Origin of the sequence: Micrococcus sp. Alg238-R198 (assembly GCF_900537135.1) — a bacterium.
Lineage (GTDB): Bacteria > Actinomycetota > Actinomycetes > Actinomycetales > Micrococcaceae > Micrococcus > Micrococcus luteus.
The window spans coordinates 1-56,224 of the sequence record NZ_UNRH01000010.1; the positions used below are offsets into that span (position 1 = coordinate 1).

Genomic DNA, 56,224 nt, shown 5'->3' on the forward strand with positions numbered 1-56,224 from the left:
GCCACGACCGTGAGCTTCTACTGCCGGGCGCGGGCGTTCTTCGCCGCCCACGGCATCACCGTGGACCGGGTGATCACGGACAACGGGAACAACTATCGGGCTGCGGACTTCACCGCGAAGGTGGTCTCGCTCGGGGGCCGGCATCACCGGATCCGACCCTACACCCCGCGCCATAACGGGAAGGTCGAGCGGTACAACCGGCTGATGGTCGATGAGGTCCTCTACGCCCGCCCCTACACCTCAGAGCAAGCTCGGCGTGAGGCCCTGGCGGTGTGGGTGAACCACTACAACTACCATCGGCCTCATACCTCCTGCGGAGACGCTCCTCCGGCCTCGTTGGCACCGGCCCGAGTCAACAACGTCATGCCCTCCTACACCTAGCCCGCCGCGGCCGTCCGCCCACGGGCCCCTTCCGACCCGTGGGAGGCCTCACATCCGCTCGCGGCGGGCGAGGCGGGCGGCCGTAGCATGGAGAGGCCGTCGGCCCGTCCGACGCCGCCGACCCCCGACCGCCAGGAGTACCCGATGCGCCCGACCTCCCCTTCCCGCGCCCTGCGGCTCACGGGTGCCGTGGCGGCCGCGTGCCTGCTGGCCGGCTGCGCGGTCGCCCCCGACCTGGCCGAGGACTCGGCGTCCGACGACGGCGTGCCCCTGCCCGCGACGGAGGGGTATCAGCCGCTGACGGTCTACCTCGCCGTCGCCGAGGCGGAGGCGGTCCCGGGGACGAGCGGCCGGCCCTTCGGCTGCGGCGACCTGCTGGTGCCCGTGCAGACCGTGCCGACGGACACCGAGGACGAGGCGGACACCGCCCTGGACTTCCTGTTCGCGGACGAGCGCGGCTGGCACGGCGACCCGTCGCTGTGGAACGCCGTGTTCGACGCGCGCGAGACCCTCACCCCGACCGGGCACCGCCGCGCGGGCGACGTGGAGATCTTCACCTTCACCGGCACCGTGACGCCGGAGGACGAGTGCACGGCCGAGCGGATCCGCGCCCAGCTGCAGGCGACCGCCGCCGCCTTCACGTCAGCGGGACAGGTCCGGCTCGAGGTGGACGGCCGGGACCTCGACGACGTGTTGGGGCTCGAACCGCTCCGCCTCGGCGAGTCCGTGGACGTCCCGCAGGGGGACCCCACGCCGAGTGGGGAGCCGAGCGACGGATCCGGTGAGCAGACGTGGGCGCCGGAGGGCGAGTCGCCGGAGGACACGTGGGCTCCGGCCGAGCCCTCGACCTGGGCGCCGGCCGAGCCCTCGGACGACACCTGGGCGCCGGCCGAGGAGTCGTCGTGGGGTCCCGCCGAGCCGACCCAGGGCACGTGGTCCCCCGCCCAGGAGCCGAGCGCCCCCTGACCGGGCGACCCGCCGTCGTCGCCCGTCATCGGGCCTCCACCGGCGGCCGCGTCGTGCTATAGGGTGCCGAGCGTGCGGAACCTCCGAGATCACCTGTCCCAGCGCGCCGTCGGCGTGAAGCAGTCCGCGGTCCGCGACGTCTTCGACATCGCGATGGACCCGAACCTCGTCTCGCTCGCGGGCGGGAACCCGTGGCTCGCCGACCTGCCCCTCGACGAGCTGGGCCGGATCGCCTCCGACCTGATGACCCGGTTCGGCACGGAGTCCCTGCAATACGGCCCGGGCCAGGGCGCCGAGGAGATGCGTGCCGCCGCGACCGCCGTGATGGCCGCCGACGGCATCCCGGACGCGGATCCCGACCTCGTGGTCATCACCCCCGGCTCGCAGGCCGCGATCGACACCGCCTGCCGGGCGTTCGCGAACCCGGGCGACGTCGTCGTGGTGGAGGACCCCACGTTCGTGGGCGCGTTGACCACCTTCACCACCTGGCAGCTCGAGGCCGTGGCCACGGGCACCGACGACCACGGCCTGGTGCCCGCGGCCCTCGACGAGACCCTGACCCGCCTGGCCGCCGAGGGCCGCCGCGTGGCCTTCCTCTACACGATCCCCTCGTTCGCGAACCCCTCGGGCGCCCTGCTGCCCCCGGGCCGCCGCGCCGAGGTGGGCGCGATCTGCGAGAAGCACGGCGTGCTCATCGTGGAGGACAACCCGTACGGGCAGATCGCATTCGACGGCGAGCCCGTCGCCCCGATCGCCGCCGACCACCGGGACAACGTGGTCCACCTAGGCACGATGTCCAAGATCTTCTCCCCGGGCGTGCGCATCGGCTGGGCGCTCGTGCCGGCCGCGCTCAAGCGCGAGTTCTACCTGTGCGCGGAGTCGGCCTACATCCACGCGTCCACGTACTCGCAGATGCTCTCCACCGCCTTCGTCACGCAGCTGGACTGGCAGGGCCACGTCCGCCACGTGACCGGGCTGTACCGCGAGCGGGCCGCGGCGCTCGTGGACGCGGTGCGTGAGCACTGGGACCCGGGGGTCGAGTTCATCACCCCGCAGGGCGGCTTCTTCCTGTGGGCCACCCTGCCGACCGGGGTGGACACCCTCGAGGTGATGCACCGCGGCATCGAGGCGGGCGCGGTGTTCGTGCCGGGGGCGGCCTTCACCCCCGTCGAGGGCACGCACTCCACCCTGCGCCTCGCGTACTCGTTCGTGGACGCCGAGAAGCTCGTGGAGGGCGTGCGGCGCCTGGCCCCGGCGGTGAACGAGTCGATCGCCCGGGCCCGCTGAGCCGCAGCGGGCGCCCACAACGACGTCGGCCCGGCGCGTCTGCCGGGCGTGCGACCTCTTCCCCGGGCCCGCGAGATCGTATACGATCTCGACCATGACGCAGAGCACACCGGATCCCACGCCCACCGTCACCGAGCACGACTTCACCGTCCGGGAGAACCGGCCGGGCAAGGTGCTCGCCGTCCACCTGAACTACCCCTCCCGCATCGCCCAGCGCGGCCGGTCCCCGCAGGCCCCCGGCTACTTCCTCAAGGCCGGCACCTCCCTCGCCCGCACCGGCGACACCATCGAGCGCCCCGCCGGCACCGAGCTGCTCGCCTACGAGGGCGAGATCGCGCTGATCATCGGCCGCACCGCCCGGCGCGTCAGCCCGAAGGAGGGCTGGTCGCACGTCTCCGGCATCACCGCCGCCAACGACTGGGGCCTCTACGACCTCCGCCACGCGGACAAGGGCTCCAACGTCAAGAACAAGTCCGGCGACGGCTACACCCCGCTCGGCCCCGCGGTGATCTCCGCCGCGGGCCTGGACCCGGCCGCCCTGCGCGTGCGCACCTGGGTCAACGGCGAGATCGTCCAGGACGACACCACCGAGGGCCTCGTCTTCCCGTTCGGCCGGCTCGTGGCCGACCTCTCGCAGCTCATGACGCTCGAGGAGGGCGACGTCATCCTCACCGGCACCCCCGCCGGCTCCTCCGTGGCCCAGCCGGGCGACGTCGTCGAGGTGGAGGTGGACGCCCCCAGCGCCCCCGGCGCACCGACCACCGGCCGCTTGGTGACGACGGTCGTCGACTCGGAGCACTCCCTGGCCCCGTTCGGCGCGCAGCCGCAGGTGGACGACGTGCAGCGCGAGGAGGCCTGGGGCTCCCGCGAGGCCGCCGGTCTGGCCCCGCAGGCCGCGGCGCCGTCGTCGTCCGCGGTGGACGAGAACGGCCACTGGGTCGCGAGCGCCCCGCAGCCGTGCCGCTCCCTGCTGACCCCCGAGCTGCGCGCCAAGATCGACGCCATCGCGGTGGCCACCCTCACCGCCCAGCTGCAGAAGCGCGGCGTCCAGAACGCGACCATCGACGGCCCGCGCCCGATCCACCGGGGTCGGCGCGTCCTCGGCTACGCCAAGACCCTGCGCTACATCCCCAAGCGCGAGGACCTGGCCAAGGAGTTCGGCGGCGGCTTCAACGCCCAGAAGCGGGCGATCGACTCGGTGCAGCCGGACGACGTGGTGGTCATGGAGGCCCGTGGCGAGCACGGCACCGGCACCCTCGGGGACGTCCTGGCCCTGCGCGCCCAGGTGAACGGCGCGAACGCCGTGATCACGGACGGCGGCATCCGCGACTCCGCCGCCGTCGCCGAGGTCGGCCTCCAGGTGTACGCCGGCGCCACGCACCCGGCGGTGCTGGGCCGCCGTCACATCCCGTGGGAGGTCGGCGGCACCATCGCCTGCGGCGGCACCACCGTGCAGCCCGGCGACATCATCGTCGGCGACGACGACGGTGTGGTGGTCATCCCGCCGTCCCTGCTCCAGGAGGTTGTGGACGACGCCTACGAGCAGGAGCTCCAGGACGCCTGGGCGTACGAGCAGGTCAAGGCCGGCTACCCGGTGGACGGGATGTTCCCCCCGAACGCCGAGTGGAAGGCCAAGTTCGCCGAGTACCGCAAGACCCTGCCGGACGCCCCGGCCCCGGAGGGCGACGCCTGAGCATGCGCCGCACGGACATCGGAACGGTCGGCCTCGCAGGCGCCCCCGTCTCCAAGGCGGACCGCGCCTACCAGGCGATCCTCGAGGGGATCCGGGACCAGCGCCACGAGCCGGGCGACCGGCTGGTGCTGTCCCAGATCGCCGCGGAGCTGGGCATGTCCGTGGTGCCCGTGCGGGAGGCGATCCGCCGCCTGCAGTCCGAGAAGCTGGTGGCCTACGAGCGCAACGTGGGCGCCACCGTGGTGGGCATCGACCCAGTCGAGTACCGCCACACCATGGAGACGCTGGCGCTGGTGGAGGGGTTCTCCACCGCCCAGTGCGCCCCGCACGTGACCGCCGAGGACCTCGCGGCGGCCCGCGAGGTGAACGCGACCATGCGCGCGATGACGGAGTCGGAGAAGGCCTGGGACCCGGTGGCGTTCACCGAGCTCAACCGCCGCTTCCACTCGATCCTGTTCGAGCATCACCAGAACGAGCACGTGCACGACCTGGTGCACCGCGGCTGGAACCGCCTGGCCGCGCTGCGCTCCTCCACGTTCGCGTACGTGCCCGGTCGGGCGGTGGCCTCCGTGGACGAGCACGAGCACCTGCTGCGCCTGATCGAGGACGGGGCGCGCTTCGAGGAGATCGAGGCCGCCGCCCGCGCCCACCGCCTGAACACCCTGCACGCCTACCTGGAGCACAGCGCCGAGCCGTCCGCGTGACCGCCGGCCGGACCGGCGCCGACGCCGGCTGCTCCAAGCCCCGATCATCAGACCCACCCGAAGAACTCAGTGAAAGAGACACCATGACGGAGAAGACCAGCATCGAGGCCCGCAAGCCCGAGGGCCTGCCCGACGTCCTGCGCCACTACATCGACGGCGAGTTCGTTGACTCGATCGACGGCGACACCTTCGAGGTGCTCGACCCGGTGACCAACGAGCCGTACCTGACGGCCGCCTCCGGCAAGGCCGCGGACATCGACCGCGCCGTCGCCGCCGCCAAGCGGGCCTTCGAGTCCGGCGAATGGTCCCAGGCCCTGCCGCGCCAGCGTTCCCGTGTGCTGCACCGGATCGCCGACATCATGGAGACCCGCGGCGACCAGCTGGCCGAGATGGAGTGCTTCGACACCGGCCTGCCGATCAAGCAGGCGAGGGGCCAGGCCGCCCGCGCCGCCGAGAACTTCCGCTTCTTCGCGGACCTGATCGTGGCCCAGCACGACGACACCTTCAAGGTGCCGGGTCGCCAGATCAACTACGTGAACCGCAAGCCGATCGGCGTCGCCGGCCTGATCACCCCGTGGAACACCCCGTTCATGCTGGAGTCCTGGAAGCTGGCCCCGGCCATCGCCACCGGCAACTCGGTGGTCCTGAAGCCGGCGGAGTTCACCCCGCTCTCGGCCTCCCTGTGGGGCGGGATCTTCGAAGAGGCCGGCCTGCCGAAGGGCGTGTTCAACATGGTGCACGGCTTCGGTGAGGAGGGCTACGCGGGCGACCCGCTCGTGAAGCACCCGGACGTGCCGCTGATCTCCTTCACCGGCGAGTCCCGCACCGGCCAGATCATCTTCGCCAACGCCGCCCCGCACCTGAAGGGCCTGTCCATGGAGCTCGGCGGCAAGTCCCCGGCCGTGGTGTTCGAGGACGCGGACCTGGACGCGGCGATCGACGCGACCATCTTCGGCGTGTTCTCCCTGAACGGCGAGCGCTGCACCGCCGGCTCCCGCATCCTGGTCCAGCGCTCCGTCTACGACGAGTTCGTGGAGCGCTACGCCGCCCAGGCCTCCCGCGTGAAGGTCGGCCTGCCGGACGACGAGACCACCGAAGTCGGCGCCATCGTGCACCCGGAGCACTTCGAGAAGGTCATGTCCTACGTGGAGATCGGCAAGACCGAGGCCCGCCTGGTGGCCGGCGGCGGCCGCCCGGAGGGCTTCCCCGAGGGCAACTTCGTGCAGCCCACCGTGTTCGCGGACGTGGCCCCGGACGCCCGGATCTTCCAGGAGGAGATCTTCGGCCCGGTGGTGGCCATCACCCCCTTCGACACGGAGGAGGAGGCCCTCGAGCTGGCCAACAACACCAAGTACGGTCTGGCCGCCTACATCTGGACCAACGACCTCAAGCGCGCCCACAACGTCGCGCAGAACGTGGAGGCCGGCATGGTGTGGCTGAACTCCAACAATGTGCGGGACCTGCGCACCCCGTTCGGCGGGGTGAAGGCCTCCGGCCTGGGCCACGAGGGCGGCTACCGCTCGATCGACTTCTACACCGATCAGCAGGCCGTGCACATCAACCTCGGCGAGGTCCACAACCCGGTGTTCGGCAAGCAGGAGCAGGCCGCGGCGAAGATCGACGGCTGACCCGCACTGACCGGTGACCACGACGGCGCCCGCACCGTCCCCGCGACGGTGCGGGCGCCGTCGTCGTGCTGGGGCCGGGCCGGGTCTCTCCCCCGGCCCACCGACGCGGGTTGAGTTGTCGCGGGTGCGGGCGCCCCGGACCCGCGACAACTCAACCCGCGTTCCTCGACCGCCTTCCCGCCGGTCGCCCGGATCGTATACGATCGAGCCCGTGACCGTGTCCCAGGCCACAGCGCACCGCCCCCTCACCAAGGAGCACCGATGACCAACCTCGAGAGCCGCCAGAAGACCTCCTCCGGCTTCTTCGTCACCAAGGAAGTCCCCATCGACCCGGAGAACCCCCTCCCCACCCCGACGTCCGAGGCGCCGGACATCCTGCGCTGCGCCTCGATGGAGCTCGTGGTCACGGACCTCGCCGCCTCCCGCGAGTTCTACGTGGACGTGCTCGGCCTGGTGGTCACCGAGGAGGACGAGGAGACCGTCTACCTGCGCTCCATGGAGGAGTTCATCCACCACAACCTGGTGCTGCGCCAGGGCGAGACCGCCGCCGTGGCCGCGTTCTCCTACCGCGTGCGCACCCCCGAGGACCTGGACAAGGCGGTCGCCTTCTACGAGGAGCTGGGCTGCCGCGTGGAGCGCCGGAAGGACGGCTTCGTCAAGGGCGTCGGCGACTCCGTGCGCGTCGAGGACCCGCTGGGCTTCCCCTACGAGTTCTTCCACGACGTCGAGCACGTGGAGCGCCTGGCCTGGCGCTACGACCTCTACACCCCGGGCGCCCTGGTCCGCCTGGACCACTTCAACCAGGTGACCCCGGATGTGCCGCGCGCCGCCCGCTACATGCAGGACCTGGGCTTCCGCGTCACCGAGGACATCCAGGACGAGAACGGCACCGTCTACGCCGCGTGGATGCGCCGCAAGCCCACCGTGCACGACACCGCCATGACCGGCGGCGACGGCCCCCGGATGCACCACGTGTGCTTCGCCACGCACGAGAAGCACAACATCCTGGCGATCTGCGACAAGCTCGGCGCCCTGCGCATGTCCGACCACATCGAGCGCGGCCCGGGTCGCCACGGCGTCTCCAACGCGTTCTACCTCTACCTGCGCGACCCGGACGGCCACCGCGTGGAGGTCTACACCCAGGACTACTACACCGGTGACCCGGACAACCCCGTGGTCACCTGGGACGTGCACGACAACCAGCGCCGCGACTGGTGGGGCACCCCGATCGTGCCGTCCTGGTACACCGATGCCTCCCGCGTGCTGGACCTCGACGGCAACCTGCAGCCGCTGGTCTCCCGCACCGACGACTCGGAGATGGCCGTGACCATCGGCGCCGACGGCTTCTCCTACACCCGCGAGGGGCAGGGCGAGGAGTCCATGCCGGAGTGGAAGCAGGGCGAGTACAAGCTCGGCAACCAGCTCTGACCGGCACGGCCGGCACCGCTTCGGGACACCACGACGACGGCGGGCACCCAACGCAGGTGCCCGCCGTCGGCGTCCGCCCTCCCTACCATCCTCCGCGTCTCCCCGCCCCACGCCGTTCGAGGCGGAAAATCCACCTCATTCGAGCCGGGAGGGCCAGTTTGAGCTCGATTTCCCGCCTCAAAGCGTGGGGAGCAGGGGTGTCCCGCCTCGCAGACGGGCGTCGGGGGGCTGGCCTGGCTCACGGTGCACCGCCGCAAGCCCGGGCTGGGCATCGGGACGCGCGCCCCGGACTGATCCGGGGCGGTGACAGGATGGCGACGGGGCCGGGGGCAGAGCCGCGTAATCGTATACGATCAAGGCCAGGCCCCTGCCCGTCGTCGTGAAGGAGACCGCTGTGCTGGACCACGAGACCCACCTCAAGATCGCCGACGAGCTGCACCGCGCGGGCATCGACCGCGTGCCCGTGCCGCGGCTGACCGCGCGCTACCCGGAGATGGAGATCGAGGACTCGTACGCCATCCAGCGCATCTGGGCCGAGCGTCAGGTCGAGGCGGGCCGCCGCAAGGTGGGCCACAAGATCGGCCTGACCTCCAAGGCCATGCAGGACGCGACCGGGATCGACGAACCGGACTACGGCGTGATCTTCGACGACCAGGTGTTCGAGTCCGGCCACGTGTACGAGTGGAAGAAGTACACCCATCCGCGCATCGAGATGGAGCTGGCGTTCGTGCTGCGGGACGAGCTGCGCGGGCCCGGCCTGAACCTGATGGACGTGCTGCGCGCCACCGAGTACGTGGTGCCCGCGCTGGAGGTGCTGGACTCGCGCATCGAGATGGCCGGCCGCACCATCACGGACACCATCTCGGACAACGCCGCCCTGGGCTCCCTGGTGATCGGCGGCCGCCCCGTGGGCGTGCACGACGTCGACCTGCGGTGGGTCTCCGGCATCCTCTCCCGCAACGAGGAGATCATCGAGACCGGCGTGGCCGCGGGCGTGCTGAACCACCCGGCCAACGGCGTGCACTGGCTGGCCAACCGCATCGCCGAGCACGGAGACGCGCTCGAAGCCGGTGAGATCGTGCTCGCCGGCTCCTTCACCCGCCCGATGTGGGTGTACCAGGGCGACACCGTCTACGCCGACTACGGCCCGCTCGGCACCATCACCTGCCGCTTCGCCTGAGCCGGCCGCCGTCGTCGCCCCGCCCGCCTGCCCGCAACGCGGGTTGACCTATCACCAGTACGACCCCGCTCCACCCGCGACAACTCAACCCGCGTCGGGTGGAGGGCGCGGAGAACCCCGGAGGAACGTCCCATGCCCGTCCGCCACAACCCGCAGCCGCTGTTCCGCGACCTCTTCACGCCCGAGGCCGTCGCCGCCCGTGGGGGCCGCCCCGCCGCCGGCATGTTCCTCTCCTCCGGGGACCCGACGACGGCGGAGATCTGCGCCGGCGCGGGCCTCGACTACCTGCTCATCGACGCCGAGCACGCACCGCTGACCCTGCAGGACGTCCTCACCCAGCTGCGCACGATCGCCGGCTACCGCGTGCCCACCCTGGTGCGCGTGCCGGCGCTGGACACCGTGGCCATCAAGCAGTTCCTGGACCTGGGCGCCCAGACGCTGCTGGTGCCCATGGTCGACGACGCCGCGATGGCCCGCCGCGCCGTGGCCGCCGCCCGCTACCCGGACGGCTCCGCCGAGGGCGGGGTGCGCGGCGTGGGCTCCGCCCTGGCACGCTCCGGCCGCTGGAACCGGATCCCCGGCTACCTGCCCGGCGCGGCGGACCACGTCTCCGTGATCGTGCAGATCGAGACGGCCGCCGGCGTGCGGAACGCGGACGAGATCGCGGCGGTGGACGGGATCGACGGCGTCTTCATCGGTCCCTCGGACCTCTCCGCGTCCCTGGGACTGCTCGGCCAGCAGTCGCACCCGGAGGTGGTGGCCGCGGTCGAGGAGGTCATCGCGAAGGTCAAGGCCGCCGGGAAGTTCGTGGGCGTCAATGCGTTCGTGCCCGCGCAGGCCGACGCCTACGCCGCCGCCGGTGCGGACTACGTCAACGTGGGCGCCGACGTCGCCCTGCTGGCCCGCGCCGCCGAGGCCCTCGCCGACCGCTGGTGCCCGGCTCCGAGCGACGCCGCGGGCGACGGGGAGGGCGCGCCCCGCGCGTCGTACTGACCTGGTCATCCCCTCACTTCGGGGCGCGAAATCCACCCCATGGACGCCCGATCCTGGCCCATGACGTGGATTTCCCGCCTCGAATGGCTCGGGGCCGGCGCCCCGGGGGACGCCACCGCCTCCTGCACAACCGCGCCGGGCCCCCTCGTGCATCCCCAGGCTCACGCGCGCCCGTCTCGGGATGCCGAGCGACGGGGCACGCTCGCCGCATGCCCCGTCGTCCCGCCCCGCTGCCGCCGTCGATCGACCCCGCCGCCTTCACGGTCGACGACGCGCGCCGGGCGGGTGTGACGTGGTCCCGACTGCAGTCCTCGGACCTGCGGCGGCTGCGCCACGGCATCTACGGGCCGGCCGGCCCTGCGGCGGTCTCCGTCCGTGAGTGGACGATGGATGAGGTCCGCGCGTACCAGCGGCGCCATCCCGACGTCGTCGTCAGCCATGAGACCGCCGCCCGCCTGCACGGCCTGACCGTGCCCGCACGGCTGTTGGCCCCCCGCGCGGTGCACGTCAGCGTCGGCACCTCGGGCGGCCGACCGGTCCAGGCGGGACTCGTGCCGCACCGCATCGAGGTGCCGCAGGGACAGCGGATGATGCGAGGTGGCGTACTCGTGACGACGCCGGCCCGCACGCTGTGGGACCTGTGCGCGGCACGGTCGGCGCTCACCGAGCGGGACGTCGTCGTCGCCGGTGACGCCCTGCTCTGCCCGCCGTGGCTGCCCGGCGGCGGACGCGGGGCTCCCGCCTGCACCCCGGAGGAGCTCGTCCGATCGCTGGCCGAACGGGGTCGTTTCCAGGGGCGCGGGCTGGCCCGGGCGGCGCTGGCGAGGATGCGCGTGGGGGCGGATTCGCCGCGCGAGACACGTCTGCGGCTGGCGCTCGTCGATGCCGGGCTGCCGGAGCCCGAGGTGCAGTGCCGGCTGGACCCGTCAGACCGCCGCGCTCCGACGGTCGACCTCGGGTATCGGCCGTGGCGCCTCGCGTTGCAATACGAGGGCGAGCACCACCGCACCGCCGAGCAGCAGGCCCGGGACGTGCTGCGCGACCGCTGGTGCGCCGACCGCGACTGGCTCTCGATCAAGGTCATGTGGGCCGACGCCCGGGACGACTACGCGGACGTCGTCGCCCGGGTGCGGCGCCGGGCGGCCGCGTTCGGTGGGTGACCCGGTGAGATCCACGGTCACCGCAGTCCGCCACGGCCCCCCGTTTCGAGGCGGGAAATCCAGGTCAAAGCGCTCTGGTCCACGCCCGTGGGGTCGATTTCCCGCCTCCAAAGGACGGGTGCGGTGGGAGTCGGCCCGTGAACACCCGTGCTCCCCCACGTAGCGTGGCCCCATGACCACGTCCGTTCCCGCCCTGAGCTCGCATTTCGCCGACACCTTCCCCGAGCTCGCCCTGCCCTGGCAGGCCCAGGCCACGGACGGCCCGCAGCTCGTCCTGCTCAACGCCGGCCTCGCGGCGGAGCTCGGCCTCGACGCCGAGTGGCTCGCCACCGACGACGGCGTCCGTTTCCTCACCGGCGAGCAGCCCGGCCCGGGCGCGCGGCCGGTCGCGCAGGCGTACGCGGGCCACCAGTTCGGCCACTACTCTCCCCGCCTGGGTGACGGGCGCGCCCTCCTCCTCGGCGAGCTCACGGCTCCGGACGGTCGGCTCCACGACCTGCATCTCAAGGGCTCCGGTCGCACGCCCTTCGCGCGCGGCAACGCCGACGGGCAGGCCGTGCTCGGCCCCATGCTCCGCGAGTACGTGGTCTCCGAGGCGATGCACGCCCTCGGCGTGCCGACCACGCGGGCGCTGGCCGTCGTCGGCACGGGCCACCCGGTCCGCCGCGAGACCGTGCTGCCGGGTGCGGTGCTGGCCCGGACGGCCGCGTCGCACCTGCGCGTCGGCACGGCCCAGTACGCCGCGGCCCTCCCCGAGCAGGCGCACCCCACGGAGGTGCTGCGCCGGATCGTCGACGAGGCCATCGCCCGCCACCACCCGCACGCCACCGACGCCGAGCACCCCGCGCTCGCGCTCTACGAGGCGGTGATCGCCGCGCAGGCCGAGCTCATCTCCCGCTGGATGCTCGTCGGCTTCGTGCACGGTGTGATGAACACGGACAACATGACCCTGTCCGGCGAGACCATCGACTACGGCCCCTGCGCGTTCATCGACGCCTTCGACCCGGCCGCGAGCTTCTCCTCGATCGACACCCAGGGCCGGTACGCGTACGGCAACCAGGGGCCCATCGCCGCGTGGAACCTCGCCCGGCTCGGCGAGGCCCTCGTGCCCGTGCTCGACGACGACCCCGACCGCGCCGTCGCACTCGCCCAGGAGGCGCTGGGCAGGTTCCACGGCGCCCATCTCGCGGCGTGGCGGGGCGGACTGCGGGACAAGCTCGGCCTCCCGGCGTCGGTGGCGGAGGACGACGTCGCCGCGCTCACCGACCGCCTGTTCCCGTGGCTGGCCGCGGCGCGGGCCGACTGGACCTCGTTCTGGGTGCGGCTGGCCGAGCACACGGCGCCGCCCGTGGACGACGACGCGGCCCGCACCGAGGCGGCACGGCTCGTCCCCGGCGCCCCGGACCCCGCGGGGCTCGCCGCCTGGCTCTCGGACTGGCGGGCGATGGGTCCCGATCCGGCCCGCATGCGCGCGGTGAACCCCGTCTACATCCCGCGGAACCACCTGCTCGACGAGGCCCTGACGGCCGCGGAGGACGGGGACCTCACCGCCGTCCACCGGCTGCTCGAGGCCGTGACGGATCCCTTCACTCCGCGCCCCGGGTTCGAGCGGTACGCGGAGCCGGGTCCGGCGGACGGGGCCCCGTTCGTCACCTACTGCGGCACCTGACCGCTTTCGTTGACGAAACGGACGCCCTCCAGGGCACTTTCGTTGACGAAACGGGCGCTCTCACCCCCGCGCCAGCGACTTGACCGGCACGGCCGGGTCCGCGAGCGCGGCGGCGTCCACCACGATCCCCCGGTCGATGATGCGCCGGGCGGCCTTGACGGTCATGGGGTCGTCGATCGACGCGGCCCCGCGCAGGGTCCCGTCCGCGGCCAGGGCGAAGCTCGCCACCACGACGCCGCGCACCTCGCGGTCCACGATCCGCCCGCCGGCCGGCACCGTCATGTCCCCCACGGCCTCCACGTGGGCGTCGTACCGGTCGGACCAGAACCACGGGGCGCCCGGGGCGTCCGCCTGCTCCCCCAGGATCGCCGCCGCGGCGGCCGCACCGGAACGCAGCGCCGGCTCCCAGTGCCGCGACGGCGCCCACGCGGACCCCCGGGCCCGCGCGGCATCGCCCACGGCCAGGATCCCGGGCACGGTCGTGCGGCCCATCGCGTCCGTGAGCACGCCGTCGGCCACCTCCAGACCGGCGTCCTCGGCGAGGGCGGTGTCCGGCACGGTGCCGCCGGCCAGCACCACGACGTCGGCGTCCACGGTCCGCCCGTCGTGGAGGTGGAGCCGGTGGGCGGCCGGCAGCGCGGCGCCACCGTCGGCGTCCCGGTGCTCGATCCAGGCCGCCCGCCCGACCTCGACCGCGACCCCGTGCTCGGCGTGCATCCGGTGCAGGCGGGCGGCCAGCGCTGGCCCGACCGCCGCGCGAGCCGGGGCGTCCGTCCCGGTCACGAGCGTCACCGCGGCGAGCGAGCGGCGCGCCGCGGCCGCGACCTCCGCCCCCGTGAAACCGCCGCCCACGACCGCCACCTCGGTCCCGAACGTCAGGCGGTCGCGCAGGGTCTCGGCGTCGGCGCGGGTGCGCAGGGTGATCAGGTCCGGGTGGTCGGCGCCGGCGACGTCGAGGGCCCGGGGTCGCCCGCCCGTGGCGAGCACGACCGCGTCCGCGTCCAGGACCCGCCCGGAGGCCGTCTCCACCCGGTGGGGCGCGGGGCCGCCGTCGGGGTGGACGCCGCCCGGCACCACCCGGACCGCCTCGTCCTCCACCAGCTCCACCCCGTGCTCGGCGAACCATGCCGGCGGGGCGAGCAGCAGGCGGTGCGCGTCCGCGTCGCCGGTCAGGAACTCCTTGCTCAGGGGCGGCCGGTCATAGGGCACGCCCTGCGGGTCCACGAGGGCGATCCCGCCCGCGAAACCGCGGCGCCGCAGCTCGCGGACCACGGCGAAGCCCGCGACGCCGCCGCCCACCACCACGACCGAGCCGGGCACGCCCGCCGGGGCGTCGACGTCGTGGCTCATGCGCCGGGGACGAGGTAGAGCTGGCCCTCGCGCTCCTCGACGCGGTGCACGCCGACGCCCTTGGTGGCGGGCAGGCAGAGCGCCTCGCCGGTGCGCAGGCAGAACTGCGCGGCGTGCAGGGGGCACTCCACGCGGTCGTCCTCGAGCCAGCCCTCGGCCAGCGAGGCGTCCTCGTGGGTGCACGTGTCGTCGATCGCGTGGAACTCGCCCGCGTCCGTGTGGAACACCGCGACGTCGTCCCTCGTCCCCGCCGTCGCCGCCGGGACGACGATCGCCTCGCCCTCCGGGACGTCCGCCGCCGCGCCGATGTGGATCGGCTCCGCCATGGTCTGCCTCCTCTGGTTCCCGGGCCGGGCGGCCCGTGGTGGTCTCCCGTCACCGTATCCCCCGGCGCGGACCCGACACCCCTCCGCTGTGCTCCGCCCCGGTGCCACACCGCGCCCACCTGTGAATGGGTGAACCGGACATCACGGGGGCGTGAAATCACCCGACAAGCCTTCGAAAAATGTTCCCGGGAATGGTCGATCACGCTACGATCACGACGGCTCTCCGGCCCTCATCCCGCCCTCACCACGTCACCGACCCGGGAAAGCGACACGGCCCACGCCTGTCGTTCCTCGGGCACTCCACCTTCCGAAGGCATCCGCATGAAGATTCTCCCGCCGCGTTCCGCCGCGTCCCCCCGCCCGCTCGCGCCCGCCGTCGCGGTCGCCGCGCTCTCCGTCCTCGTCGGCGGCCTGCTCCCGCAGCCGCCGTCCGCGACCACGGAGGGCGCCCCCGACGTGCGCCCGCTCGACGACGCCGCCCGCGCCACGACCGTCGGCGCGGCCGCGACCCCCGCGTCGGCCGCTCCCGTCGAGGGCGCCGGCGTCGCGACCGTCCCGCAGGAGGGCGAGAACCTCGTCCCGGCCGAGGAGGCTCCGGCCGGCGTCGTGCTCGGCGAGCCCGTGGTGGACCGCCCGTTCACGGTGGCCGCCGCCGTGTGGGACACCGCGGCGGACGACGCCGTCGAGCGCGTGGAGATCCGCGTGCGTCAGGACGGGGCCTGGGGCCCGTGGCAGGTCCTGGATCGGCCCGTCCTGCCTGAGGACGCCGCCCCCGCGCGCACCGGCACGGACCCGTTCGTCGCGTTCGGCGCGGACGGCGCCCAGCTGCGCGTGACCACCGCCGACGGCGCAGCCCCGGCCGGCCTCGAGCTGTCCCTCATCGACCCGGGCACGGCCGCCACGGACGAGACCGTCGCGAGCGCGCACCCGGCGGTGGCCGCCGAGCAGGCCGCCGAGACCGCCGGCCTGCCCCGGGGCGTGAAGTCGAGCGCCGTCGTCGGGGGCGCCGCACCCGCCGAGGCCCACACCGTGGCCACGGCCTCGGACGCGCGCGCGAAGATCCTCCCGGACGTGATCACCCGCGCGCAGTGGGGCGCGGACGAGTCCTGGGCCGAGTCCTCCCCGCAGTTCGACCAGGTGCGCGCGCTGACCATCCACCACACGGCCGGCACGAACGACTACACGCGCGCCCAGGCCGTGGAGCAGATGCGCGGCATCTACGCGTACTACACGAAGACCCTCGGCTGGGGCGACTTCCCGTACCACCTGATCACGGACCGCTTCGGCAACATCTACGAGGGCCGCCGCGGCGCCCTGGACTCGAACCCGCTGGGCACGCACGCGGGCGGGTTCAACCGGGGCACGATGGGCATCTCCACGATGGGCAACTACGACGTGGTCGCCCCGTCCGAGGAGGTGGTGGACGCGATGGCCCGCGCCACCGCCTACTACCTGTACCGCGACGGCATCGACGCGCGGGGCCGAGTCACCCTGACCTCGGGCGGCAGCACGAAGTACGCCGCGGGCACGCCCGTCACCGTGGACACGATCTTCCCGCACCGGGCCACGTCCGCGACCGCGTGCCCGGGGCAGCACCTGATGGCCCGCTTCGACGACCTGCGGGACCGCGCCGAGGCCATCGCGACGGCGGCCGGCCAGCCGCCGGCACCGGCCACCCCGGCTCCGACGCCGGCCCCGACGACCGAGCCGTCGACCGCCGGCACGTACACGGTGCAGCCGAACGACGGCTGGTGGACCATCGCCCGCCGCACCGGGGTGCCCGCGGCCACCCTCCAGGAGCTCAACGGCATGACCGAGTCGACCGTGCTCCACCCGGGCATGGTGCTACGCACCGTCGCCGACCCGACCGCCCCGGAGCCCACCCCGATCACCACCGGCACGTACACGGTGCAGCCGAACGACGGCTGGTGGGTCATCGCCCGACGGACCGGCGTCAGCGCCGCGGAGCTCCAGCGGCTCAACGGCATGACGGCGTCGACCGTCCTGCACCCGGGGATGGTGCTCATCACGGCCGCCACGGCGCCGACCTCCCCGCCCGCGCCTGCCCCGGCCCCGGGCACGTACACGGTCCGCGAGGGCGACGGCTGGTGGATCATCGCCCACCGCACCGGCGTGACGATGGAGACCCTCCAGCGCCTCAACGGCATGACCGCGACCACCGTGCTGCACCCGGGGATGGTGCTGCGGACCGGCCAGACCGCCTCCGCCCCGGCGCCCTCGCCCGCCACCTACGTGGTCCAGGCGAACGACGGCTGGTGGCTCATCGCCCAGCGCACGGGCGTCTCCATGGAGCGCCTGCAGCGCCTCAACGGCATGACGGTCTCGACCCTGCTCCACCCGGGCATGGTGCTGCGCACCGCCTGAGCACCCCGCCGGGACGACGTCGGCCCGCACCTGCGCGCGAAGGTGCGGGCCGCCGTCGTCGGTTGAGTTATCACCGGTCGCAGGCCGCCGCACCCGGGATAAGTCAACCGGCGTTCCTCCCCACGACAAGTCGACGACGGCGCAGGCCTCCGAGAGCCCGTGGGGCCGGTGGCTGCGGCGCCGCGGCTCAGTCCTCGAGCTTCTCGAACCGCACGCCGGGGTGCGCCGCCTCCAGCTCCTCCCACGTGATGCCGTGCAGCTCGCGGACCCGCACGACCCCGGAGGCGTCCAGCAGGAAGACGCCCCGATCCGCGTAGATGCGGGAGACGCAGCCGACGCCGGTGAGGGGGAACGTGCACTCGGCCAGCAGCTTCGGATCGCCCTTCTTGGTGAAGAGATCCATCATCACGTAGGTGTCCTTGGCGCCGATCGCCAGGTCCATCGCACCCCCGACGGCGGGGATCGCCCCGGGCTTGCCCGTGGACCAGTTGGCGAGGTCGCCGGTCGCGGAGACCTGGTAGGCGCCGAGGACGCACACGTCCAGGTGGCCGCCGCGCATCATGGCGAACGAGTCGGCGTGGTGGAAGTACGCGGCCCCGAGCAGCTCGGTGACGGGGATCTTGCCGGCGTTGATGAGGTCTTCATCGATCTGCTCGCCCTCGGCCTGCGGGCCGAAGCCCAGCATGCCGTTCTCGGTGTGCAGGGTGACGTTCTTCTCCGCCTCCAGGTAGTTGGACACCGTGGTGGGCTGGCCGATGCCCAGGTTCACGAAGGAGCCGGGGGCGATGTCCGCCGCGATCGTACGGGCCAGTTCGTCCTGGGTCAGCGGGGTGTCGGTCTGGGTGATGCTCATCGCTCTCCTCACTTCCCCTCGGCGGCCGGCTCGGCCGCGGTCGTCGTGGCCGCGCACGGCTTCGGCCGGCCCTCCGCCAGGGCAGCCCGCTCGGCGCGCTCCTTCTCCCCGGACTCGGTGTCGATCCGCACCACGGTGTCCGTGTAGATGCCGGGGGTCACCACGTGCTCCGGGTCGATCGGCTCCTCGCGGACCTCGTCCACCTGGACGATCGTGGTGGCGGCGGCCGCGGCCATGACGGGTCCGAAGTTGCGGGCGGTCTTGCGGTACACGAGGTTGCCGTGGCGGTCCGCCGCGTACGCCTTGATGAGCGCGACATCGCCGCGGATCGGGGCCTCCAGCACGTAGTGCGTGCCGTCGATCTCGCGGACCTCCTTGCCCTCGGCCAGCTGCGTGCCGTAGCCGGTGGGCGTGAAGAAGCCGCCGATGCCGGCGCCGCCGGCGCGCAGGCGCTCGGCCAGGTTGCCCTGCGGGACGAGCTCCAGCTCGATCTCCCCGGCACGGTAGGCCTCGTCGAAATGCCACGAGTCGGACTGGCGCGGGAACGAGCAGATGATCTTGGCGACCCGCCGCTCCTTGATCAGCAGCGCCAGGCCCGCGTCCGCCTGGCCCGCGTTGTTGTTGACCACCGTGAGGCCGGTGGCCCCGGACTCGAGCAGCGCGTCGATCAGCTCCATCGGCTGGCCGGCGTTGCCGAACCCGCCGATCAGCACCGTGGCGCCGTCGGTGATGCGGGAGACGGCCTGCGCGGCCGTGTCCACGAACTCCAGCATGGGGACTCCTTGGATGAGGGGGTCGGGTGGGTGCTCGGCCGGACGCGTCAGCGCGCGGCCACGTTCTCGAGGACGACGGCGATGCCCTGGCCCACGCCGATGCACAGCGCGGCCACGCCCCACCGCTCACCGGAGGCCTCGAGGCGGCGGGCCAGCGTGCCGAGCACGCGGGTGCCGGAGGCCCCGAGGGGGTGGCCGATCGCGATCGCGCCGCCCCAGGCGTTCACGATCTCCGGGTCCACGCCCCAGGCGTCCGTGCAGGCCAGGGACTGGGCGGCGAAGGCCTCGTTGAGCTCGACGGCGGCCACGTCCTTCCAGCCGATCCCGGCGCGGGACAGGGCCCGGTTCACCGCCTCCACCGGCGCGTAGCCGAAGAAGTCGGGCTCGTTGGCGGCGGTGGCGCGGCCGGCGATGCGGGCCAGGGGCTCCAGGCCGAGCACATCGGCGCCCGTCGACGAGCCCAGGAGGGCGGCCGAGGCGCCGTCGTTCATGGGCGAGGCGTTGCCCGCCGTGACGGTGCCGTTCTCCCGGCGGAACACGGTGCGCAGGCCGGCGAGGGTCTCGGGGGTGGAGTCCGGGCGGACGGTCTCGTCCCGCTCCAGGTCCGTGCCGGGCACGGCGGCCACGAGGGAGTCATACCGCCCCTCGTCCCACGCCCGCGCGGTAAGGCGGTGCGAGCGCGCGGCGAACTCGTCCTGGCGCTCGCGGGAGATGCCGAAGCGCTCGCGCAGCAGCTCCGTGGCCTCGCCGAGCGAGACGGTCCACTCCGGCGGCATCGCGTCATTGATCAGGCGCCAGCCGAGCGTGGTGTTCGCCGCCGCCAGGTCGTGCATGGGGAACGGGCGGGTGGTCTTGGGCAGCACCCACGGGGCACGGGACATCGACTCCACGCCGCCCACGAGGACCACGTCCGCCTCGCCGGTGTTGATCTGGCGGGAGGCGATGATCGCCGCGTCCAGGGAGGAGCCGCAGAGGCGGTTCACGGTGGTGCCGGGGATGGACAGCGGCAGGCCGGCCAGGAGGGTGGCCATGCGGGCCACGTTGCGGTTCTCCTCGCCCGCGCCGTTGGCGTTGCCGAAGACGACCTCGTCGATCCGCTGCGGGGCGGCGGCGTCCGTGCCGGCCTCGATCGGGCGGCCGGCGGCGGCGTCGGCCACGGCCTGGGCGGACGCGGCGCGCAGGCCCTCCAGGCCCGGGGCGCGGTCCACGAGGGTGCGGACCACGTGGGCGGCCATGTCGTCGGGGCGCACCCCCGACAGCGCGCCGCCGACCTTGCCGAAGGGGGTGCGGACGGCGTCGAACACGTAGGCATCGGTGAGGCTCATGGCCTCACCGTAGGACCGCCTCGGCGGGCGGGGAAGGGTGTGTGCGTGACGCGCACGGGCGTGCGCTGTGCGCATAGCGGACTACGCTGGCGGACATGACCGACGACGTCGACGCCCCCGGCGCACGTCCCGCGTCGGGCGGGGACGTGGTGCGCGCCCTGGCGTCCGGTCTGGCGGTGCTGCGCGCGTTCACCCCGGACACCCCCACGCTCTCGGTGAGCGAGGCCGCGACCGCCGCGGGGGTCACCCGGGCCACGGCGCGGCGCATGCTGCTGACGCTCACGGAGCTCGGCTACGCCGTGCAGGACGGGCGGCGGTTCGCGCTGACCCCGCGCGTGCTGGAGCTCGGCCACGGCTACTGGTCCGGCCGGTCCGTCTCCGAGATCCTCCGGCCGATCCTCACCCAGGCCTCGCAGCGCCTGCACCAGTCCTGCTCCGCGGGCGTGCTCCACGGGGCGCACCTGATGTACATCGCGCGTGTGCACACCGAGCGGATCCTGCGGGTGAACCTCGACGTCGGCACGCGCCTGCCCGCGTTCACCACGTCCATGGGCCGCGTGCTGCTGGCCGACCTGCCCGAGGACGAGGCCTGTGCCCTGCTCGCAGGCGCCCCGCGCACCCCCGCCACGGAGCACACCCTCACGGACGTGGACGCGCTGATGGCCGAGCTGGCGCGCGTGCGGGAGCAGGGCCACGCCGTGGTGACCGCGGAGCTGGACGCCCATCTGAGCAGCGTCGCCGTGCCCGTGCGCGACGCCGAGGGGCGAGTGGCCGTGGCGATCAACACGGCGCTGTCCCTCGGGCCGGACCATCGCGACCCGGGCGCGCGCCGGGCGGCCCTGCGGACCGGGGCCCGCGTGCCGGCGCCGCGCACGCCGGAGGTGGCGGCCGCCGTCGTGCAGGCCCTGCCGGTGCTGCGCGCCGCCGCGGACGACGCCGAGGCCGCCCTGGCCGCGCTCCAGCGCTGAGCGCCCACCCCCTTCAGCACTCCCCGCACCCGCATCCGCACCAGCACCAGCACCCGCCCCCGCGAATCGACTGCGGTTCTGACCCGTCTGAGGCCCGGAACGGCCGCCAGAAGGGTCGGAAGTGCAGTGGATTCGGAACGGGAAGGGCAGGGTGGGGGGTCAGGCCGGGAAGCGGCGGAGGTACTCCTCGAGGGAGTCGTCCGGGCGGTCCATCCACGGCACCGGGTGCGCCGCGGCCAGCGTGCCGGTCACGGTCGAGCGGTGCCGCCGGTCGCGGAACGTCCGGACGTCCTCGATCCGGGCGTCGCGCATCTCGAGGAAGGTGCGGGCCACCGCCTCGACGTCCACCTCCGGGCAGTCCGTGTGGGAGGACAGGTCCTGGATGTACGCGCCCTGGTAGGCCAGCGCGGCCGGCGGCCCGTCGATCCGCGTCATCCGCTCGAACCAGGCGTCCATGTCGGCCCGACGCTCCTCATCGCCGGGCACCGGGACGCGGCCGAGCAGCACGTCGCGGGCGAAGAAGGCCTGCGCGTCCAGGAGCGTCAGGGTGAACAGCTGCTGGGTGGCACCCAGGTAGAGCACGCGCGGGTCGGCGTGCCAGACCACGCCCTTCCACAGCCCGAACGGGGCCAGCAGGTTCGGGCCGGCCAGCGCCAGCTCGCCCGGCAGGAAGGGGTAGTGGTGGCGGTAGCCGGTGCACAGCAGCACGGCGTCGTACTCGGCGGTGGAGCCGTCCGCGAAGGTGACCTCCGCACCGTCGAACCCCTGCACCTCGGGGGCCTCGTCCATGCCGGCCGGCCACGCGATGTCCTGCGGGCGGGCACGGTAGGCGGTGGTCACGTGGGCGGCGCCGGCGCGGTGCAGCTGCAGGGCCAGGTCCTGCCCGGAGTAGGAGGAGCCCACCACGAGCACGCGACGGCCCGTGTACGGCTCCGGGCTTCGGTAGTCGTGGGCGTGCTGGACCTGCCCGGGGAAGGTCTCCACGCCGGGCCAGGACGGCAGGTGCGGGGTGTGGAAGTGCCCGGTGGCCACCACGACGCGGTCGAACCGCTCGGTGACGGCCTCGCGCGTGACCAGGTCCTCCGAGGTCACCCCGAACCCGCCGTCGTCGAGCGGCTGCACCCAGCGGACGGCCGTGGCGAACCGGATCTGCGGGCGGATGCGCCCGGCCACCTCGGCCACCCGGCCCACGATGTAGTCCCGCATGGCCTCCCGCGGGAGGTACGAGGACACGGCGCGGCCGAAATGCGCATCGAACGGGTAGTCCGGGTACTCCATGCACTCCTTGGGCCCGTTGATCCACAGGTCCCGGTACATGGCGGAGTGCACGGGCTCGCCGTGGCGGTCCGCGCCGGTGCGCCAGTCCAGGTTCCACTGGCCGCCCCAGTCGTCCTGGCGCTCGAACGCCACGACCTCCGGGACCGCCGCCCCCGCGTCCTCGGCCAGGGCGAGGCTCCTCAGCAGGGCCATGCCGGACGGGCCGGCTCCGATCAGGGCGACGCGCTCACGCATGGGTGTCCTTCCGAGAGTGGGGGTGGGGCGGCTCGGCCCGACCGTAGCACCGGCCCCCGCGAATCGACTGCGGTTCTGACCCTTCTCCGGGGTGGAACGGCCGCCAGAAGGGTCACAAGTGCAGCGGGCCACCCGCACCATGATCGACCCGCCGAACGGGGCGCGGCGGACAAGGGTCACGGCCGCCACGGCCATGAGTCCGAGGCCGTAGAGGAGGCCGGCCGGGTCCCACATGCCCAGCACGACGCCGGACCCGGCGTCGGCAAGGTCGGCATCGTGCCGGGCGAAGACCTCCTGGGCCAGCTGGAACGCGATGCTCCGGGGAGTACTCCCAGCTTCCTCTACGGCATGCGATACTCCCATCATTCATTACTCAATTCACGCGCCGTGCATGGCAGCCGTTGGCCACAACGGCATGTGACATCACTGCGCCCTCCCGAAGGAGCATCGTGGCCCGCAAGAGCAATCCTGTGTATTACGACGCCAACGGCAATGTCGTGCAGCCCCCCGCGAAGAAGAAAGGGGGGTGTCTCAAGTACGCCCTGATCGGCCTGCTCGCCCTGATCGTGATCGCCGTCCTCGCCTCCATGATGGGCGGCGGTTCGAACAGCACCTCGGAGGGGGGCGGAGAGGCCGCCTCCCAGGGCGAGACCAGCTCCAGCGACGAGGCAGCCAAGGTCGGCCTCGGCCAGGAGTTCACCGTGGGCGACTGGGCCACGACCGTTGAGTCGGTCGATACGCCCGTCGCGAGCGTCGGCCCGTCCGGCTTCTCCACGGAGGCCCAGGGCGAGTTCGTGCCCGTGCAGATCAGCGCGAAGAACAACGCCAAGGAGGAGCGGACGTTCTTCGCCGACAGCGTGAAGCTCGTCAGCGCAGACGGGGCCGAGTACAGCTACAGCACGGACGCATCGATCTACGGCACCGAGAACGGCATGAACATCGAGCCGACCAACCCGGGCAACGTGGCCAGCGGCTACCTGTGGTTCGACGTTCCGGCAGGGACCGAGATCACCCAGGTCAAGGTCTCCGGGGGCGGCCTCTCCCTCGATCAGCCGGTGGTCGTCGAGCTCGACTGATCAGCGCGCAGACGAGGCCCCATGTCCTTCCCGGGCATGGGGCCTCGTGCGCGCTGTGAACGTTGCGCTCAGAGCGGCCTGCCCTCGGCGAGGTCGGCGTCCTCCTGGGCGAGCTTGAACGCGATGTTCGCCGCCGGCACGGAGGCGTAGACCGCGGTCTGCAGGAGGATCTCCTGGATCTCCTCCCGGGTCAGGCCGTTGCGCAGGGCGGCGCGCGGGTGCATGGCGCACTCGTCCCAGTAGCCGCCGGCCACCATGGCGGAGATGGTCACGGCTGAGCGCATCCGCCGGTCCAGACCGGGCCGCGTCCAGATCGTCCCCCATGCGTAGCGGGTGATCAGGTTCTGGAAGTCCTCGGTGGTGGCGTCCTTCCTCGCCTCGGCGCGGTCCACGTGGGCGTCGCCCAGGACCTCGCGGCGCACGGCCCTGCCCGCGTCGAGCACCTCCTGGGAGGTGCGGTCCATGTCGTGCCCGATGGGCTGCTCGGCGCTCATGCGCAGTCTCTCCTCGTGGTGGGGGCGTCGTCGTGCGGGGCAGGGCGGGAGGGGGCGGGCGGCTCAGCGCGCCGGGAAGGCGGCCAGGGCCGCGGCGGTGCGCTCGGGCTGCTCGAGGGGGGCCTGATGGGCGGTCTCGTCGAACACGTGGGTCACGGTGCCCGGCACCGCGGCGGCGATCTCCTCGCCCGCCGAGGGCGGGGTGACCTGGTCCGCCACGCCGTGGATCGTGAGGACGGGGACGGCGATCTCCCCGAGGCGCCCGCGCACGTCGAAGTCGGCCAGCGCCTCGCACAGGCGCGCGTAGGAATGGCGGTCCGCCTCCTGCAGGGTGTGCAGCAGGCCCGTCGTCCGCTCCGGGTGGGCCGCGATGAACCCGTCGGCGAACCAGCGCTGCGCCGAGCCCTCGACGAGGGTCGGGGTGCCGGCACGCTCCACGAGCTCGGCGCGCTCGCGCCAGGACCCCGCCTCGCCGATCTTCGCGGCGGAGCAGATCACGGCCACACCGGAGACGGTGTCCGCGTGGTCCAGGGCCAGCTGCAGCGCCACGCACCCGTTGAGGGAGACGCCCGCGAAGTGCACGGGCAGGTCCGCGGGAACGGTGCCGTCCTCCTGCAGCGCCTGCACGGCGGCGACGACGGCGTCCGCCAGCTCCGCCATCGAGAACGGCTCGCCGGAGGCCTCGTCCAGCTCCGGAGCCAGCTCGGCCATGATCCGCTCGGAGACGAGCAGCGGGCCGGTGAGCTCCAGGTTGCGCCGCATGCGGTCCTCGTGGACGCGCAGGCCGGAGACGAGCTCGCGGGTCAGGGCCGCGGTCCCGCCGGCCACCCGCAGCAGGCGGCGCAGCGCGGGCCACTCGGCGTGCCAGGCCCCGTCCGGGCGCTCGTCGTCCGCGGCGCCGGCCGCCGTGTACACCCGCGCCGCGAGCCCGGGGGCGGACAGCGCGGCGGAGCGGATCAGCACGGAGAGCACGGGGTTCTGCTTGTGCGGCATCGCGGAGGAGCCGCCGCGGCCGGCCGCAAGCGGCTCACCGAGCTCGCCGTTCTCGATCCGCGCCGATGTCAGCACGTCGTTGGCGATCTTCCCGCACGCGGCCACGACGTCGGCCAGGGCCGCGGCCACGCCCGTGACGGCCATGCGGTTCGTGTCCCAGGGCCCGGCGGGGGCGGCGAGGCCCAGCTCGGCGGCGAGGTCCTCGACCAGGGTGAACGCGGTGACCTCGGGGCCGAGGGTCCCCGCGCGGTGCGCGCGGTCGACGTGCCCGGACAGGGAGGCCAGGGTGCCGGCGGCGCCGCCCCACTGGACGGGCAGGTCCGCGACGGCGGCGGCGAGCCGATCCGCGGCCTGGCCGAGGCCGTCGAGCCAGTTCGCGGCGCGCAGCCCGAAGGTGGAGGGCAGGGAGTGCTGGGCGAGGGATCGGGCGACCATCGGCGTCGAGCGGTGGGCGCGGGCCAGCTCCGCAAGCGCGTCCTGCGCGGCGGCGAGGTCCTCGGCCAGGATCGCGCCCACCCGGCCCACCATGACCATCAGCGCGGAGTCCACGACGTCCTGGCTCGTGGCGCCCAGGTGCACGGCGCGGGAGCCGGCCGGCAGCTGCGCGCGCAGCGCCTTCAGCGCCGGGATCAGGGGGGGGTGCCGCCGCCCTGGGCCGCGCGGGCGAGCGCGGCGAGGTCGTAGGCGTCCGGGTCGCCCGCCGCCGCGGCGGCCGCCGCCTCCGCCTCCGTGGCGAGCCCGTGCCGGGCGAGCACGCGCACCCATGCCGCCTCGACGTCGAGCAGGTGCCCCAGGAAGGTGCGGTCCGCGGTGGCGGCCTCCGCCCGACTGCCGGCCCAGGCCGGATCCAGGAGGCCGACGTCGGCGACGGCGGCGAGGTCGGCGGCGGCTGAGGTCATGGCGGGCTCCTGGGGTCGGAGGGGTGGGATCGGGCTCCGGAGGCGGCGTCAGGCCCGACCCGTCCCGCGTGTGGGAGGGGCCGGGCCTGCGGCCGAGGCCGGCGTCAGTCGAGCTCGGGGTACTCGATGCCGGGGAACTGCAGGAACACGGTCTCCTTCGGTGCGTGCTCCCCGGGGCCCTGGATCCAGATGTCGAACTCGAGCGAGCCGTCGTCGTTCCGGGTGCCGATCAGGGTGCGACGGCGGTCCTCGTCGAGGGAGGTCAGGAACGCGTCCTGCACGATCGCCTCGGCGTCCTCGGGCAGGTACACGCGGGTGTGCAGCTTGTTCAGCAGGCCGCGGGCGAACACGACGACGTGGATGAACCGGGCGCGGTCCTCGTTCACCACGCCGGGCTCCACGGTGGAGAAGGTGTAGCGGCCCGCGTTGTCCACGGCGCAGCGGCCCCAGCCGGTGAAGGTGAAGCCGTCCTGGACGAGGGAGCCGTCCTCCTGCGAGATGACGCCCTCGGCGTCGGCCTGCCAGATCTCGATCATGGCGTCCGGGATCGGATCGCCGTTGCCGTCGTAGACGGTGCCGAACAGGCGCATCGCGTCCGCGCGGCCCGCGGGGACCAGCTGGTGGCCGTCGCGCCACGGCAGGTGGACCTGCTCGTAGCCGTTCGCGTAGCCGAAGAACGGGCCGATGGTCTGGCCCGGGGTGGGGACCAGCCTCCCGTCGGCGGTGCGCTCGGTGGTCTCGTCGATCCGCATCAGTGATCGCCCTCCTCGTCTTCCATCCAGGTGCGGTGGCTGCCCGTGAGCACGATGTCCCACCAGTAGCCGGTGTTCCACTCGTGGCTGGTCACCGAGTGGTCGTAGGTGGCCACGAGCCGGTCGCGGGCGGCCTGGTCCGTGATGCCCTGGTAGATCGGGTCCAGCGGGAACAGCGGATCGCCCGGGAAGTACATCTGGGTGATCATGCGCTGCGTGAAGTCCGTGCCGAACAGGGAGAAGTGGATGTGCGCCGGGCGCCACGCGTTGCGGTGGTTCTTCCACGGGTACGGGGCCGGCTTGATGGTGGTGAACTCGTAGGTCCCGTCCGCGCCGGTCAGTGTGCGGCCGATGCCCGTGAAGTTCGGGTCCAGCGGCGCGGGGTGCTGGTCCCGCTTGTGCACGTAGCGGCCGGCCGCGTTGGCCTGCCAGATCTCCACCAGCTGGTGGCGCACGGGGCGGCCGTCGTCGTCGAGCACGCGGCCGCGCACCTTGATGCGCTCGCCGATCGGCTCGCCGTTCTGGCCGACGGTCAGGTCCGCCTCGAGCGGGTGCACGTCGCGGTGGCCGAAGGCCGGGGACCACAGCTCCACGGTCTCGGGGTCGGCGTGCACGAGCGACTTGGTGGGGTGGCGGAACACCGACGAGCGATAGGGCGGGAAGTCGAGCCGCGGCTGGGTCTCGCCCTGGGCCTGGGCATGGACGGCCGCGATCTCTTCACTGATCTGCCCCTGCGAGTCGCGGGTGGCGGCTGGATCGAGCACGTGGGCGCTGTCGAACGTGTCGTCGTCCTTGGCCTGGGCGGCGATGCTCACGTCGGCTCCTTTCTCTGCGGGGTCGGGGATCGGTCGGGCTCAGGCGGAGGGCCAGCCGGTGTACTGCTCGGCGAGGAACTGCCGTCCGTAACGGGACTGGACCACGTTGCGGAGCTCACCGCGCACGCGCATGTCCTCGAACTCCGAGGCGTCCGGGCGGGCGTGGAGCATGGTGGTCATCCAGTAGGAGAAGTTCTGGTCCTTCCACACGCGGGTCAGCGCCGTCTCCGAGTAGGCGTCGAGCAGGTCGCGCGAGCCCGTGGCGGCCCACGACTCGAGCGCCTCGGCCAGGACGCGCACGTCCGCGAAGGCGAGGTTCAGGCCCTTCGCCCCGGTGGGCGGGACGGTGTGTCCGGCGTCGCCGGCGAGGAAGACGTTGCGGTGACTCAGCGGTGTGCGCACATAGGAGCGGAAGCCGAGCACCGTCTTGTCGATGATGGGGCCGGTCTTGAGGGTGAAGCCGTCCGGGCCGGCCACGATGCGCTGCAGCCGGTCCCAGATCCGGTCGTCGGACCAGTCCTCCACGCGGGTCGAGGGGTCGCACTGGAAGTACATGCGCTGCACGGTCTCCGAGCGCTGCGAGATCAGGCCGAAGCCATGCTCGGAGCGGGCGTAGATCAGCTCAGGCGAGGACTTGGGCGCCTCGGCGAGGATGCCGAACCAGGCGAAGGGGTACGCGTGGAAGTGGTCCTCGCCCTCGGTGTCGCGCTGGAGGGCCTTGCGGACGGTGGAACGCGAGCCGTCCGCGCCCACGAGGATGTCGCAGCGCAGTTCCTCGACCGGCCCCTCCTCGCCAGCGGCCACGGAGCGGAACCGGACGCCGGGGGTGTCCGAGTCGACGTCGAGCACCTCGAGCACCTCGGTCTCGAAGCGGACGTCGCCGCCGTCGCGCCGCCGCGCCGCGGCGAGGTCGACGAAGACCTCGTTCTGCGCGTACAGGGTGACCGTGGCACCCACGAGCTCCGGGAAGTCCAGGGCATGCGACTCGCCGTCGAAGCGCAGGATGATGCCGCGGTGCTCGTCGCCCACCGTCCTCACCCGGCCGTCGACGCCCATGTCCGTCAGCATCTCCACGCTGGGCTGCTCGAGGATGCCCGCGCGGTGGGTGTGCGCGATGGTCTCGGGGTCACGGGACTCGAGGACGACGTTGTCGATCCCCTGCCGCGCGAGCAGGTGGGAGAGCATCAGGCCGGCGGGCCCGCCGCCGACGATGCCGACGCGGGTGCGGGTCACGGGGGGCTGGGTCATGGCGTCCTTTCCGGGGGACGTCACCGGTCGGGCCGGGCGGGTCGGGCCGCGCGGCCGGGGCCGGCGGCGGAGGTCCCGACCATCCTGTGGCGCAGGACACGGCCCGCGCCCGGCCGTTCTCACTCAGTGAGAATGGCCGCCGAGTCCGCGGGCGATCCCCCGGGCGGCCGTCATCAGCAGGGGCGGCACCCCCGGGGTGTACGGCGCCTCGCGGGGGACGACGACCCCGAGCGCGGCCGCCGCCACGCCGTCGGCCCCGCGGACCGGCACGGCGACCCCCCGGGACTCCTCGTCCAACGCGCCGTCCACGGCCGCGTACCCCTCCCGCCGCACATCCGCCAGAAGCGCTCGCAGCCGCGGCTCGCTGGGCGTGGCCACCCGCGCCCGCACGCCCGCGGGCACCGCACGCCCCGACTCGAGGGGATGGTGATCCACGACGGCGCCGAGCCGGTCCCGGTGCCGGGCGATGAACCGCTCCGCCGTCTCGACCGGGGCGTGGGTGAGCAGCACGAGTCCCAGGGCGGTGGTGAACGGCGGCAGCCGACCCGCGACGTCCGCCTGGTTCACCACGGCCCCCTGGGAGGAGAGCCGGGCGAGCACGAGGACGCCGTCGTCGTCGAGGACCGCGAGCTGCGTGTGCTGCCGCAGGACCGACTGCACGTCCACGAGGAACGGCATGGCCGTCCGGGCCAGGGACATGCTCGGCGCGCTCCGGGAGGCCATCTCCCACAGCCGCAGGCCGGGCCGGACCACGCCGTCCTCGTCCTTCTGCAGCAGCTCGGCGCGCACCAGCCGGTCCACCCACCGATAGGCGGTGGCCAGGGGCAGCTCGGTGCGCCGGGCCAGGGCCGCCACGGTCAACACCGGACGCTCCGCGTCGAACGCGAAGCGGACCCGGATCAGCCGGTCCAACGTGCCGCTCGCGCCGACCCGCTCACGTCAGGAAGTCGCGCGCGACCTCGAGGAAGCGGTCGTTGGCCTCCTGCTCGCCGATGCTCACGCGCACGCCCTCGCCCGCGAACGCTCGCACGGACAGGGCCTGGGCCTGGGCGGCCTCGGCGAACGCCTGCGTGCGCTCACCGAGCGGCAGCCACACGAAGTTGGCCTGCGAAGAGGGCAGGTCCCAGCCGGCCCCGGCCAGAGCGGCGGCGACGCGCTCGCGCTCGTCGACGACGACCTGCACGCGCTCGAGGACCTCGTCCAGGTGCTCGAGCGAGGCGATCGCGGCCTCCTCGGCCACCGTGGACACCGCGAACGGGGTGGCCACGGTGCGCAGGGCCTTCGTGATCTCCGGCTGCGAGACCGAGTAGCCCACGCGCAGGTTGGCCAGGCCGTGCGCCTTCGAGAAGGTGCGCAGCACGACGACGTTCGCGTGCTTGCGGTACATCTCCAGGCCCTTGACCGCGTCCTCGTCGCGGACGAACTCCACGTAGGCCTCGTCGATGACCACGAGGATGTGCGCGGGCACGCGCGCCAGGAAGTCCTCGACCTCGGCGGTCGTGAGCACGGGGCCGGTCGGGTTGTTGGGGGTGCAGAGCAGGATCACGCGGGTCCGCTCTGTGATCGCCTCCAGCATGGCCGGCAGGTCGTGGCGGTGGTCCGCGGTGAGCGGCACCTGCACGTCCACGGCGCCGGCGGTGCGCACCACGATCGGGTAGGCCTCGAAGGAGCGCCACGCGAAGATCACCTCGTCGCCCTCCCCGGCCTCGCCGTGGCCGGCGAAGGCGGTGATGACCTGGGCCAGGGCGCCGAGGGAGCCGGCGCCGGTCACGACGTCGTCCGCCGGGACGTCCAGGTGCGCGGCCAGGGCCTGGCGCAGGCCGGTGGAGAGGGTGTCCGGGTAGCGGCAGAGGGTGCTGGGCGCGCCCTCCGGGCCGGTCACGACCTGACGCACCCGGTCGATCACGCCGGACACGGGCGCGTAGGGGTTCTCGTTCGAGGAGAGCTTGTAGGGGTGCAGGCCCGGGACGGCGACCGGCGGCTTGCCGGCGGCGTACGGCGGCAGCATGCCGACCTTCTTGTGGGGGGCGACCACGGCGGGCGTCTGCGGTGCGTCATCAGTCATGGCCACCAGGGTAATGCGGGCCGCGGACGCTGTGATCCGCCCCACGGGCCCCGGGGTTCAGGCTGCGCCGAAGGCGACGGCGACGGCCCGGGCCGCCTCACCGAGCCGGTCTCCGAGGCGCGCGGGGTCCTCCGGCCGCGTCGCGTAGACCACGGCGAGGGCGGCGGGCAGCTGGCCCGGGACCCGCAGCGGCACGGCCACCGAGGAGACGCCGGTGATGACCTCGTCGGAGCTGACGGCCCAGCCGCGCTCCCGCACGTCGTCGAGCTCGGGCCGCTCGGGCGGGGCCTCGCCGGGCAGCCGCGCCCACTCCTGTCCGGTCAGGGCGACGGCGATCGCCATCCCCGGCGCCCCGATCCCGAGGGGGTGCCGGGTCCCCGGCCGCTGCGTGACGAGGTTGCCGCTCGGCGGCTCGGCCGTGGCCAGGGTGAGGCAGTGCGCGCCGTCCCACACCACCAGGAACGCGGTCATGCCCAGGTCCGTGGAGACGGCGGTCAGGTGCGGCATGGCCGCCGCGCGTAGATCCTGCTCCACCCGGCGGGCGAGGACGGCCAGGCCGGGGGCGGCGTGGACGCGGCCGAGGCCGTCGCGGCGCAGCAGGCCGTGGGTCTCGAAGGTGCGCAGCACACGGTAGGCGACCGAGCGATGGACGCCCAGGCCGTCGGCGAGGTCGGCGATGGTGGGCGGCTCGGGCGCCTCCACGACGGTCTCGAGCAGGGTGAGCGCGCGGGAGAGCGTCTGGGAGGGCGCGCCCTCCCGGACCGGGCCGCCGTCGTGCTCCGCCATCCGTGCTCCTCGCCTCGCGTGCCGGACGTGACGCGCCCGGGGCGTGTTCGACCCGCGCGCCGGTTGTGAACCCGGTCACGTCCGCGTACAGTCTGGCACACATGTGTTCCCAGGGGGAACACCGTGTTCTCTGAGAGAACACGCCGTCGGGTGGCACGCGCGCCGCGCAGCGACATCCCCCGCAGCGAAAGGACCCTCATGCTCTTCCACCACCACGGCTACGTCTCCACGAACCCGCGCGTCCAGGTGGCGGCCGGCATCGGCCTGGACCGCCCCGCCGAGCTGCCGGACGAGATGGACGTGCTGATCGTCGGCTCGGGCCCGGCCGGCATGATCGCCGCCGCCCAGCTCGCGATGTTCCCGGACGTCCACACCCGCATCATCGAGCGCCGCCCCCACCGCCTCGAGATCGGCCAGGCGGACGGCATCCAGGCACGCTCCGTGGAGACCTTCCAGGCCTTCGGCTTCGCGAGCGAGATCATCGACGAGGCCTTCGACCTGACCTCCATGGCGTTCTGGAACCCGGCCGAGGATGACGCGGACACGATCGTGCGCACCTCGCTGGCCGAGGACGACCCGGAGGGCGTCTCCGAGTTCCCGCACCTGATCGTGAACCAGGCCCGCATCCTGGACTGGTTCGCCGAGTACATGAAGAACTCCCCCACCCGCGCGCGGCCGGACTACGGCTGGGCGTTCGAGACCCTCGAGGACACGAACGACGGCGAGCACCCCGTGCTCGTGACCCTGCGCCGCACCGTGGACGCCCAGGGCAACGCCCTCGAGGACCCCGCCTCGGGACCAACCCGCCAGGTGCGCGCCAAGTACGTGGTGGGCGCGGACGGCGCGGGCTCCCGCGTCCGCAAGGCGATCGGCCACACCCTGACCGGCGACGCCGCGAACCACGCGTGGGGCGTCATGGACGCGCTGGCCGACACGGACTTCCCGGACATCCGCACCAAGTGCGCGATCCACTCGTCCAGCGGCTCGATCCTCCTGATCCCCCGCGAGGGCGGCCACCTGTTCCGCATGTACGTGGACCTCGGCGAGGTCCCGGCGGACGACAACCACCAGGTGCGCCAGACCCCGCTCGAGGAGATCATCCGCCGGGCCCAGCAGATCCTGCGCCCCTACACGCTGGACGTGAAGGAGGTCGCCTGGCATTCGGTGTACGAGGTGGGCCACCGCCTCACCTCGGGCTTCGACAACCGCGAGCGCGTGGCCCACCCCAACGTGTTCCTGCTCGGCGACGCCTGCCACACCCACTCCGCGAAGGCCGGCCAGGGCATGAACGTGTCCATGCAGGACGGCTGGAACCTCGGCTGGAAGCTGGGCCAGGTGCTCTCCGGGATGGCCCCGGCCGAGCTCGTGCCGACCTACTCGGAGGAGCGCAAGGAGATCGCCAAGAACCTGATCGACTTCGACAAGGAGTGGTCGACGCTCATGGCCAAGCCCACCTCCGAGCTGGGCGACCCGAACGAGGTGGCCGAGTTCTACACGAAGACCGCCGAGTTCCCGGCCGGCTTCATGACGCAGTACCGGCCCTCCCTCCTCACCACGGACGCCACCGGTCAGGCGCTGGCGCAGGGCTACCCCATCGGCAAGCGCTTCAAGTCGGCGCTGGTGGAGCGCTCGTGCGACACCAACGTCAAGCACCTGGGCCACCTGCACCGCGCGGACGGCCGTTGGCGCGTCTACGTGTTCGCCGACGCCGCCTCCCCGCGCGCCGAGGATTCGAAGGTCGCGGCGTGGGCGAAGGCGATCGAGGAGGACCCGCGGTCCTTCCGCAACCGCCACACCCCGTCGGACGGGCCGGAGGACGCCCGCTTCGACATCAAGGTCGTGTACCAGCAGAAGCAGACCGAGTTCGCCCACCCGGACGTGCCGTCGATCTTCCGGCCGACCACCGGCTCCCTCGGCCTGCACGACCTGAACAACATCTTCGCCACGTGCCGGCCCACGCACGGCGAGGACATCTTCGAGGCCCGCGGCATCAGCCGTGACGGCGCCGTCGTCGTGGTCCGCCCGGACCAGTACGTCTCCGGCGTCTTCGGCCTGGACGAGGTCGACCGCCTGAACGCGTTCTTCGCCGGCGTGCTGCTCGACGCGAACTGAGCGAGCGGGCGACGGGCACCCCGCCGCCGGCGCGCTCACCGGGATCCCGGGGGCAGGTGGCCCCGCTCGGGCGGCGTGCGGCGCAGGCGCACCGCCCGGCTCGAGGCCACGGTGCCGGCGGTCAGCCCGGCCAACGCGGCGGAGAGCCCGGCGACCTCCGCCCGGGACGCGGGCTCGGCGGCCTCGAACTGCCGGATCAGGTCCACCTGGGCGTCGAAGTCGTGGGCGACGCCCAGGTCGTCCTCGACCGCCAGCGGAGAGGCGGTTCGGAAGCCACCCCCGGGCGCATCCCATCCGTGGCCGGCCGGGTGGAAGACCACCTCGGCCCGGCGCGACGAGACGGGGGTGGGCGCCCCGTCCGCGGCGACGGCCAGGTCCCCGTCCGAGGAGAACTCCAGCACCGCGGTCCGCCCGGTCTCCACCGCGTTGCCCGACGGCGCCGCGATCGTCATGACGCCGGCCACCGGATACACGGACGTGAAGTCCTCACGACCGGCCAGGTTGACGGCGTGCACCCCGCCCTGGGAGTAGCCGGCCAGGACGAGCGGTGCGCCGTGCGGGACGCCGGCCGCCTCGAGCGCCGCCCGCACCGCCGGGGCCGTGACCTCGGACTCGGAGCCGAGGGCGTCCAACAGTCCGCCGGCGTCCCACGGGTCGGTCGACTCGGGATCCGGGATCAGGCCGCCGCGGGTGCCCGGCAGGCCCACCACCCAGGCCCGACTCCCGTTCTCTCGCACCACCTCCGTGACCGTGAGGTCTCCGTCCCCCTCCGCGCGCGGGATGAGCGAGGCCAGCCCCGTGGCCGAGCCGTCCAGCAGGGCGGGCGCCGTCGGCCGGTCCTGCGGCGCCCCGTGCGGGGTCACCGCGCCCCGGGGCGCCGCGCCGGCGAGGGTCAGGGCGTCCGCCGTCACGGTCCATGCCTCGTCCGGGGAGACCCGCAGCGCCTCGGTGAGGTCCGACGCGGCATCCGTCCCCTTCTTCGCGGCGGAGGAGACGGGCCGCTTCAGCACGCGCTTCTGCGCCCTCGTCAGCATCTTCACGTCGATCCGTGCCAGGGCCGCGAGCAAGGGGAACCCGGCGGCCGCGAGCATGGCGGCCACGATGGCCTCGGGCACCGCCTGGACGACGTCCTGCACGAGCCGCTCCGCCTCGCGGGTGGTGAGGCCGTCATGGCCGTCCCGCCAGAGCAGCGCCGGCAGTTCCCCCAGGGAGGCGTCCTCGGCGGCCATGATGCCGGCCGCCGCGCGCTCGGCCTCCTCGTAGCGGGCCGCCGCGGAGAGCAGGTCACGGTGCAGCTCGGCGCACTGCTCCGACAGGTTCCGCACCCGACCGACCGCCTCCGCCAGTCGGTCCTGCAGCAGGGCGGCGGAGGCGAGCCACGTGGCCGACCGGCCCAGCCCGAAGGCGGCCGCGTCGACCTGCCACGAGGCTCCGGCCGCCTCGTCGGCGGCGTGCTCGTGCCGCCCGGCCACGACGCGCATCTCCTCGGCCTCCGCGTAGATCGAGCCCGGTCCGCCGTGCGTGCTGAAGGCCACCGCCCCCGGGCCGGCACCCCGCCCGCCGGTCACGCCGCCACCGCCAACGAGCGCAGGACGGCCAGCGCCGTCTCCTCGGCCGCCCACTCCCGGGCCTCGGCGTCTCGGCGTGCGTCCTCCGCCTCCCGCTCGGCGGTGGCCCGCAGGGCGAGCCACTCCCCGGCCTCCCGTTCGAGCCCCGCCGCCAGGGTCGCCGCCCGCCGCACGGCCTCCCCATAGGCGCCGGCGGCCTCGCCGCGCCATGCCGTGTGCAGCGCCGAGCGCACGTCCGTGGCGGCGCTGACCAGCCCGCCCAGCGCCGTGCGCAGCTGCGTCTGGGCCACGGCGAGGTCGGCGAGGGCCTGCTCGGCGGCCTCCCGCTCGCGCCGGGCGGGGTCGGCCCACGCAGCCAGGCGGGCGGCGTCGTCGTCGAGTCCGACGGCCCGCAGGGCCGTGGCGATCTGCTGAGGTCCGATGAGGGGTGACATGCGGCCACCGTAGGGAGGGCCCGGGCCCCGCGACTGCGGCGAGGGGCGATCCGGGGATGGGGGACGCCGTCGGGACGCCTGTGCAGGAGCCAACCCTCTCGCACCGTCCCGGCGGCCGCGTCGCACCCGGGTCGCGCCGGCTTCGGCGTGTTGACCGAGGTCACACCCTGGCCTATTCTGAACGAGCGGTCAGTAATTCGATGCGCCCCGGTGCGCCCTGACCACGGAACCAGCCCGCACTCAGCGTGAGGTGATCCCCATGACGCAGACCAGCTCCCCCCAGCACCTGGCCTCCGTCCCGTCCCCCGAGGATGCGGCCGGCCAGGAGAACTTCGATCGCCTGATCGCGGAGGACTCACGCATCGAGCCCCGCGACTGGATGCCCGAGGCGTACCGCAGGTCCCTGACCCGCCAGGTCTCCCAGCACGCGCACTCCGAGATCATCGGCATGCAGCCGGAGGCCAACTGGATCACCCGAGCCCCCTCCCTGAAGCGCAAGGCGATCCTCATGGCCAAGGTCCAGGACGAGGCCGGCCACGGCCTGTACCTGTACTCCGCCGCCGAGACCCTCGGCACCCCGCGGGACGAGCTGAACGCGCAGCTGCTCTCCGGCCGCGCGAAGTACTCCTCGATCTTCAACTACCCGGCCCGCACCTGGGCGGACATGGGCGCGATCGGCTGGCTCGTCGACGGCGCCGCGATCTGCAACCAGGTGCCGCTGTGCCGCGCCTCCTACGGCCCGTACGGCCGCGCGATGGTGCGCATCTGCAAGGAGGAGTCGTTCCACCAGCGCCAGGGCTGGGAGATCCTCTACGAGCTCTCGCACGGCACCCCGGAGCAGAAGCAGATGGCCCAGGACGCCGTGGACCGCTTCTACGGCCCGGCCCTGCAGATGTTCGGCCCGCCGGACGAGGACTCCCCCAACTCCCGCCAGTCCATGGCGTGGAAGGTCAAGCGCTTCTCCAACGACGACCTTCGCCAGCGCTTCGTGGACATGATCGTCCCGCAGGCCGAGGCCCTCGGCCTCACCCTGCCGGACCCGGACCTGAAGTGGAACGAGGAGCGCGGCCACTACGACTTCGGCGAGCTGGACTGGGACGAGTTCATGTCCGTGATCAAGGGCAACGGCCCCATGAACACCCAGCGCATGGCCCGCCGCATCCAGGCCCACGAGGAGGGCGCCTGGGTCCGCGAGGCCGCCGCCGCCTACGCCCGCCGCCAGGCCGAGCAGAACGCGCCGGCCGAGACCCACCTGATCGGAGCCTGACCCATGAGCGAGACCACCGCCGCCTCCCACGCCTGGCCCCTGTGGGAGGTCTTCGTCCGCGCCAACCGCGGCCTCTCCCACGTGCACGCCGGCTCGCTGCACGCCCCGGACGCCACCCTGGCGCTGCGCAACGCGCGTGACCTGTACACCCGCCGCAACGAGGGCACCTCCGTGTGGGTCGTCCCGGCCGAGGCCATCGCGGCCTCAGACCCGGACTCCAAGGGCGGCTTCTTCGAGTCCGCGCAGGGCAAGTCCTACCGTCACGCCACCTACTACCAGCAGTCCGAGGGGGTGCCGCACCTGTGAGCTTCGCGACCAACGACTCCGCCACGAGGCACTCCGCGGGCGTGGCCATCACCGCCGAGGAGATCGCGGCGGGCGAGCAGAAGGCGAGCGACGACGTCGCCCGCTACGCCCTCGCCCTCGGCGACGACGCCCTGATGCTCGGCCAGCGCCTGTCCTGGTGGATCTCCCGCGCCCCGGAGCTCGAGGAGGACATCGCCCTGGGCAACATCGCCCTGGACCTCGTGGGCCACGCCCGCTTCCTCCTCTCCTACGCCGGCACCGCGTGGGGCAAGACCGAGGACGAGCTCGCGTACTTCCGCGACGAGGAGGAGTTCCGCTCCGTCCGCCTCGTGGAGGCCGAGAACGGCGACTTCGCCAAGACGATCGCCCGCCAGCTGTACTACTCCTTCTACTCGTACGAGCTGTACACCCGCCTGCGCGAGTCCACGGACTCCACGCTCGCCGCCATCGCGGACAAGGCCCTCAAGGAGGTCCTGTACCACCAGGACCACGCCGCCCTGTGGCTGCAGCGCCTGGGCCTGGGCACCGAGGAGTCGAAGCGCCGCATGCAGCGCGGCCTGGACGAGCTGTGGCCCTACGTGGCCGAGCTCTTCCACGACGACGACGTCGTCCGCGCCCTCGCCGAGCAGGGCGTCGCCGTGCTGCCGTCCTCGCTCGAGGAGCCCACGATGACCCGCATCCGCGCGGCCATCGAGGAGGCCGGCCTGACCGTCCCGACGACGGGCACCGCCCGCGGCGGCGACCGTTCCGGTGCCATGAGCGAGTACCGCGGGTACATCCTCGCGGAGATGCAGTCCCTGGCGCGCCGTCACCCGGGAGCGACCTGGTGACCACCGCCAGCGAGCTGCGCCCCGCCGATCCCGCCGACGCGCGGGTCTGGGATGCGGCCTCCACCGTGCACGACCCGGAGATCCCCGTGCTGTCCATCGCGGACCTCGGGATCCTCCGGGAGGCACGGGCCGATGGCGAGAGGGCCGTCGTCGTCATCACGCCCACCTATTCCGGCTGTCCCGCCATGGACACCATCACCACGGACGTCAGCCGCGCGCTCGAGCGCGCCGGGTTCCCCGACGCCGAGGTGCGCCTGGTGCTCCAGCCGGCGTGGACCACGGACTGGATGACGGACGAGGGCAAGGCCAAGCTCAACGAGTACGGCATCGCCCCGCCCGTCGCGCGCACCACGGACGGCCCGGTCAGGATCGGCATGGCCGTGAAGTGCCCGCGCTGCCACTCCCTGAACACCCGCGAGATCACCCGCTTCGGCTCCACCTCCTGCAAGGCCCTCTACACCTGCCGGGAGTGCCTCGAGCCCTTCGACTACTTCAAGGTGCACTGATGACCGAGACCACCGACGTCCCCACCACCGGCAAGCGCCGCGCCACGTTCAACACCCTCGAGGTGTCCGAGCTGCGCCGCCTGACCGACGACTCCGTGGAGATCACCTTCGCGGTGCCCGAGGAGCTCGCCGACGACTACGACTACGTGCCGGGCCAGTACGTGGCCCTGCGCAAGGAGCTCGACGGCGCCGAGGTGCGCCGCTCCTACTCGATCTGCGCCGTCCCGAAGCGCGGCGAGATCCGCGTGGCCGTGAAGAAGGACATCGGCGGCAAGTTCTCCACGTGGGCCAACGAGAGCCTCGAGGTCGGCGAGAAGATCGACGTGATGAACCCGCAGGGCGCGTTCACGTCCCGCACGCACGTCACCTCTCTCAACGACGCCCAGAAGGTGGCGGCGGAGAAGGTCGCGGAGAAGAAGGACACGCACCTGGTGGCGTTCGCGGCCGGCTCGGGCATCACCCCGATCATGGCGATCGCCAAGGCCGTGCTCGCGGCCTCCGAGACCTCGCGCTTCGACCTGGTCTACGCGAACCGCTCCGCCATGGACGTGATGTTCGCCGAGGAGATCGGCGACCTCAAGGACAAGTACCCGGCCCGGTTCACGGTGCACCACGTGCTCTCCCGCGAGCAGCGCGTGTCCCCGCTGCTCTCCGGCCGCATCGACGAGGACAAGCTCACCACCCTCCTGGACCGCGTGATCGACGTGGAGGGCACCGACGAGTGGTTCCTCTGCGGCCCGTTCGAGCTCGTGCAGCTCACGCGTGAGACGCTCGCCGCCCGCGGCGTGTCCGAGGACGACGTGCGCTTCGAGCTGTTCACCACCGGCCGTCCGGAGAACCCGCAGGGCCACTCCGGACGTGTCGTCGAGGTGGACCCGAAGGGCGACAACGTGACCATCGAGTTCAACCTCGACGGCCTCACCGCCAAGGTCGAGTCCCCCAAGTCCGCCCACGAGACCGTCCTCAACGCGGCGCTGCGCGTCCGCTCGGACGTGCCCTTCGCGTGCGCCGGCGGCGTGTGCGGCACCTGCCGCGCCAAGGTCGTCGACGGCGCGTACGAGATGGACGAGAACTATGCGCTCGAGAAGGACGAGGTGGAGAAGGGCTACGTGCTCACGTGCCAGACCCGCCCGACCTCCGACTCGATCACGCTGGACTTCGACGCCTGAGCGCCCGCCCACGAGACCGAAGGAGCCCCCGATGATCGAGATCACCGTCGAGAACGGCGTCGCCGAGATCGTGCTGGACGCCCCCCAGAGGATGAACGCCCTGGACGAGGCCGCGCTGGCCGAACTCCAGGCCGCCTACGAGCGGGCCGCCGCCGGCGTCGAGTCCGGCGAGGTCCGGGCCGTGCTGCTGCGCGGCGAGGGCCGCGGCTTCTGCGCGGGCCGCGACATCTCCGCCGTGGTCCCGGCCGAGGACGACGCCACCGCCTACCTGCGGGACAAGGTCACCCCGGTGCTGCGGGCCATGTCCGCGATCCCGGTCCCCACCTTCGCGGCGGTGCAGGGCGCCTGCCTGGGTGTGGGCCTGGGCCTCGCGATCGCCACGGACGTGGTGTACGTGGCCGAGGACGCGAAGATCGGCTCGCCGTTCGCGAACCTCGGGGCCACCCTGGACTCCGGCGGCCACTGGCTGTTCACCGAGCGCCTGGGCGCGCACCGCACCCTGGACCTGATCTACACGGCCGAGCTCCTCTCGGGCGTCGAGGCCGTCCAGGCCGGGCTGTTCTCCCGGGCCCTGCCCGCGGACGAGCTGCTCGAGTTCACCCGTGCGAAGGTCGCCCAGGTGGCCTCCGGCGCGACCCTCGCGTTCCGCGCGTCGAAGGAGCTCGTGGCCCAGGTCCGCGACCGGCGCGTGGGCCTGTGGGAGTCCCTCGACGCGGAGAACATCGCCCAGGGCGAGCTCTGCGGCACCGCCGACTACGCCGAGGGCTTCCATGCCTTCCAGGAGAAGCGGAAGCCGGAGTTCACCGGCCGCGGCTGAGCCGCCGCACCCCGCCACCGACGACGGCGCCGCACCCTTCGCACGAGGGGCGCGGCGCCGTCGTCGTCCCGGCTACGCCGCGTCACATTCCCGTCATCAGCCTGGATCGTGGCGTAAGTCACATGGGATCGTATGCGGTGACGGGTGTCACTTCCCGACCGATCGGTCGGGTGCCACACCGTCCCGCCGCCGTCTCACGGTCGGCCGCCGCACCGCATCCCAGGAGCACCCATGAGCCACACCGTCGCATCCCCCGCGGCGACCGCCCCCGCGCGCGATCGCCGCGAGGAGCGCAAGGTCATCGCCGGCACCGTCGTCGGCACCACCATCGAGTGGTACGACTTCTTCATCTTCGCCCAGGCCACCGCACTCGTCTTCGCCGCCCTCTTCTTCCAGCCGATGGGCGAGAGCGGCTCCCAGATCGCCGCGTGGGCCACCCTCGGCATCTCCTTCCTCATCCGCCCGCTCGGCGCGATCGTCGCCGGCCACCTCGGCGACCGCTTCGGCCGCAAGTTCGTCCTTTCCCTCACGCTGATCGGCATGGGCCTGGCCACCACCCTCATCGGCCTGCTGCCCACCTACGCCCAGATCGGTGTGTGGGCCCCGATCCTGCTCGTCGTGCTGCGCCTGCTGCAGGGCCTGTCCGCCGGCGGCGAGTGGGGCGGCGCGGCGCTACTGTCCGTGGAGCACGCCCCCCACGGCAAGCGCGGCCTGTTCGGCTCCGCCCCGCAGATCGGCGTGCCGCTGGGCATGATCCTGGCCACCGGTGTGCTGTTCATCGTGCGTTCCACCATGTCCGAGGAGCAGTTCCTCACCTGGGGCTGGCGCATCCCGTTCCTGATCTCCGTGGCGCTCATCGTCGTCGGCTACCTGATCCGCAAGGCCGTCGAGGAGTCCCCGGTCTTCAAGGAGATGCAGCAGCTCAAGGTGGACGAGTCCGCCCCGCTGGGTGAGCTCTTCCGGAACCACACCAAGGAGGTCATCCTCGCCGCCGTGATCTTCGCCGCGAACAACGGCGTCGGCTACCTGCTCATCGCGTGGTTCTCGAAGTACGGCGGTCCGAAGGGTCTGGGCATGACCTCCTCCGAGGTGCTCATCGCGAGCCTCATCGGCGGCGTCGGCTGGTTCATCTTCACCCTGCTCGGCGGCTGGATCTCGGACAAGATCGGCCGCAAGCTGACCTTCGTCCTCGGCTACGGGTTCCTGATCGTCTGGGCCTTCCCGCTGTTCGGGCTGCTCAACACCGCGTCTCTGCCGCTCTTCTCGCTGGGCCTGTTCGTCCTGACGCTCGGCCTGGGTCCGTCCTACGGCCCGCAGTCGGCGATGTACGCCGAGATGTTCCCGGCCCGCGTCCGCTTCTCCGGCGTCTCCATCGGCTACGCGCTCGGCACCATCATCGGCGGCGCCTTCGCCCCGCTGCTCGCCGATCAGCTCGTGAAGACCGGCTGGGAGAACGTGGCCTGGTACATCATCGTGATCTCCGCGATCTCGCTCATCGCCGTCCTGTTCGTCCCCAAGGGCATCCAGGACCGCGAGCTGCACGACGAGCAGGTCGTGGCCACGCGTTCGAACCCGGTGGTGCCGGCCTGATCCGGGCCGCCTGATGGGCTGCGCCCGCCCCCACCCCACGACGACGGCGCGTCCTCCTCCGGAAGGGCGCGCCGTCGTCGTGCGCGGCCGGACCGGCGCGGAGGCCCGCAGACACGCCGCCACGTCGGGGACGAAACGGCGCGTCTGCGGGCCTCCGCGCGGGCTCGTCCCTGTCCCGTCACACCCGCCCCGCAGTTGACCCCCGTCACACCGGCCCGGGATACTGAACCTGAACGCACGGTCGGTAATTCGCCGCGCCCGCCCCGCCCCGTCGTCGGTCACTCAAGGAGTCTCCATGTCCGCACAGTCCCAGGCACTGCTCGTCGGCGGTCGCCGCACGCCCGTCGGCAAGTACGGCGGCGCCCTCTCCTCCGTCCGCCCCGACGACCTCGCCGCCCTGACCATCAAGGCCGTGATCGAGGACGCCGGCATCGACCCGTCGGTCGTGGACGAGGTCATCCTCGGCAACGCCAACGGCGCCGGCGAGGAGAACCGCAACGTCGCCCGCATGGCCTGGCTGCTGGCCGGCTTCCCGGACACCGTCCCGGGCATCACAGTGAACCGTCTCTGCGCCTCGGGCATGTCCGCGATCGGCATCGCCACCGCGATGGTGCGCTCCGGGATGGCCGACGTCGTCGTGGCCGGCGGCGTGGAGTCGATGTCCCGCGCCCCCTGGGTGATGGAGAAGCCGACGACGGCGTTCGCCAAGCCCGGCGCGGCCTTCGACACCGCGATCGGCTGGCGCTTCGTGAACCCGCGCTTCGCGGACGGCGAGTTCGGGGAGAAGTTCACCTTCTCCATGCCGGAGACCGCCGAGGAGGTCGGCGAGGTGGACGGCATCACCCGCGAGGACGCCGACGCCTTCGCCGCTCGCTCGCATGCGCGTGCGCTGGCCGCCATCGAGGCCGGCCGCTTCGCGGACGAGATCGTGCCCGTCGTCGTCACGGGCCGCAAGGGCGCCGAGACGATCGTGGACACGGACGAGGGCCCCCGCCCTGGCTCCACCCCCGAGGTGCTCGCCGGCCTGCGCCCGATCATCAAGAAGGACGGCGTGGTCACCGCCGGCAACTCCTCCTCCCTCAACGACGGCGCCTCGGCGATCCTCGTCGTCTCCGAGCGGGCCGCGCAGAAGTACGGCCTGACCCCGCGGGCCCGCGTCGTGGAGTCCACCTCGGCGGGCCTGGCCCCCGAGATCATGGGTCTGGGCCCCGTCCCGGCCACCGAGAAGGCCCTCGAGCGCTCCGGCTGGTCCGTGGCGGACTTGGGCGCCGTCGAGCTCAACGAGGCCTTCGCCACCCAGTCCCTGGCCTCGATGCGGCGCCTCGGCCTGGATCCGGAGACCGTCAACGCCGACGGTGGCGCGATCGCCCTGGGCCATCCGCTGGGCTCCTCGGGGTCGCGTCTCGTGGTCACGCTGCTCGGTCGGATGGAACGCGAGGGCGCGGACAGGGGCCTGGCCACGATGTGCGTGGGCGTGGGCCAGGGCTCCGCGATGCTCGTCGAGAGGGTCTGAGCAGATGACCGACTTCAGCCACTTCACGGCACTGCGCGTCGAGGAGCGTGAGGACCGCGTCCACGCGCGCATGGACCGCCCGGGCGTGCGCAACGCGATCGACCAGACCATGGTCGACGAGTTCCACGAACTCTGCGCCCACCTCGAACGCGAGCCGAAGATCCTGATCATCTCGGGCACACAGGTGGAGTCGACGCGCGAGCCGGGGACGTTCTCCGGCATCTTCGCCTCCGGCGCGGACATCGGACAGCTGCGCGAGCGCCGCCGCGACGACGCCCTGCGCGGTGTGAACTCGCAGGTCTTCGACCGCATCCACCGGCTGCCCATGCCCGTGATCGCGGCGATCGACGGCTTCGCCCTCGGCGGCGGCGCGGAACTGGCCTACGCGGCCGACTTCCGCATCGCCACCCCGGCGCTGAAGATGGGCCAGCCCGAGACGAGTCTGGGGATCACGGCCGCTGCGGGCGCCCAGTGGCGGCTCAAGGAACTGGTGGGTGAGCCGGTGGCCCTCGAGCTGCTGCTCGCCGGACGGATCCTGGACGCGCAGGAGGCCCTCGAGCTCAAGCTCGTCACTGAGCTGCACGAGCCGGACGCCCTCCTCGACGCCGCCGACGCCCTCGCTGACCGCATCGCGCAGCAGGACCCGCTGGCGGTGCGGCTGTCCAAGCGCGTCTTCCACCTCCCTCGTGAGGCCCACCCCCACGTGGACGAGATCGCGCAGGCCATCCTGTTCGAGTCCGAGGCCAAGTTCGAGCGCATGCAGGCGTTCCTGGACCGCAAGAAGAAGTGAGGACTGACATGACCGATCAGCAGCGCACCCCTGACACCGCTCCGTCCTCCGTGCCCGCCGTCGTCGGCGTCCTCGGCGGCGGCCGGATGGGCGGCGGCATCGCCCACGCATTCCTCGTCTCCGGCTCGTCCGAGGTGGTCGTCGTCGAGCGCGACCCGCAGTCGGCCCAGGCCGCCAAGGAGCGCATCGAGGCCGACCTGGCCGCCTCCCTCGAGCGCGGCAAGATCGACGGCGACCTGGACGAGTGGGCGCAGCGCCTGACCGTCTCCGTGGACCGCGCCGACTTCGCCCGCTGCGACCTCGTGGTCGAGGCCGTGTTCGAGGACATGCAGGTGAAGATCGAGGCGCTCACCGACGTCGAGGCCCACCTGCGCGAGGACGCCTGGCTGGCCAGCAACACCTCCTCCCTGTCCATCGACGAGATCGCCTCGCACCTGCAGCGTCCCGAGCGCTTCTGCGGCCTGCACTACTTCAACCCGGTGCCCGCCTCGAAGCTCGTGGAGGTCGTGATCGGCGAGCAGACCGGTGCGGAGCTCCAGGCCCTGTCCACCGAGTGGGTCCGCGGGCTCGGCAAGACCCCCGTCGTCGTCAAGGACGCCCCGGGCTTCGCCTCGTCGCGCCTGGGCGTGGCGATCGCGCTCGAGGCCATCCGCATGGTCGAGGAGGGCGTGGCCTCCCCCGAGGACATCGACGCCGCCATGGTGCTCGGATACAAGTTCCCGGTCGGCCCGCTGGCCCTGACCGACATCGTGGGCCTGGACGTGCGCCTGGGCATCGCGGAGTACCTCGAGTCCCAGCTGGGTGAGCGCTTCGCCCCGCCGCAGCTCATGCGAGACATGGTGGCCCGCGGCGAGCTCGGCCGGAAGTCCGGCAAGGGCTTCTTCGACTACCGCTGAGCCCCCGGGGCAGGCGCTTTCGAACGGGAGATAGGGCCTATCTCCCGTTCGAAAGCGCCCATTCCCCCGATATCACGTTCGAAAGTGCGGGGCGGGGCGGGCGCGGCTAACGTGGCGGGCATGGACGAGCCCACGCTGCTGCGCATCGCCCGCGACCGCGCCCTCGAGCTGCCGGGCAGCGCCGCGTCGCACCCCTTCGGCCCGGACACCGAGGTCGTGAAGGTGCAGGGGAAGCTGTTCGTGGTGTTCATCGACCACGACGGGCGCCGCCTCGTGAACGTCAAGGCCCGCCCGGAGGACGGCGCCCAGCTGCGCGCGGCCCTGCCCGCGGCGATCACGCCCGGCTATCACACGGACAAGCGGCACTGGCTCAGCCTGGCCACGCACCCGGACCTCGACGAGCAGCTCGTCCGGGACCTCGTCACGGAGTCGTACCTGCTGGTCGTGGCGAGGCTCCCCCGCACCCGGCGCCCCGTGGACCCCGAGACCTTCGGCCGGGCCTGATGTCGGTCGACCGCCCCTTCCGCTTCACCCACCGCTGGGCCGTCCCCGCGGACGCCCGGTCCGTGCTGGCCCTGCTCGCCGACCCGGCCGGCTACCCACGCTGGTGGCCGGCCGTCCCGCGCGCCCGTCGCCTGGGCCCCGACCGCGCCGCCGTCCGGCTGCGGGGGTTCGTGCCGGTGCGTCTGACGATGGAGCGTCTCATCGACGACCGTGCCCGCGGCCTTCTGGTCGCGCGCCTGAGCGGGGACCTGACGGGCACCGTGCGGGTCACCGTCCACGACGACGGCGCCCCGGCCGGACACGCGCCGCGCTGCGTCGTGGCGTGGGAGCAGGAGGTGGTGCTGACCTCGCCGTGGATGCGCGCTGTGTCCCGCGTGCCGGGCGCCCGCGCCGCGATGGGCCTCAGCCACGCGGCCGCGATGCGCTCCGCGCGTCGGGCGCTCGGGGCGAAGGCCGTGCCGACCGCTGATCCCGCTCGAACGTCTCGTCCATGACGGCCCGGCGCCCCGGCCGGCTCAGAGCTCGGCCTGGGCCTCGTCCCACTCGCGGGACAGCGGCGGGCGGGAGAGGCCGTCGAGGAGGCCGTCGGCGGGGTCGACGCCGAGCTCCACGATCCTGTTGTCCGCGTCCACGTGGACGACCTTGGGCTGGAAGTTGCGAGCCTCGTCGTCGTCCATCTGCCCGTAGGCGATGAGGATGACGATGTCCCCCGGATGCACCAGGTGGGCGGCGGCGCCGTTGATGCCGAGCACGCCGGAGCCCCGTTCGCCCGCGATGGTGTAGGTCTCCAGTCGCGCGCCGTTGGTGACGTCCACGATGGACACGAGCTCGCCGGGGAGGATGTCCGCGGCGTCCAGCAGGTCCTGGTCCACGGTCACGGAGCCCACGTAGTGCAGGTCCGCCTGGGTCACGGTGGCCCGGTGGATCTTGGCGTGGAACATGGTGCGCAGCATGCGGCAGAACTCTCCGGATGAGGGGGTGGGTCGGGTCCGAGAGGACCGGTGCTCGATTCTACGCCGGTCCGGAGACGAGGGGCAGGGGCCGACGCCGGCCCGAGGCTCCCGCCCCTCTCGCCGAGGCCCGCAGACACGCCGTTACCGCCAGGCCGTAGCGGCGCGTCTGCGGGCCTCGACAGGTCAGATCCACGACGGCGGCACTCGGCCCGGCATCGTCCGCGCGGCCACCAGGCCCCGCAGCTGCCGCACGAAGAGCTCCCAGTGCCCCGGCAGGAACACGTCGGCGGTCACCCGGATCACCTCCCACCCCTCCGCGCGCAGGGCCGCGTCCCGCTCGCGGTCCTCACGCCACTGCCGGCGATCCGTGCGGTGCTGATCGCCGTCGTACTCGACGGCCACCTTGGCCTCCGCCCACACCAGATCGACGCGGAGCCGCTGTCCCGTGGCGAGGCGGATGCACGGGTTCACCGCGGGCTCGGGGACGCCGTCCAGGACGAGCCGCACCCGCAGCCGGCTCTCCTGCGGCGAGTCGGCCCCGGGACGCACGAGCTCCAGCGCCTCCCGGGCCGCACGGATCCCGCGCACCCGACCGCGTTCCTCGACGGCGGCGCGCAGCTCGGCCACGTCCGTCACCCCGGGAGGCAGCCGACGGCGGCGGGCCTCCGTCGGGGCGGTCCGAACCATGCTGTCCCCCAGCGCGACGAGATGCTCGAGCGGCCCGGCGTGCGCGGCGAGGTCCACGAAGGTCCACCCCGGTGCGGTCACACGCACCCCGTCCACGATCCGCACCGGTGCGTCGGCGCGGAGGCGGTGTGAGCGGATCCCGGCCCGGCTCGACGCGGTGCCGTGGCCGCGCGGGGTCGCGATGTGCACGGACCGGTCGGCGGCGAGCGGCCCGGTCAACCACAGGCCGAGCACCCGGGCGGCCGTGACGTGGCTGAACACGCCCTCGGGGTGCAGATCCTGCAGTGCCCGCACATGATCCATGGGGTCCGGTGCGACGCCGCGCAGGCCCCAGAGCCCCCAGCCGAGGGAGACCACGTCCCCGCGCCGCAGCCGGGCCGCACTCACGCCCGCCTCGCGCGCGGCCGGGGTCGAGAACACGGTCGGAGCGCGGAGGAGGCCGTCCAGTCCGCAGCGCATCGGAGGCAGGGGCGCGGGCGAGCGGGGCATGGGCCGAGCGTGCCCGATCCGGGCGGGCCGCCGTCGTCGTCCGCCGGGATCTGTGGACGACGCCCCGCCGAGGCCCGCAGACACGCCGCCACGTCCTGGCCATAGCGGCGTGTCTGCGGGCTTTGGCGCCACGGGTCGCCGCCAGACCCCACCCCACCCCTCCCCACGACGACGGCGTCACCCGCCCGGCTCCTCCTCCCGCGTGATCCACGTCTCGGCTAGGGTGAGGACCAATAACCGACCGATCGGTCGGGACTCGTCCGCGCCCCCGACACCAGGAGACCCCGTGACCGTCACCGCCCCCTCCCTCCCGGAGATCCTCCCCAGCTACGTCGCCGGCAGCTGGTGGACGCCGTCGCACCCGTCCAAGGTCACCGATGTGACGGACGCGAACACCGGCGCGCGCCTGACCGGCGTCTCCACCGACGGCCTCGACACGGCCGCCGCCATCGAGCACGCCCGCACCGTCGGCCAGCAGGCCCTGGGCGCGCTGACCATCCACGAGCGCGCCCTCAAGCTCAAGGAGCTCGCGCTCTTTCTGAACTCCCGCGTCCAGGAGCTCTACGACGTCTCCTTCGCCACCGGCGCCACGCAGCGCGACCACGCCTTCGACGTCGACGGCGGCATCGGCACCCTCTTCACGTTCTCCGGCAAGGGCCGCCGCGAGCTACCGAACTCCACCGTGATCATCGACGGCGACGTGGAGCCCCTCTCCCGCGACGGCTCCTTCATCGGCGAGCACATCTACCAGCGCATCCCGGGCGTGGCCGTGCAGATCAACGCGTTCAACTTCCCTGTGTGGGGCATGCTGGAGAAGTTCGCCCCGGCCTTCGTCGCCGGCGTGCCGACCGTGGTCAAGCCGGCCACCCCCACCGGCTACGTCACGCAGAAGTGCGTCGAGCTGATGCTCGAGTCCGGCGTGCTGCCCGAGGGCTCGATCCAGCTGATCTCCGGCTCCGCCCGCGACCTGCTGGACCACCTGGACTACCGCGACCACGTCGCGTTCACCGGCTCCGCCGCCACCGCGGCCACGCTGAAGAAGCACCCGAACGTGCAGGAGGGCGGCGTCCGCTTCACCGCGGAGACCGACTCCCTCAACGCCGCCATCCTCGGCCCGGACGCGGACCCGGAGTCCCCCGAGTTCGAGGCGTTCGTGAAGGTCGTCTTCCAGGAGATGACGGTCAAGGCCGGCCAGAAGTGCACCGCCATCCGCCGGGTGATCGTCCCGCAGGACCGCGTCGAGGCCGTGACCGCCGCCCTCACCGAGCGCCTGGCCGCGAAGGTCGTCCTGGGCGACCCGCGCGTCGAGGGCACCACCATGGGCGCCCTGGCCTCGAAGGAGCAGCAGAGCGAGGTCCGCGGCGCGGTGCAGCGCCTGGTCGACGCCGGCGGTCAGGTCCGCCTCGGCGGCCCCGAGGGCTCGACCGGTGACGCCGACGCCGAGTCCGGCGCGTTCTTCGCCCCCACGGTGCTCACCTTCGAGGACGCACGCACCCCCGAGGTGCACAGCGTCGAGGCGTTCGGTCCGGTCACCTCGGTGATCGGCTACACGGACGTGGCCGACGCCGTGGCCCTGGCCGCCCTGGGCTCGGGATCGCTCGTGGCCACGGTCGCGACGAACGACGGTGAGACCGCCCGCGCGTTCACCGCCGGGATCGGTGCCCACCACGGCCGCGTGCACGTCCTGAACCGCCAGACCGCCACGACCACCACGGGCCATGGCGCCCCCGTGCCGGTGCTGGTCCACGGCGGCCCCGGCCGCGCCGGCGGCGGCGAGGAGCTCGGCGGGGTCCGCGCCGTGAAGCACTACATGCAGCGCACGGCGATCCAGGGCTCCCCGGACATGCTCACGGCCATCACCGGCGTGTGGCATCAGGGCGCCGCGGCCCACACGGTGACCCGCGAGGACGTGGAGGCCGGCACGGCCGTGCACCCGTTCTACAAGTCCCTGGCCGAGCTGACGGTGGGCGACCAGTTCGCCTCCGGCCTGCGCACCGTCACCCTGGAGGACATCACCGCCTTCGCGGAGGAGACCGGGGACAGGTTCTACGCCCACACGGACGAGGAGGCCGCCATGGCCAACCCGTTCTTCCCGCGCCGGGTGGCCCACGGCTACCTGCTGGTCTCGTGGGCCGCGGGGCTGTTCGTGGCCCCGGATCCGGGCCCGGTGCTGGCCAACTACGGCCTGGAGAACCTGCGCTTCATCACGCCGGTGACCTACGACGACGCCATCCGCGTGACCCTGACCGCCAAGCGCATCACCCCGCGCGTGAGCGACGAGTACGGCGAGGTGGCCTGGGACTGCCGGATCCACAACCAGAAGGACGAGCTCTGCGCCCAGTACGACGTGCTGACGCTCGTGGCCAAGACCTGGCCGATGGCCCCGTCCGAGACCTCCCAGGGCTGAGCCCCCCTGCTTCGACGGGCCGTCCCGTGCGCCCGCTGCGCGCCGGGCGGCCCGTCGTCGTCCCAGGGAACAAGGAGCGTGCCCGGGGCGTTCACCTGTACGTCCCATTCGGACCGCGAGAGAAGAAGGTCGACACACATGTCCGAGTTCACCCGTTTCGAGCAGGTCGCCGTGCTGGGCACCGGCGTGCTGGGTTCGCAGATCATCATGCAGGCGGCGTACCACGGCAAGAAGGTGATGGCCTACGACGCCGTCCCCGCCGCCCTCGAGGGGATCGAGCGCCGCTGGGCGTGGATCCGCCAGGGCTACGAGGCAGACCTCGGGGAGGGCTACGACCCGCAGCGCTTCGACGAGGCCATCGCCCGCATCACGCCGACCTCGGACCTCGGCGAGGCCCTGGCGGATGCGGACATCGTGATCGAGGCCGTCCCGGAGAACCTGGAGCTCAAGCGCAAGGTGTGGGCCCAGGTGGGCGAGCTCGCCCCCGCCACGACCCTGTTCGCCACGAACACCTCCTCCCTGCTGCCCTCGGACTTCGCCGACGCCAGCGGCCATCCGGAGCGCTTCCTGGCCCTGCACTACGCCAACCGCATCTGGGCGCAGAACACCGCCGAGGTCATGGGCACCGCCGCGACCTCGCCGGAGGCCGTCGCGGGAGCCCTGCAGTTCGCCGAGGAGACCGGCATGGTGCCCGTGCACGTGCGCAAGGAGATCCCGGGCTACTTCCTCAACTCCCTGCTCATCCCGTGGCTGCAGGCCGGCTCCAAGCTGTACATGCACGGCGTGGGCAACCCGGCGGACATCGACCGCACCTGGCGCGTGGCCACCGGCAACGAGCGCGGCCCGTTCCAGACCTATGACATCGTGGGCTTCCACGTGGCCGCCAACGTCTCCCGCAACACGGGCGTCGACTGGCAGCTCGGCTTCGCTGAGCTGCTCGAGAAGAGCATCGCCGAGGGCCACAGCGGCGTGGCCGACGGCCAGGGCTTCTACCGCTACGGGCCGGACGGGGAGAACCTCGGCCCGGTGGAGGACTGGAACCTGGGCGACAAGGACACCCCGCTCGGCTGACCTCCTCGACTGACGGATCAGGGGCCGTCCGGTGCGCACCACGCATCGGGCGGCCCCGACGCATGCCCCCGCCGCTTCCTTGTGGCATCCGTCACAGCGCACGTAGAGTCGGGCCATGACGACCCCCCGACTCCCCCTGCTCGGCGCCCTCGCCGTGGGCGCGCTCGCCCTCGCCGGGTGCGCGGGCGGCGGCGGCGCGGAGCCCTCCTCCCCCGCCCCCTCGTCGGCGTCGTCCACGACGACGGCGGCCTCGTCCGCGTCCACGTCGCCCGCGGCCAGCAGCTCCACGGCCCCCACGTCACCCGCGGCCAGTGCCTCCACGGAGAGCACGGCCGGCGCCTCCGCCTCCAGCAGCCTGTCCCTCGAGATGCCCCCCGCGCTGGACGGGCAGCGGACCCTGGCGGTGCAGACCGCCGTGCAGCGGGCCGCGGGGCCGGGGTCCGAGGTGGGGCTGAGCGCCGCCTCGCCGCTGGAGCGGCAGACGGAGCTGCGCCAGCGGGCCGCCGGCCTGGAGCAGGCGGTCGACGCCGGTGCGAGCCCGGCGCCCACCCGCAGCGCGGAACAGCAGGCCTGCCTGGACGCCACCCGCTCCGCCCTGGAGCGGGACGCCGAGGCCGGGGCGGCGGACCTGGGGCTCACGGCCCAGCCGGAGACGGCCGCCACCACCGGCGTCGGGCCCACCACGACGCCGGCGCCCTCCTTCACGGCGTCCCCCGACGCCGAGGTCACTCCGCTCGGCGTGCGCGTCACCGTGTACCCCACGGAGGAGGCCGCCCGCGCCGCCCTGGAGGACGCCCGAGCGGCGGCGCAGGCCTGCACCGGGGTGGACCTGGCCGGGCTCGGCGTGGAGAGCGTGACGCGGACCGAACACGAGGGCGGCGCCGCCTACACGGCGCTCCCGGCCCCCGGGGGGTCCGTCTACTCGCATCTGACGGCCGTGCAGGACGGCGCCCGCACCGTGGCCGTGGCCCAGGCCGACGCGGACGGCGGGGTGCCCGCGGACGCCGAGGACCGCGCGGCCTCGATCGTGACCGACGTGCTCGCCGCGCTCGACGGCGAGGGCTGAGGACAGCGGGCCCTCAGCCCCGCAGGCCCCCGAGCACCACGCCCGTGACGGCGTCGATCATCTGGTCCGGTCCCTGCTGGCCGGGAACGCCGCGATCCGGCCGGTACCAGTCGACGATCGAGTTGATCATGCCGAGCGCGAGGCGGGCGAGGTTGCGCGGGGTCACGTCGGAGCGCACCGCACCCGCGGCCTGGGCGGCCTCGAGCAGGTCACCGAAGCGCCGAGTGATCTCGCGCCGGCGCTCGACGGCGGCCACCTCGACCGCCGAGTTCCCGCGCAGGCGCAGCAGCAGGGTCACCTCGGGCTGCTTCTCCGCCAGCACCCCGAGCGTGCCGCGGATGGCCGCCTCGACCTGCGCGCCGGCGTCGGCCCCGCTGGCCACCACATCGTCCAGGCACGCCTCGAGGGCGTCGAGCGCCTCCGTCACCGCGTGGTCGAGGATCGCCTCCTTGGACTCCACGTGGTGGTAGATCGCGGACTTGGAGATGCCCAGGTGGGCGGCGAGCATGCCCATGGACGTCGCCTCGTAGCCGTGCCGGTTGAAGAGCTCGACGCACTCGGCCAGCAGCGTCTGCCGGTCATAGCCGGGCCGGCCGCGGCGCGGGGTGGGGCTGCGCTGGGGCACGGGGCTCCTTCAGGGGCGGGCGGACGCCGACGACGACGGCGCACCGGTCCACTCTACCGGGCACCCCGGCGTCGGAACCGGCCGCGGGGACGGGATCAGGCCTGGTCGCGCAGGTCGTAGATCCGCTTGAGCTTGCCGGAGGAGCGGGCCAGGGACTCCGGCTCCACCACGTTGATCACGCACGAGGAGCCGATCTTCGTCTTGATCTCCATGCGCAGGTGCGCGGCGCAGGCCTGGGCCTCCTCGAGGGTCGCATGATCGCGGCGCTCGATGTTCACGGCCATCTGGTCCATGCGGTCCGGGCGGGTGATCTCGAGGGTGAAGTGCGGCGACAGGGCCGGCTCCTTGAGGGCCAGCTCCTCGATCTGCGACGGGAACAGGTTCACGCCGCGCAGGATGATCATGTCGTCCGAGCGGCCGGTGATGCGGCCCATGCGGCGGTGGCCCGGGTGCGTGGTGCCCGGCAACAGGCGGGTGAGGTCGTGGGTGCGGTACCGGATGATCGGCAGCGCCTGTTTGGTGAGCGAGGTGAAGACGAGCTCGCCGGGGCGGCCGGTCTCGAGGACCTCGTCCGTGAGCGGGTCGATGATCTCGGGGCGGAAGTGGTCCTCCCAGATGTGGGAGCCGTCCTTGGTGGCCGCGGACTCGCCGGCCACGCCCGGGCCCATGACCTCGGAGAGGCCGTAGATGTCCAGGGCGTCGAGGTCGAAGGTCTGCTCGATCTCGCGGCGCATCTCCTCGGTCCACGGCTCGGCGCCGAGGATCGCGACCTCGAGGGAGGACTCGCGGGGGTCCAGGCCGAGCTTCTTGAAGCCGTCCGCGATGGTCAACAGGTAGGTGGGCGTGGAGAGGATGGCGCGCGGCTGGAAGTCGGTGATCAGCTGCACCTGCTTCTCCGTCTGCCCGCCGGACATCGGGATCACGGCCGCCCCGATGCGCTCGGCACCGTAGTGGGCGCCCAGGCCGCCGGTGAACAGGCCGTAGCCGTACGCGTTGTGCACGCGGTCACCGGGGCGGATGCCGCCGGCGCGGAAGCAGCGGGCGACGAGGGTGGCCCACGTGGCCAGGTCGTCGTCGGTGTAGCCGACCACGGTGGGCTGGCCGGTGGTGCCGGAGGAGGCGTGGATGCGACGCAGCTCGGGGCCCGTGGCGGCGAACGCGCCGAACGGGTAGCTCTTCCGCAGGAACTCCTTGTCCGTGTACGGGAACTTGGCGAGGTCCCCGAGCTCCGTGAAGTCCGAGGGGTGGACGCCGTGCGCGTCGAAGTGCTCCCGATACGCGGGCACGTTCTCGTAGGCGTGGTGCAGGGTCCAGCGGAGGCGCTCGAACTGGAGCGCCTCGATCTGGTCCCGGCTCATCGTCTCCTCGGGGTCCGGGGCCCCGCGGTCGGCGGGGGCGGGCAGGGGTGCCGGCGTGTACGGGTTGGGGATCGAGGCCTCGAGCATGGCGTTCTCCTGGGGATGCGGGGTCGGGCGGCGGTCGACGACGGCGCACCGGCGGGTGCGCCCGCCGGTCAGCGTCCGGGGGCGGGGATGGTGCGGGAGCGGCCGCGGAAGGCGGCCACCGGGGTGCCGTCGTCGGTGGTGACGGTGATGTCGTAGACGGCCGAGCGGCCGGCGGCGGCGACCAGGCGGCCCTCCGCGACGAGGGTCTGCCCGGCGCGGGTGGCCGCGAGGAAGTTGACGTCCACGCCGGAGGCCACGGTGAGGGTGGAGCCGTCCGAGGCGGGGTCGTTGCAGGTCAGCGCGAAGCACGTGTCCGCGAACGCGAAGACGGCGCCGCCGTGGGCCAGGCCGAAGCCGTTGTGCTGGTCCTCGGTGAGCGTCATCCGGATGCGCGCGTGGTCCTTCTCGGCGGCCTCGAGGGTGACGCCGAGCCACCGTGCCACGCGGTCCTCGGCGAGCATGGGGTGGTGGGCGGTCTCGGTCATGGGCGGGCCTCCCTGCCGGCACGGGCGCGCCGGCGCGGCGGCGCAGAGAATTACTGAACGATCATTAGGTAACTCTCTGGATGTGACCCACGTCAAGTCCGGTCCGGTGTGTGACGCTCGCCGACCCCGCCCTGCCGCCGCCGGGGCGAGGCGCGCCGGGACCGTGTGCGCGGGCCCTGCCCATCGCGTCCGCGGCGCCTGTCTAGGGTGACCGCATGGTGACCTTCGCGCCGGACCGCGCCTCCTTCATGCTCAGTCCCTCGGACATCACCGCCGCCGCGACGTGCACGTACGGGTGGCTGCGCGGGACGGTGGACCCCGCGCTCGGGCGCGCCCCGCGGATCGGCGTGGCGGATGCGTTCCTCGAGCGGGTCTCCCGCCTCGGGGACGAGCACGAGTCCCGCGTGCTCGCGCGACTCGAGGCGGAGCACGGCGCAGACCAGGTGGTCCGGCTCGCCCGCCCGGAGCGCTACACGCCCGAGGGTGTGCAGGCCGCCCGCGAGCGCACCGCGGCGGCGTTGGCCGCGCGTCCCGCCGTCGTGTTCCAGGGGATGCTGCACAACGGCGCGTTCGGCGGCCTGGCCGACTTCCTCGTGCTCCGCACGGACGAGGAGCACCCCGAGGGCGCGTACGAGGTGGTGGACACGAAGCTGGCCCGGCATGCGCGGGTGACGGCGCTGCTGCAGATCGCCGCGTACGCGGACCTGCTGGACGGCATGGACGTGCCGCGGGCGCGGCAGGGCAGCCTGTGGCTCGGGGACGGTTCCCGGCACGTCGCGGACCTGGACGAGGTGATCCCGGTGTACCGGCACCAGCGCGCCCGGCTGGAGGCGCTGCTGCAGGATCACGTGGCCGCCGGGGAGCCCGCCCGCTGGGGCGACGACCGCCTGAGCGTCTGCGGCGCATGCGAGGCGTGCGAGGAGGCCGTCGACGAGCACCGGGACGTGCTGCTCACGGCAGGGGCCACGCGGCTGCAGCGCACCCG

At 73.1% G+C, this 56,224-nt stretch carries 53 protein-coding genes (1 of these 53 cut by a window edge); 31 read left to right on the forward strand and 22 right to left on the reverse strand.

The window, feature by feature from the left end; translation table 11 throughout:
- The 11 genes from G6R13_RS09540 to G6R13_RS09590 all read left to right on the forward strand — a co-directional run.
- Positions 1–381: integrase core domain-containing protein (locus G6R13_RS09540; protein ID WP_163721527.1), on the forward strand; the 381-nt coding region annotated here is incomplete at its 5' end.
- A 144-nt stretch (positions 382–525) separates the two neighbouring features.
- Positions 526–1,347, forward strand: a complete 822-nt coding sequence (locus G6R13_RS09545; protein ID WP_163721529.1) for a GerMN domain-containing protein — start codon at positions 526–528, stop codon at positions 1,345–1,347.
- Positions 1,348–1,419: 72 nt separating this feature from the next.
- Positions 1,420–2,634, forward strand: a complete 1,215-nt coding sequence (locus G6R13_RS09550; protein ID WP_163721531.1) for a PLP-dependent aminotransferase family protein — start codon at positions 1,420–1,422, stop codon at positions 2,632–2,634.
- 94 nt (positions 2,635–2,728) lie between these two features.
- Positions 2,729–4,327 carry a fumarylacetoacetate hydrolase family protein gene (locus tag G6R13_RS09555; RefSeq protein ID WP_163721533.1) on the forward strand — a complete coding sequence of 533 codons (1,599 nt, stop codon included), beginning with the start codon at positions 2,729–2,731 and terminating at the stop codon, positions 4,325–4,327.
- 2 nt (positions 4,328–4,329) lie between these two features.
- Entirely contained in the window at positions 4,330–5,031 is a 702-nt protein-coding gene (locus G6R13_RS09560; RefSeq protein ID WP_063188614.1) for a GntR family transcriptional regulator, read from the forward strand.
- An 83-nt stretch (positions 5,032–5,114) separates the two neighbouring features.
- Positions 5,115–6,659, forward strand: coding sequence for a 5-carboxymethyl-2-hydroxymuconate semialdehyde dehydrogenase (hpaE, locus tag G6R13_RS09565; RefSeq protein WP_163721535.1), 1,545 nt, complete (start codon positions 5,115–5,117; stop codon positions 6,657–6,659).
- Positions 6,660–6,920: 261 nt separating this feature from the next.
- On the forward strand, positions 6,921–8,087 hold the full coding sequence (gene hpaD, locus G6R13_RS09570; RefSeq protein WP_113914330.1) for a 3,4-dihydroxyphenylacetate 2,3-dioxygenase: 1,167 nt from the start codon (positions 6,921–6,923) through the stop codon (positions 8,085–8,087).
- Positions 8,088–8,481: 394 nt separating this feature from the next.
- Complete coding sequence (locus G6R13_RS09575; RefSeq protein WP_163721537.1) at positions 8,482–9,267, forward strand: fumarylacetoacetate hydrolase family protein; 786 nt, start codon at positions 8,482–8,484, stop codon at positions 9,265–9,267.
- 132 nt (positions 9,268–9,399) lie between these two features.
- Positions 9,400–10,260 (forward strand): aldolase/citrate lyase family protein, encoded by an 861-nt coding sequence (locus G6R13_RS09580; protein WP_163721539.1) that lies wholly within the window; start codon positions 9,400–9,402, stop codon positions 10,258–10,260.
- A gap of 209 nt (positions 10,261–10,469) precedes the next feature.
- Positions 10,470–11,420, forward strand: a complete 951-nt coding sequence (locus tag G6R13_RS09585; protein WP_163721540.1) for a hypothetical protein — start codon at positions 10,470–10,472, stop codon at positions 11,418–11,420.
- A 172-nt stretch (positions 11,421–11,592) separates the two neighbouring features.
- Positions 11,593–13,089 carry a protein adenylyltransferase SelO family protein gene (locus tag G6R13_RS09590; protein ID WP_163721542.1) on the forward strand — a complete coding sequence of 499 codons (1,497 nt, stop codon included), beginning with the start codon at positions 11,593–11,595 and terminating at the stop codon, positions 13,087–13,089.
- A gap of 60 nt (positions 13,090–13,149) precedes the next feature.
- Here the strand turns inward: G6R13_RS09590 and G6R13_RS09595 are convergent, their stop codons facing one another.
- Positions 13,150–14,439 carry an FAD-dependent oxidoreductase gene (locus tag G6R13_RS09595; RefSeq protein WP_129867094.1) on the reverse strand — a complete coding sequence of 430 codons (1,290 nt, stop codon included), beginning with the start codon at positions 14,437–14,439 and terminating at the stop codon, positions 13,150–13,152.
- The gene (locus G6R13_RS09600; RefSeq protein ID WP_002857882.1) at positions 14,436–14,765 is read right to left on the reverse strand and encodes a bifunctional 3-phenylpropionate/cinnamic acid dioxygenase ferredoxin subunit; all 330 of its coding nucleotides are present in this window, start codon (positions 14,763–14,765) and stop codon (positions 14,436–14,438) included. The genes G6R13_RS09595 and G6R13_RS09600 overlap by 4 nt, the downstream gene beginning before the upstream one ends.
- Positions 14,766–15,086: 321 nt before the next feature.
- On the opposite strand from G6R13_RS09600, the gene G6R13_RS09605 reads away from it, so the two are divergent.
- Positions 15,087–17,150 carry a LysM peptidoglycan-binding domain-containing protein gene (locus G6R13_RS09605; protein WP_163721544.1) on the forward strand — a complete coding sequence of 688 codons (2,064 nt, stop codon included), beginning with the start codon at positions 15,087–15,089 and terminating at the stop codon, positions 17,148–17,150.
- A gap of 187 nt (positions 17,151–17,337) precedes the next feature.
- Here the strand turns inward: G6R13_RS09605 and G6R13_RS09610 are convergent, their stop codons facing one another.
- Genes G6R13_RS09610 through G6R13_RS09620 form a run of 3 tightly spaced genes read right to left on the reverse strand, consistent with a single transcriptional unit; the run spans position 17,338 to position 20,101 of the window.
- Positions 17,338–18,003: a 3-oxoacid CoA-transferase subunit B gene (locus G6R13_RS09610; protein ID WP_163721546.1), complete on the reverse strand. Its 666-nt coding sequence runs from the start codon at positions 18,001–18,003 to the stop codon at positions 17,338–17,340.
- Between the two features lie 8 nt (positions 18,004–18,011).
- A complete protein-coding gene (locus tag G6R13_RS09615) occupies positions 18,012–18,776 on the reverse strand; it encodes a 3-oxoacid CoA-transferase subunit A (protein WP_020624469.1) in 765 nt (254 codons plus the stop codon).
- Between the two features lie 47 nt (positions 18,777–18,823).
- Entirely contained in the window at positions 18,824–20,101 is a 1,278-nt protein-coding gene (locus G6R13_RS09620) for a thiolase family protein (RefSeq protein WP_020624470.1), read from the reverse strand.
- A gap of 95 nt (positions 20,102–20,196) precedes the next feature.
- Here G6R13_RS09620 and G6R13_RS09625 point away from each other — a divergent pair, with 95 nt between their 5' ends.
- Positions 20,197–21,069, forward strand: coding sequence for an IclR family transcriptional regulator C-terminal domain-containing protein (locus G6R13_RS09625; RefSeq protein ID WP_020624471.1), 873 nt, complete (start codon positions 20,197–20,199; stop codon positions 21,067–21,069).
- A gap of 159 nt (positions 21,070–21,228) precedes the next feature.
- Here the strand turns inward: G6R13_RS09625 and G6R13_RS09630 are convergent, their stop codons facing one another.
- Positions 21,229–22,944 (reverse strand): NAD(P)/FAD-dependent oxidoreductase, encoded by a 1,716-nt coding sequence (locus G6R13_RS09630; protein WP_196489433.1) that lies wholly within the window; start codon positions 22,942–22,944, stop codon positions 21,229–21,231.
- Positions 22,945–23,030: 86 nt separating this feature from the next.
- Between G6R13_RS09630 and G6R13_RS09635 the strand changes: the two genes are divergently transcribed.
- Complete coding sequence (locus G6R13_RS09635) at positions 23,031–23,657, forward strand: DUF4352 domain-containing protein (protein WP_129867092.1); 627 nt, start codon at positions 23,031–23,033, stop codon at positions 23,655–23,657.
- A 68-nt stretch (positions 23,658–23,725) separates the two neighbouring features.
- Here the strand turns inward: G6R13_RS09635 and G6R13_RS09640 are convergent, their stop codons facing one another.
- The 9 genes from G6R13_RS09640 to G6R13_RS09675 form a co-directional block, all read right to left on the reverse strand.
- Entirely contained in the window at positions 23,726–24,151 is a 426-nt protein-coding gene (locus G6R13_RS09640) for a carboxymuconolactone decarboxylase family protein (RefSeq protein WP_044658774.1), read from the reverse strand.
- Between the two features lie 63 nt (positions 24,152–24,214).
- Positions 24,215–25,723: a lyase family protein gene (locus tag G6R13_RS09645; RefSeq protein WP_240335733.1), complete on the reverse strand. Its 1,509-nt coding sequence runs from the start codon at positions 25,721–25,723 to the stop codon at positions 24,215–24,217.
- A 50-nt stretch (positions 25,724–25,773) separates the two neighbouring features.
- Entirely contained in the window at positions 25,774–26,043 is a 270-nt protein-coding gene (locus G6R13_RS12350; protein WP_237069073.1) for a hypothetical protein, read from the reverse strand.
- Between the two features lie 104 nt (positions 26,044–26,147).
- Entirely contained in the window at positions 26,148–26,795 is a 648-nt protein-coding gene (gene pcaG, locus G6R13_RS09650; protein ID WP_020625037.1) for a protocatechuate 3,4-dioxygenase subunit alpha, read from the reverse strand.
- Positions 26,795–27,610 (reverse strand): protocatechuate 3,4-dioxygenase subunit beta, encoded by an 816-nt coding sequence (gene pcaH / locus G6R13_RS09655; RefSeq protein WP_044658773.1) that lies wholly within the window; start codon positions 27,608–27,610, stop codon positions 26,795–26,797. Before pcaH ends, pcaG begins: the two co-directional genes overlap by 1 nt.
- Positions 27,611–27,649: 39 nt before the next feature.
- Positions 27,650–28,858, reverse strand: coding sequence for a 4-hydroxybenzoate 3-monooxygenase (locus tag G6R13_RS09660; RefSeq protein ID WP_036316631.1), 1,209 nt, complete (start codon positions 28,856–28,858; stop codon positions 27,650–27,652).
- Between the two features lie 123 nt (positions 28,859–28,981).
- Positions 28,982–29,770 carry an IclR family transcriptional regulator C-terminal domain-containing protein gene (locus tag G6R13_RS09665; protein WP_119217762.1) on the reverse strand — a complete coding sequence of 263 codons (789 nt, stop codon included), beginning with the start codon at positions 29,768–29,770 and terminating at the stop codon, positions 28,982–28,984.
- Positions 29,771–29,792: 22 nt separating this feature from the next.
- A complete protein-coding gene (locus G6R13_RS09670) occupies positions 29,793–30,923 on the reverse strand; it encodes a histidinol-phosphate transaminase (protein WP_201294451.1) in 1,131 nt (376 codons plus the stop codon).
- Positions 30,924–30,980: 57 nt separating this feature from the next.
- Positions 30,981–31,709: a helix-turn-helix domain-containing protein gene (locus G6R13_RS09675; protein ID WP_049146523.1), complete on the reverse strand. Its 729-nt coding sequence runs from the start codon at positions 31,707–31,709 to the stop codon at positions 30,981–30,983.
- 198 nt (positions 31,710–31,907) lie between these two features.
- Here G6R13_RS09675 and G6R13_RS09680 point away from each other — a divergent pair, with 198 nt between their 5' ends.
- Positions 31,908–33,821 carry an FAD-binding monooxygenase gene (locus G6R13_RS09680; RefSeq protein WP_159833536.1) on the forward strand — a complete coding sequence of 638 codons (1,914 nt, stop codon included), beginning with the start codon at positions 31,908–31,910 and terminating at the stop codon, positions 33,819–33,821.
- A 35-nt stretch (positions 33,822–33,856) separates the two neighbouring features.
- Here G6R13_RS09680 and G6R13_RS09685 read toward each other — a convergent pair whose 3' ends face one another.
- Both G6R13_RS09685 and G6R13_RS09690 read right to left on the reverse strand, forming a co-directional pair.
- On the reverse strand, positions 33,857–35,356 hold the full coding sequence (locus tag G6R13_RS09685; protein ID WP_240335734.1) for a hypothetical protein: 1,500 nt from the start codon (positions 35,354–35,356) through the stop codon (positions 33,857–33,859).
- Positions 35,357–35,385: 29 nt separating this feature from the next.
- Entirely contained in the window at positions 35,386–35,823 is a 438-nt protein-coding gene (locus G6R13_RS09690; RefSeq protein ID WP_163721549.1) for a hypothetical protein, read from the reverse strand.
- Between the two features lie 259 nt (positions 35,824–36,082).
- Here G6R13_RS09690 and paaA point away from each other — a divergent pair, with 259 nt between their 5' ends.
- The 12 genes from paaA to G6R13_RS09750 all read left to right on the forward strand — a co-directional run bounded on the left by paaA (position 36,083) and on the right by G6R13_RS09750 (position 46,505).
- Entirely contained in the window at positions 36,083–37,090 is a 1,008-nt protein-coding gene (paaA, locus tag G6R13_RS09695; protein WP_144859535.1) for a 1,2-phenylacetyl-CoA epoxidase subunit PaaA, read from the forward strand.
- Between the two features lie 3 nt (positions 37,091–37,093).
- Positions 37,094–37,396: a 1,2-phenylacetyl-CoA epoxidase subunit PaaB gene (paaB, locus tag G6R13_RS09700; RefSeq protein WP_020624884.1), complete on the forward strand. Its 303-nt coding sequence runs from the start codon at positions 37,094–37,096 to the stop codon at positions 37,394–37,396.
- Positions 37,393–38,226 carry a 1,2-phenylacetyl-CoA epoxidase subunit PaaC gene (gene paaC / locus G6R13_RS09705; protein WP_095347245.1) on the forward strand — a complete coding sequence of 278 codons (834 nt, stop codon included), beginning with the start codon at positions 37,393–37,395 and terminating at the stop codon, positions 38,224–38,226. The genes paaB and paaC overlap by 4 nt, the downstream gene beginning before the upstream one ends.
- Entirely contained in the window at positions 38,223–38,732 is a 510-nt protein-coding gene (paaD, locus tag G6R13_RS09710; RefSeq protein ID WP_061866840.1) for a 1,2-phenylacetyl-CoA epoxidase subunit PaaD, read from the forward strand. Before paaC ends, paaD begins: the two co-directional genes overlap by 4 nt.
- Entirely contained in the window at positions 38,732–39,901 is a 1,170-nt protein-coding gene (paaE, locus tag G6R13_RS09715) for a 1,2-phenylacetyl-CoA epoxidase subunit PaaE (RefSeq protein ID WP_061866839.1), read from the forward strand. Before paaD ends, paaE begins: the two co-directional genes overlap by 1 nt.
- Positions 39,902–39,932: 31 nt before the next feature.
- Positions 39,933–40,718, forward strand: coding sequence for an enoyl-CoA hydratase-related protein (locus tag G6R13_RS09720; protein ID WP_123244416.1), 786 nt, complete (start codon positions 39,933–39,935; stop codon positions 40,716–40,718).
- Between the two features lie 231 nt (positions 40,719–40,949).
- Positions 40,950–42,308, forward strand: a complete 1,359-nt coding sequence (locus G6R13_RS09725) for an MFS transporter (RefSeq protein WP_163721551.1) — start codon at positions 40,950–40,952, stop codon at positions 42,306–42,308.
- Positions 42,309–42,603: 295 nt separating this feature from the next.
- A complete protein-coding gene (locus G6R13_RS09730) occupies positions 42,604–43,821 on the forward strand; it encodes a thiolase family protein (RefSeq protein WP_163721553.1) in 1,218 nt (405 codons plus the stop codon).
- A gap of 4 nt (positions 43,822–43,825) precedes the next feature.
- A complete protein-coding gene (locus G6R13_RS09735) occupies positions 43,826–44,611 on the forward strand; it encodes an enoyl-CoA hydratase/isomerase family protein (protein ID WP_163721555.1) in 786 nt (261 codons plus the stop codon).
- Between the two features lie 8 nt (positions 44,612–44,619).
- Complete coding sequence (locus G6R13_RS09740; protein WP_163721557.1) at positions 44,620–45,507, forward strand: 3-hydroxyacyl-CoA dehydrogenase family protein; 888 nt, start codon at positions 44,620–44,622, stop codon at positions 45,505–45,507.
- Positions 45,508–45,627: 120 nt separating this feature from the next.
- Complete coding sequence (locus G6R13_RS09745; RefSeq protein WP_119217751.1) at positions 45,628–46,011, forward strand: MmcQ/YjbR family DNA-binding protein; 384 nt, start codon at positions 45,628–45,630, stop codon at positions 46,009–46,011.
- The gene (locus G6R13_RS09750) at positions 46,011–46,505 is read left to right on the forward strand and encodes an SRPBCC family protein (protein WP_119217750.1); all 495 of its coding nucleotides are present in this window, start codon (positions 46,011–46,013) and stop codon (positions 46,503–46,505) included. Before G6R13_RS09745 ends, G6R13_RS09750 begins: the two co-directional genes overlap by 1 nt.
- 21 nt (positions 46,506–46,526) lie before the next feature.
- Here the strand turns inward: G6R13_RS09750 and panD are convergent, their stop codons facing one another.
- Both panD and G6R13_RS09760 read right to left on the reverse strand, forming a co-directional pair.
- A complete protein-coding gene (gene panD / locus G6R13_RS09755; protein ID WP_119217749.1) occupies positions 46,527–46,964 on the reverse strand; it encodes an aspartate 1-decarboxylase in 438 nt (145 codons plus the stop codon).
- 183 nt (positions 46,965–47,147) lie between these two features.
- Complete coding sequence (locus tag G6R13_RS09760; RefSeq protein WP_095353734.1) at positions 47,148–48,140, reverse strand: DUF559 domain-containing protein; 993 nt, start codon at positions 48,138–48,140, stop codon at positions 47,148–47,150.
- A gap of 286 nt (positions 48,141–48,426) precedes the next feature.
- On the opposite strand from G6R13_RS09760, the gene paaZ reads away from it, so the two are divergent.
- The 3 genes from paaZ (at position 48,427) to G6R13_RS09775 (ending at position 52,684) form a co-directional block, all read left to right on the forward strand.
- Positions 48,427–50,547, forward strand: a complete 2,121-nt coding sequence (gene paaZ, locus G6R13_RS09765; RefSeq protein ID WP_163721559.1) for a phenylacetic acid degradation bifunctional protein PaaZ — start codon at positions 48,427–48,429, stop codon at positions 50,545–50,547.
- Positions 50,548–50,685: 138 nt separating this feature from the next.
- Positions 50,686–51,618: a 3-hydroxyacyl-CoA dehydrogenase gene (locus G6R13_RS09770; RefSeq protein ID WP_010080087.1), complete on the forward strand. Its 933-nt coding sequence runs from the start codon at positions 50,686–50,688 to the stop codon at positions 51,616–51,618.
- 115 nt (positions 51,619–51,733) lie between these two features.
- The gene (locus tag G6R13_RS09775; protein ID WP_163721561.1) at positions 51,734–52,684 is read left to right on the forward strand and encodes a hypothetical protein; all 951 of its coding nucleotides are present in this window, start codon (positions 51,734–51,736) and stop codon (positions 52,682–52,684) included.
- A gap of 13 nt (positions 52,685–52,697) precedes the next feature.
- On the opposite strand, the gene G6R13_RS09780 is transcribed toward G6R13_RS09775, so the two are convergent.
- From G6R13_RS09780 to G6R13_RS09790, 3 genes are all read right to left on the reverse strand, one after another.
- A complete protein-coding gene (locus tag G6R13_RS09780) occupies positions 52,698–53,309 on the reverse strand; it encodes a TetR/AcrR family transcriptional regulator (RefSeq protein ID WP_163721562.1) in 612 nt (203 codons plus the stop codon).
- 95 nt (positions 53,310–53,404) lie between these two features.
- Positions 53,405–54,754, reverse strand: coding sequence for an AMP-binding protein (locus G6R13_RS09785; protein WP_163721564.1), 1,350 nt, complete (start codon positions 54,752–54,754; stop codon positions 53,405–53,407).
- 68 nt (positions 54,755–54,822) lie between these two features.
- A complete protein-coding gene (locus tag G6R13_RS09790; protein ID WP_020624995.1) occupies positions 54,823–55,239 on the reverse strand; it encodes a hotdog fold thioesterase in 417 nt (138 codons plus the stop codon).
- Positions 55,240–55,454: 215 nt separating this feature from the next.
- On the opposite strand from G6R13_RS09790, the gene G6R13_RS09795 reads away from it, so the two are divergent.
- Positions 55,455–56,224 carry the start of a TM0106 family RecB-like putative nuclease gene (locus G6R13_RS09795; protein ID WP_163721566.1) on the forward strand. The gene runs 2,821 nt beyond the window's last position, so 770 of the gene's 3,591 nt are visible here — the first part of the coding sequence; it begins with the start codon at positions 55,455–55,457; its stop codon lies off the right edge, out of view.

What these genes read in the sequence shown, in the direction of transcription:
- hpaD (WP_113914330.1), top strand. Translation starts at nt 6,921, where the DNA reads ATGACCAACCTCGAGAGCCGCCAGAAGACCTCCTCCGGCTTCTTCGTC.
- G6R13_RS09585 (WP_163721540.1), top strand. Translation starts at nt 10,470, where the DNA reads ATGCCCCGTCGTCCCGCCCCGCTGCCGCCGTCGATCGACCCCGCCGCC.
- paaB (WP_020624884.1), top strand. Translation starts at nt 37,094, where the DNA reads ATGAGCGAGACCACCGCCGCCTCCCACGCCTGGCCCCTGTGGGAGGTC.
- G6R13_RS09555 (WP_163721533.1), top strand. Translation starts at nt 2,729, where the DNA reads ATGACGCAGAGCACACCGGATCCCACGCCCACCGTCACCGAGCACGAC.
- G6R13_RS09660 (WP_036316631.1), bottom strand. Translation starts at nt 28,858, where the DNA reads ATGACCCAGCCCCCCGTGACCCGCACCCGCGTCGGCATCGTCGGCGGC.
- G6R13_RS09590 (WP_163721542.1), top strand. Translation starts at nt 11,593, where the DNA reads ATGACCACGTCCGTTCCCGCCCTGAGCTCGCATTTCGCCGACACCTTC.
- G6R13_RS09630 (WP_196489433.1), bottom strand. Translation starts at nt 22,944, where the DNA reads ATGGGAGTATCGCATGCCGTAGAGGAAGCTGGGAGTACTCCCCGGAGC.
- G6R13_RS09560 (WP_063188614.1), top strand. Translation starts at nt 4,330, where the DNA reads ATGCGCCGCACGGACATCGGAACGGTCGGCCTCGCAGGCGCCCCCGTC.
- G6R13_RS09690 (WP_163721549.1), bottom strand. Translation starts at nt 35,823, where the DNA reads ATGTCACCCCTCATCGGACCTCAGCAGATCGCCACGGCCCTGCGGGCC.
- G6R13_RS09620 (WP_020624470.1), bottom strand. Translation starts at nt 20,101, where the DNA reads ATGAGCCTCACCGATGCCTACGTGTTCGACGCCGTCCGCACCCCCTTC.
- G6R13_RS09750 (WP_119217750.1), top strand. Translation starts at nt 46,011, where the DNA reads ATGTCGGTCGACCGCCCCTTCCGCTTCACCCACCGCTGGGCCGTCCCC.
- G6R13_RS09545 (WP_163721529.1), top strand. Translation starts at nt 526, where the DNA reads ATGCGCCCGACCTCCCCTTCCCGCGCCCTGCGGCTCACGGGTGCCGTG.
- hpaE (WP_163721535.1), top strand. Translation starts at nt 5,115, where the DNA reads ATGACGGAGAAGACCAGCATCGAGGCCCGCAAGCCCGAGGGCCTGCCC.
- G6R13_RS09745 (WP_119217751.1), top strand. Translation starts at nt 45,628, where the DNA reads ATGGACGAGCCCACGCTGCTGCGCATCGCCCGCGACCGCGCCCTCGAG.
- G6R13_RS09670 (WP_201294451.1), bottom strand. Translation starts at nt 30,923, where the DNA reads ATGACTGATGACGCACCGCAGACGCCCGCCGTGGTCGCCCCCCACAAG.
- G6R13_RS09775 (WP_163721561.1), top strand. Translation starts at nt 51,734, where the DNA reads ATGACGACCCCCCGACTCCCCCTGCTCGGCGCCCTCGCCGTGGGCGCG.
- G6R13_RS09640 (WP_044658774.1), bottom strand. Translation starts at nt 24,151, where the DNA reads ATGAGCGCCGAGCAGCCCATCGGGCACGACATGGACCGCACCTCCCAG.
- G6R13_RS09615 (WP_020624469.1), bottom strand. Translation starts at nt 18,776, where the DNA reads ATGCTGGAGTTCGTGGACACGGCCGCGCAGGCCGTCTCCCGCATCACC.
- paaA (WP_144859535.1), top strand. Translation starts at nt 36,083, where the DNA reads ATGACGCAGACCAGCTCCCCCCAGCACCTGGCCTCCGTCCCGTCCCCC.
- G6R13_RS09725 (WP_163721551.1), top strand. Translation starts at nt 40,950, where the DNA reads ATGAGCCACACCGTCGCATCCCCCGCGGCGACCGCCCCCGCGCGCGAT.
- G6R13_RS09785 (WP_163721564.1), bottom strand. Translation starts at nt 54,754, where the DNA reads ATGCTCGAGGCCTCGATCCCCAACCCGTACACGCCGGCACCCCTGCCC.
- G6R13_RS09730 (WP_163721553.1), top strand. Translation starts at nt 42,604, where the DNA reads ATGTCCGCACAGTCCCAGGCACTGCTCGTCGGCGGTCGCCGCACGCCC.
- G6R13_RS09720 (WP_123244416.1), top strand. Translation starts at nt 39,933, where the DNA reads ATGATCGAGATCACCGTCGAGAACGGCGTCGCCGAGATCGTGCTGGAC.
- G6R13_RS09600 (WP_002857882.1), bottom strand. Translation starts at nt 14,765, where the DNA reads ATGGCGGAGCCGATCCACATCGGCGCGGCGGCGGACGTCCCGGAGGGC.
- G6R13_RS09760 (WP_095353734.1), bottom strand. Translation starts at nt 48,140, where the DNA reads ATGCCCCGCTCGCCCGCGCCCCTGCCTCCGATGCGCTGCGGACTGGAC.
- G6R13_RS09605 (WP_163721544.1), top strand. Translation starts at nt 15,087, where the DNA reads ATGAAGATTCTCCCGCCGCGTTCCGCCGCGTCCCCCCGCCCGCTCGCG.
- G6R13_RS09625 (WP_020624471.1), top strand. Translation starts at nt 20,197, where the DNA reads ATGACCGACGACGTCGACGCCCCCGGCGCACGTCCCGCGTCGGGCGGG.
- paaE (WP_061866839.1), top strand. Translation starts at nt 38,732, where the DNA reads ATGACCGAGACCACCGACGTCCCCACCACCGGCAAGCGCCGCGCCACG.
- pcaG (WP_020625037.1), bottom strand. Translation starts at nt 26,795, where the DNA reads ATGCGGATCGACGAGACCACCGAGCGCACCGCCGACGGGAGGCTGGTC.
- G6R13_RS09680 (WP_159833536.1), top strand. Translation starts at nt 31,908, where the DNA reads ATGCTCTTCCACCACCACGGCTACGTCTCCACGAACCCGCGCGTCCAG.
- G6R13_RS09770 (WP_010080087.1), top strand. Translation starts at nt 50,686, where the DNA reads ATGTCCGAGTTCACCCGTTTCGAGCAGGTCGCCGTGCTGGGCACCGGC.
- G6R13_RS09740 (WP_163721557.1), top strand. Translation starts at nt 44,620, where the DNA reads ATGACCGATCAGCAGCGCACCCCTGACACCGCTCCGTCCTCCGTGCCC.
- G6R13_RS09735 (WP_163721555.1), top strand. Translation starts at nt 43,826, where the DNA reads ATGACCGACTTCAGCCACTTCACGGCACTGCGCGTCGAGGAGCGTGAG.
- G6R13_RS09580 (WP_163721539.1), top strand. Translation starts at nt 9,400, where the DNA reads ATGCCCGTCCGCCACAACCCGCAGCCGCTGTTCCGCGACCTCTTCACG.
- G6R13_RS09610 (WP_163721546.1), bottom strand. Translation starts at nt 18,003, where the DNA reads ATGAGCATCACCCAGACCGACACCCCGCTGACCCAGGACGAACTGGCC.
- G6R13_RS09675 (WP_049146523.1), bottom strand. Translation starts at nt 31,709, where the DNA reads ATGGCGGAGCACGACGGCGGCCCGGTCCGGGAGGGCGCGCCCTCCCAG.
- G6R13_RS12350 (WP_237069073.1), bottom strand. Translation starts at nt 26,043, where the DNA reads ATGACCTCAGCCGCCGCCGACCTCGCCGCCGTCGCCGACGTCGGCCTC.
- G6R13_RS09790 (WP_020624995.1), bottom strand. Translation starts at nt 55,239, where the DNA reads ATGACCGAGACCGCCCACCACCCCATGCTCGCCGAGGACCGCGTGGCA.
- panD (WP_119217749.1), bottom strand. Translation starts at nt 46,964, where the DNA reads ATGCTGCGCACCATGTTCCACGCCAAGATCCACCGGGCCACCGTGACC.
- G6R13_RS09595 (WP_129867094.1), bottom strand. Translation starts at nt 14,439, where the DNA reads ATGAGCCACGACGTCGACGCCCCGGCGGGCGTGCCCGGCTCGGTCGTG.